This is a genomic window from Devosia sediminis (genome assembly GCF_016411825.1).
GTDB lineage: Bacteria > Pseudomonadota > Alphaproteobacteria > Rhizobiales > Devosiaceae > Devosia > Devosia sediminis.
Map to the genome: position 1 here is coordinate 499,132 of NZ_JAEKMH010000003.1, position 47,471 is coordinate 546,602.

General features: G+C 64.1%; 41 protein-coding genes (1 of these 41 running past the window's edge). 26 read left to right on the top strand and 15 right to left on the bottom strand.

Going from position 1 to position 47,471, the window contains the following annotated elements:
- From JEQ47_RS15525 to JEQ47_RS15545, 5 genes are all read left to right on the top strand, one after another.
- Window positions 1-557: the 3' portion of a carbohydrate ABC transporter permease gene (locus JEQ47_RS15525; protein WP_236020916.1), read on the top strand. The gene continues 286 nt to the left of window position 1, outside the view; the window shows 557 of its 843 coding nt (coding positions 287-843); the start codon falls outside the window, past its left edge; the stop codon is at window positions 555-557.
- Between the two features lie 135 nt (window positions 558-692).
- Window positions 693-1,895, top strand: coding sequence for an extracellular solute-binding protein (locus JEQ47_RS15530; protein ID WP_198877380.1), 1,203 nt, complete (start codon window positions 693-695; stop codon window positions 1,893-1,895).
- Window positions 1,896-2,074: 179 nt separating this feature from the next.
- Entirely contained in the window at window positions 2,075-3,151 is a 1,077-nt protein-coding gene (locus JEQ47_RS15535; RefSeq protein ID WP_198877312.1) for an ABC transporter ATP-binding protein, read from the top strand.
- 30 nt (window positions 3,152-3,181) lie between these two features.
- Window positions 3,182-4,048: a MurR/RpiR family transcriptional regulator gene (locus JEQ47_RS15540; protein ID WP_198877313.1), complete on the top strand. Its 867-nt coding sequence runs from the start codon at window positions 3,182-3,184 to the stop codon at window positions 4,046-4,048.
- Between the two features lie 188 nt (window positions 4,049-4,236).
- Window positions 4,237-6,246 (top strand): beta-N-acetylhexosaminidase, encoded by a 2,010-nt coding sequence (locus JEQ47_RS15545; protein WP_198877314.1) that lies wholly within the window; start codon window positions 4,237-4,239, stop codon window positions 6,244-6,246.
- Between the two features lie 360 nt (window positions 6,247-6,606).
- Here JEQ47_RS15545 and JEQ47_RS15550 read toward each other — a convergent pair whose 3' ends face one another.
- On the bottom strand, window positions 6,607-8,064 hold the full coding sequence (locus tag JEQ47_RS15550; RefSeq protein WP_198877315.1) for a M81 family metallopeptidase: 1,458 nt from the start codon (window positions 8,062-8,064) through the stop codon (window positions 6,607-6,609).
- 176 nt (window positions 8,065-8,240) lie between these two features.
- Between JEQ47_RS15550 and JEQ47_RS15555 the strand changes: the two genes are divergently transcribed.
- The 5 genes from JEQ47_RS15555 (at window position 8,241) to JEQ47_RS15575 (ending at window position 13,292) form a co-directional block, all read left to right on the top strand.
- Window positions 8,241-8,624, top strand: coding sequence for a RidA family protein (locus JEQ47_RS15555; RefSeq protein WP_198877316.1), 384 nt, complete (start codon window positions 8,241-8,243; stop codon window positions 8,622-8,624).
- A gap of 147 nt (window positions 8,625-8,771) precedes the next feature.
- Window positions 8,772-9,548: an SDR family oxidoreductase gene (locus tag JEQ47_RS15560; RefSeq protein WP_198877317.1), complete on the top strand. Its 777-nt coding sequence runs from the start codon at window positions 8,772-8,774 to the stop codon at window positions 9,546-9,548.
- Window positions 9,545-10,609: a D-TA family PLP-dependent enzyme gene (locus JEQ47_RS15565; RefSeq protein WP_198877318.1), complete on the top strand. Its 1,065-nt coding sequence runs from the start codon at window positions 9,545-9,547 to the stop codon at window positions 10,607-10,609. The genes JEQ47_RS15560 and JEQ47_RS15565 overlap by 4 nt, the downstream gene beginning before the upstream one ends.
- Before the next feature lie 64 nt (window positions 10,610-10,673).
- Window positions 10,674-11,507: a sugar phosphate isomerase/epimerase family protein gene (locus JEQ47_RS15570; protein WP_198877319.1), complete on the top strand. Its 834-nt coding sequence runs from the start codon at window positions 10,674-10,676 to the stop codon at window positions 11,505-11,507.
- Window positions 11,508-11,564: 57 nt separating this feature from the next.
- Complete coding sequence (locus JEQ47_RS15575) at window positions 11,565-13,292, top strand: diguanylate cyclase domain-containing protein (RefSeq protein ID WP_198877320.1); 1,728 nt, start codon at window positions 11,565-11,567, stop codon at window positions 13,290-13,292.
- On the opposite strand, the gene JEQ47_RS15580 is transcribed toward JEQ47_RS15575, so the two are convergent.
- From JEQ47_RS15580 to JEQ47_RS15605, 6 genes are all read right to left on the bottom strand, one after another.
- Window positions 13,289-14,047 carry an iron ABC transporter ATP-binding protein gene (locus JEQ47_RS15580; RefSeq protein ID WP_198877321.1) on the bottom strand — a complete coding sequence of 253 codons (759 nt, stop codon included), beginning with the start codon at window positions 14,045-14,047 and terminating at the stop codon, window positions 13,289-13,291. The two genes, JEQ47_RS15575 and JEQ47_RS15580, sit on opposite strands and share 4 nt — an antisense overlap.
- Window positions 14,044-15,030, bottom strand: coding sequence for an iron chelate uptake ABC transporter family permease subunit (locus JEQ47_RS15585; protein WP_198877322.1), 987 nt, complete (start codon window positions 15,028-15,030; stop codon window positions 14,044-14,046). Before JEQ47_RS15585 ends, JEQ47_RS15580 begins: the two co-directional genes overlap by 4 nt.
- On the bottom strand, window positions 15,027-15,989 hold the full coding sequence (locus JEQ47_RS15590) for an ABC transporter permease (RefSeq protein WP_198877323.1): 963 nt from the start codon (window positions 15,987-15,989) through the stop codon (window positions 15,027-15,029). Before JEQ47_RS15590 ends, JEQ47_RS15585 begins: the two co-directional genes overlap by 4 nt.
- 212 nt (window positions 15,990-16,201) lie before the next feature.
- Window positions 16,202-17,125, bottom strand: a complete 924-nt coding sequence (locus tag JEQ47_RS15595) for a siderophore ABC transporter substrate-binding protein (RefSeq protein ID WP_198877324.1) — start codon at window positions 17,123-17,125, stop codon at window positions 16,202-16,204.
- Between the two features lie 139 nt (window positions 17,126-17,264).
- On the bottom strand, window positions 17,265-18,176 hold the full coding sequence (locus JEQ47_RS15600) for a LysR family transcriptional regulator (protein ID WP_198877325.1): 912 nt from the start codon (window positions 18,174-18,176) through the stop codon (window positions 17,265-17,267).
- 83 nt (window positions 18,177-18,259) lie between these two features.
- Entirely contained in the window at window positions 18,260-19,006 is a 747-nt protein-coding gene (locus tag JEQ47_RS15605; RefSeq protein ID WP_198877326.1) for a sulfite exporter TauE/SafE family protein, read from the bottom strand.
- Window positions 19,007-19,472: 466 nt separating this feature from the next.
- Here JEQ47_RS15605 and JEQ47_RS15610 point away from each other — a divergent pair, with 466 nt between their 5' ends.
- The 3 genes from JEQ47_RS15610 to JEQ47_RS15620 all read left to right on the top strand — a co-directional run bounded on the left by JEQ47_RS15610 (window position 19,473) and on the right by JEQ47_RS15620 (window position 24,628).
- Window positions 19,473-21,239 carry an ABC transporter ATP-binding protein gene (locus JEQ47_RS15610; protein WP_198877381.1) on the top strand — a complete coding sequence of 589 codons (1,767 nt, stop codon included), beginning with the start codon at window positions 19,473-19,475 and terminating at the stop codon, window positions 21,237-21,239.
- Window positions 21,236-23,134: an ABC transporter ATP-binding protein gene (locus JEQ47_RS15615; protein ID WP_198877327.1), complete on the top strand. Its 1,899-nt coding sequence runs from the start codon at window positions 21,236-21,238 to the stop codon at window positions 23,132-23,134. Before JEQ47_RS15610 ends, JEQ47_RS15615 begins: the two co-directional genes overlap by 4 nt.
- 186 nt (window positions 23,135-23,320) lie before the next feature.
- On the top strand, window positions 23,321-24,628 hold the full coding sequence (locus JEQ47_RS15620) for a hypothetical protein (RefSeq protein WP_198877328.1): 1,308 nt from the start codon (window positions 23,321-23,323) through the stop codon (window positions 24,626-24,628).
- On the opposite strand, the gene JEQ47_RS15625 is transcribed toward JEQ47_RS15620, so the two are convergent.
- The 5 genes from JEQ47_RS15625 to JEQ47_RS15645 all read right to left on the bottom strand — a co-directional run bounded on the left by JEQ47_RS15625 (window position 24,573) and on the right by JEQ47_RS15645 (window position 29,586).
- On the bottom strand, window positions 24,573-25,598 hold the full coding sequence (locus tag JEQ47_RS15625; protein ID WP_198877329.1) for an acetyltransferase domain-containing protein: 1,026 nt from the start codon (window positions 25,596-25,598) through the stop codon (window positions 24,573-24,575). The genes JEQ47_RS15620 and JEQ47_RS15625 overlap by 56 nt on opposite strands.
- Window positions 25,599-25,734: 136 nt before the next feature.
- Window positions 25,735-27,591 (bottom strand): DNA helicase RecQ, encoded by a 1,857-nt coding sequence (gene recQ, locus JEQ47_RS15630; RefSeq protein WP_198877330.1) that lies wholly within the window; start codon window positions 27,589-27,591, stop codon window positions 25,735-25,737.
- Between the two features lie 47 nt (window positions 27,592-27,638).
- Window positions 27,639-28,505 (bottom strand): SDR family oxidoreductase, encoded by an 867-nt coding sequence (locus tag JEQ47_RS15635; RefSeq protein ID WP_198877331.1) that lies wholly within the window; start codon window positions 28,503-28,505, stop codon window positions 27,639-27,641.
- Between the two features lie 10 nt (window positions 28,506-28,515).
- Window positions 28,516-28,833 carry a plasmid stabilization protein gene (locus tag JEQ47_RS15640; protein WP_198877332.1) on the bottom strand — a complete coding sequence of 106 codons (318 nt, stop codon included), beginning with the start codon at window positions 28,831-28,833 and terminating at the stop codon, window positions 28,516-28,518.
- A gap of 186 nt (window positions 28,834-29,019) precedes the next feature.
- Window positions 29,020-29,586: a DNA-3-methyladenine glycosylase gene (locus tag JEQ47_RS15645; protein ID WP_198877333.1), complete on the bottom strand. Its 567-nt coding sequence runs from the start codon at window positions 29,584-29,586 to the stop codon at window positions 29,020-29,022.
- A 95-nt stretch (window positions 29,587-29,681) separates the two neighbouring features.
- Here JEQ47_RS15645 and blaOXA point away from each other — a divergent pair, with 95 nt between their 5' ends.
- The 4 genes from blaOXA (at window position 29,682) to JEQ47_RS15665 (ending at window position 32,413) form a co-directional block, all read left to right on the top strand.
- The gene (gene blaOXA, locus JEQ47_RS15650; RefSeq protein ID WP_198877334.1) at window positions 29,682-30,497 is read left to right on the top strand and encodes a class D beta-lactamase; all 816 of its coding nucleotides are present in this window, start codon (window positions 29,682-29,684) and stop codon (window positions 30,495-30,497) included.
- Window positions 30,498-30,597: 100 nt separating this feature from the next.
- Entirely contained in the window at window positions 30,598-31,521 is a 924-nt protein-coding gene (locus tag JEQ47_RS15655; RefSeq protein WP_198877335.1) for a VOC family protein, read from the top strand.
- A gap of 120 nt (window positions 31,522-31,641) precedes the next feature.
- Window positions 31,642-32,184 (top strand): DUF924 family protein, encoded by a 543-nt coding sequence (locus JEQ47_RS15660; RefSeq protein WP_198877336.1) that lies wholly within the window; start codon window positions 31,642-31,644, stop codon window positions 32,182-32,184.
- A gap of 52 nt (window positions 32,185-32,236) precedes the next feature.
- A complete protein-coding gene (locus tag JEQ47_RS15665) occupies window positions 32,237-32,413 on the top strand; it encodes a hypothetical protein (protein ID WP_198877337.1) in 177 nt (58 codons plus the stop codon).
- Window positions 32,414-32,445: 32 nt separating this feature from the next.
- On the opposite strand, the gene JEQ47_RS15670 is transcribed toward JEQ47_RS15665, so the two are convergent.
- Window positions 32,446-34,239 carry an ABC transporter ATP-binding protein gene (locus JEQ47_RS15670; protein WP_198877338.1) on the bottom strand — a complete coding sequence of 598 codons (1,794 nt, stop codon included), beginning with the start codon at window positions 34,237-34,239 and terminating at the stop codon, window positions 32,446-32,448.
- Between the two features lie 1,125 nt (window positions 34,240-35,364).
- On the opposite strand from JEQ47_RS15670, the gene JEQ47_RS15675 reads away from it, so the two are divergent.
- Entirely contained in the window at window positions 35,365-36,612 is a 1,248-nt protein-coding gene (locus JEQ47_RS15675; RefSeq protein ID WP_198877339.1) for an aminopeptidase, read from the top strand.
- Between the two features lie 52 nt (window positions 36,613-36,664).
- Here the strand turns inward: JEQ47_RS15675 and ppk2 are convergent, their stop codons facing one another.
- Window positions 36,665-37,519 (bottom strand): polyphosphate kinase 2, encoded by an 855-nt coding sequence (gene ppk2 / locus JEQ47_RS15680; protein ID WP_198877340.1) that lies wholly within the window; start codon window positions 37,517-37,519, stop codon window positions 36,665-36,667.
- Between the two features lie 87 nt (window positions 37,520-37,606).
- Here ppk2 and JEQ47_RS15685 point away from each other — a divergent pair, with 87 nt between their 5' ends.
- Window positions 37,607-38,899, top strand: coding sequence for a sensor histidine kinase (locus JEQ47_RS15685; RefSeq protein ID WP_198877341.1), 1,293 nt, complete (start codon window positions 37,607-37,609; stop codon window positions 38,897-38,899).
- 111 nt (window positions 38,900-39,010) lie between these two features.
- Window positions 39,011-39,289: a hypothetical protein gene (locus JEQ47_RS15690; RefSeq protein ID WP_198877342.1), complete on the top strand. Its 279-nt coding sequence runs from the start codon at window positions 39,011-39,013 to the stop codon at window positions 39,287-39,289.
- Window positions 39,290-39,337: 48 nt separating this feature from the next.
- On the opposite strand, the gene JEQ47_RS15695 is transcribed toward JEQ47_RS15690, so the two are convergent.
- A complete protein-coding gene (locus tag JEQ47_RS15695; protein ID WP_198877343.1) occupies window positions 39,338-39,877 on the bottom strand; it encodes a GcrA family cell cycle regulator in 540 nt (179 codons plus the stop codon).
- Window positions 39,878-40,249: 372 nt separating this feature from the next.
- Between JEQ47_RS15695 and JEQ47_RS15700 the strand changes: the two genes are divergently transcribed.
- The 6 genes from JEQ47_RS15700 to JEQ47_RS15725 all read left to right on the top strand — a co-directional run bounded on the left by JEQ47_RS15700 (window position 40,250) and on the right by JEQ47_RS15725 (window position 47,131).
- Window positions 40,250-41,449 carry an aspartate aminotransferase family protein gene (locus JEQ47_RS15700; protein WP_198877344.1) on the top strand — a complete coding sequence of 400 codons (1,200 nt, stop codon included), beginning with the start codon at window positions 40,250-40,252 and terminating at the stop codon, window positions 41,447-41,449.
- A 122-nt stretch (window positions 41,450-41,571) separates the two neighbouring features.
- Entirely contained in the window at window positions 41,572-42,501 is a 930-nt protein-coding gene (argF, locus tag JEQ47_RS15705) for an ornithine carbamoyltransferase (protein WP_198877345.1), read from the top strand.
- Window positions 42,502-42,647: 146 nt separating this feature from the next.
- Window positions 42,648-43,646, top strand: a complete 999-nt coding sequence (locus tag JEQ47_RS15710) for an Hsp33 family molecular chaperone (protein ID WP_198877382.1) — start codon at window positions 42,648-42,650, stop codon at window positions 43,644-43,646.
- A gap of 132 nt (window positions 43,647-43,778) precedes the next feature.
- Window positions 43,779-44,483: an autoinducer binding domain-containing protein gene (locus tag JEQ47_RS15715; protein ID WP_198877346.1), complete on the top strand. Its 705-nt coding sequence runs from the start codon at window positions 43,779-43,781 to the stop codon at window positions 44,481-44,483.
- A gap of 101 nt (window positions 44,484-44,584) precedes the next feature.
- Window positions 44,585-45,238 carry an acyl-homoserine-lactone synthase gene (locus JEQ47_RS15720; protein WP_198877347.1) on the top strand — a complete coding sequence of 218 codons (654 nt, stop codon included), beginning with the start codon at window positions 44,585-44,587 and terminating at the stop codon, window positions 45,236-45,238.
- Window positions 45,239-45,247: 9 nt separating this feature from the next.
- On the top strand, window positions 45,248-47,131 hold the full coding sequence (locus tag JEQ47_RS15725; protein ID WP_198877348.1) for a glycosyltransferase: 1,884 nt from the start codon (window positions 45,248-45,250) through the stop codon (window positions 47,129-47,131).
- The last annotated feature ends 340 nt before the right edge of the window (window positions 47,132-47,471 follow it).

A 47,471-nucleotide genomic window follows, 5' to 3' on the forward strand; every position in this document is an offset into this window, starting at 1 on the left:
ATGCCTTTGCCCGCTTCAACTTCGCCGGCGCCGGCTTCCTCCTGGGCGCGTTCCTTGCGGTCAACATGTTCTCGGGCGCCGTGCTGCTGATCCCGCTGTTCCGCCTGATGCGCACGCTCGGGCTGCTCAATACCTATTGGGCCATGATCGTGCCGGGCGCCGCCTTCCTCATTCCCTCCTCGGTCTGGCTGTTGCGCACCTATCTCATGCGCATTCCCCGCGAGCTCGACGAGGCCGCCTGGGTCGACGGTGCATCGCGCCTTTACACGCTGCGCCGGGTCATCCTGCCGCTGGCCATGCCGGGCATCGTCGTGGTCGCCATCATGACCTTCATCGGCGCCTATGCGCAGCAGTTCATCTTCGCGCTGACCTTCAATTCCAAGACCGAGTTCATGCCGCTGCCGGTGGGCCTCTTCGCCTTCTTCGGCAAGCAGGAGGTGATCTGGAACGAGCTGATGGCGGCCAGCTTCGTGGGCATCCTGCCGGTGATGATCGTCATCATCTTCCTGCAGCGCTACCTCGTCGCGGGCCTCACTGCGGGGGCGGTCAAGCAATAGGGGGCGCTCCCCCTCCAATGGGGCGCACAAGGAGTTTGGAGCCGGTCCGCCGTTTCGCTGAAACGTGATCCGCTCCGGAAAGGGCCGAGGGGCCCACATGCAAGGGAGACTACAATGAACAAGACTTTCGGTTTGATGGCCGTATCGATGCTGGCGCTTGCCAGCGCGACCAGCGGCGCGTTTGCCCAGGACGTGAAGGAAATCTCCTTCATCAACTGCGGTGACGAACTGACCGCCGGCTATGCCGAATACTTCGCCGAGTGGGAAGCCGCCAATCCCGGCTTCAAGGTCGTGCCGGAAATCGTCGGCTGGGGCCAGTGCCAGGACAAGGTGACCACGCTCGCCGCCGCCGGCACCCCGGTCGCGCTCGCCTATGTCGGCTCGCGTACCCTCAAGCAGTTCGCCCAGAACGACCTGATCGTTCCGGTGCCGATGACCGACGAGGAAAAGGCCGCCTACTACAACTACGTGCCCGATACCGTCACCTTCGACGGCACCCAGTGGGGCGTCCCGGTCGCCTTCTCGACCAAGGCCCTGTTCTGGAACAAGGACCTGTTCGAAGAAGCCGGCCTTGATCCGGAAACCCCGCCCAAGACCTGGGAAGAAAAGATCGCTTTCGCCAAGCAGATCACCGAGAACACCGATGCCGCCGGCTACGGCGCCGTCGCCAAGACCTTCGACAACACCATGCACCAGTTCCTGCACTGGGTGTACACCAACAATGGTTCGGTGATCGACGCCGATGGCAACATCACGCTGAACTCGCCGCAGGTCCTGGCTGCACTGACCGCCCTCAGGGACATCATCCCCTACTCGGAAGAAGGCCCGACCGCCTACGAGCAGAACGAAGTCCGCGCCATCTGGCTCGACGGTGGCGTCGCCATGATCGAAGCCTCGCCGGGCGCTGCCATCCGTGCCGAAGAAGCCGGCATGAACTGGGGTGTCGCCAACCTGCCGCTGGGTCCCGATGCCCAGGGTCCTGGCACGCTGCTGATCACCGACGCCCTCGCCATCTTCAAGGGCACCGGCGTTGAAGACCAGGCCATCAGCCTGGCCAAGTTCATCACCGAAGGCGAACGCCAGTGGGCCGCTGAAATGGCTCAGGGCCTGACCCCGCTGCGTCCGCTCGAGCCGCAGACCGCTGAACTGCTGGCCGAAAAGCCGTACTGGCAGCCGTTCCTCGACGGCATCGAGTTCGGTGGTCCCGAGCCGCTGTTCAACGACTATATCGGTCTGCAGAACGTCATGATCGAAATGGTGCAGTCGGTCGTCACCGGCGCTGCCGAGCCCCAGGCTGCCATCGAAAAGGCCGCCGCCGAGCTCGAACAGTACAAGTAGGGTCCTCCCAGACCTGCTGCCGTCGCCCCCCGGGGCGGCGGCGCCCTACCCCTGATCCCTCCCCACAAGGGGGAGGGAGACGATGGAACCGGGACCTCTCACCTGCGCATCCCTCCCTTGCTGGCGAGGGACCGATTGTGGGTGATGGGGGACCCGATAGCACCGATGGAACGCGAACCATGTCGCAGTTGAGCCTCAAGCGCCTCGAAAAGTCCTTCAACGAAGCGCGTATCATCAAGGGCATCGACCTCGATGTCAGCGAAGGCGAGTTCGTGGTCTTTGTCGGCCCGTCGGGCTGCGGCAAGTCCACCCTGCTGCGCATGATTGCCGGCCTCGAGGACGTGAGCCAGGGCGAGATCGAGATCGGCGGCCGCGTCGTCAACGACCTGCCCCCGGTCCAGCGTGGCATTGCCATGGTGTTCCAGTCCTACGCGCTCTATCCGCATATGAGCGTCTACGAAAACATCGCCTTCCCGCTGCGCGTCGAAAAGCTGCCGCAGCCTGAGGTCGACAAGCGCGTGCAGGCCGCCGCCAAGGTGCTCCAGCTCGAAAGCCGTTTGCAGCACCGCCCCGGCCAGCTTTCCGGCGGCCAGCGCCAGCGCGTCGCCATCGGCCGCGCCATCGTGCGCCAGCCCAAGATTTTCCTCTTCGACGAGCCGCTCAGCAACCTCGACGCCGCCCTGCGCTCGGAAATGCGCATCGAACTCATGGAGCTGCACAAGCGCCTCGGTTCGACCATGATCTACGTCACCCACGACCAGATCGAAGCCATGACCATGGCCGACAAGATCGTGGTGCTCAATGCCGGCGAGATCAGCCAGGTGGGCTCGCCGCTCGACCTCTACCACAAGCCCGACAATCTCTTCGTGGCCGGCTTCATCGGCTCGCCGAAGATGAACTTCATCAACGGCAAGGCGCGCGCCGCCAATGGCACCACCGTCACCGTGGACCTCGGCGCCCTCGGCACCATCGAGCTGCCGCGCACCAGCACCGACATTGCCGGCCAGGATGTCACCGTAGGTATTCGCCCCGAGCACCTCTCGCTCAATGGCGGCCAGTTCACCATCGACACCACGCCCAATATCGTCGAGCATCTGGGCATCCACACCATCATCTATTCGACCCTGCCGGGTGGCGAGCCCTTTACCGGCCTGTTCGAAGGCAATCCCGACCTCGAGGATGGCAAGCCCGTGCGTGTCGGCTTCGACGCCGCCCAGGCACACCTGTTCGACACGCGGGGCCTGGCAATCTACTGAGCCAGCCATACGGGGGCAGGGGGAGACGCGATGCTCGATATTGTGGGTCTGCTGCAAACCGAGAAGGACGCCTTCACGCGGTCCGAACGCGCCCTGACGGAAATCGTGCTGGCCGATGTCGACAGCGTGCTCAAGATGAGCATTGTCGACCTCGCTGCCCAGGCCGATGTCTCGCCGCCGACGGTCACCCGCTTCTGCCGGCGCCTCGGCTGCGACAGCTACGCCGATTTCAAGGTGCGGCTGGCCCAGTCGCGCTTTGTCGGCCAGCGCTACTTCGCCCCGGCTTCCGGCCCCTCCAGCGTGCGCGAGATCGCCCAGGGCGTCGTCAACGGCATCCAGTCCATCATCTACGAGACCTTCGACAGTCTCGACTTCGCTGCCGTCGAGCGCGCGGCGGAAAGCATAGCCAAATCAAATTTCGTGCTCTCGTTTGGCTCCGGCGGCGCGTCCTCGATGATGGCCGGCGAGATCGAGACGCGGCTCTTTCGCCTGGGGCTGAAGGTCGCCTCCACGGACGATCATCAATTGCAACTGATGCGCGTTGCCGCGGCACCCACCGGCACCGCCATCATCGCCTTCTCGCTATCGGGAAATAATACCCAGCTTGCCAAGACCCTGACCGTTGCCGGGGAATATGGTTTGACGCGCATCGTCGCCACACGCTCGGGCTCGATGGTTTCGGCCCAAGCCGACATCCTACTGCCGGTGAACTGGCACGAGAATGCCGATATTCTGCGGCCCACGCCCGGCCGCTACGCGTTTCTCGCCACTGTCGACGTCTTGTCCCAGACCGTTGCCACCCGCCTCGGGCCGTCCGCTGTCGCCAGCATGCGCCGCATCAAGCACCAGCTCGTCGTCAATCGCGATGGCGACGACGCTCAGCCGCTGGGGGATTGATGTTCGCAGTCTCTCCACACGCGCGGTGTCACTCCTCCCCCTTGACGGGGGAGGCTGGGTGGGGGTGCGCCACGCACACCTTGCCCGTGATACCCCCCACCCCCGCCCTCCCCGCGAGGGGGAGGGAGTAGTTCGGCGCTCGCTTCGCCATTTTCCTTGTCCGAATTGGTTTTGTTAGGACCTCCCTCATGTCTTTTTCCCTCGTCACCACCTGGTCGCCGGCGACCGCAACCGAACCGCTCGGCTATGGCATCGAGTTGACCAATATTGGCGATCAGCCGATCCGCAATTTCCAGCTCGGCTTTTCCGGCCCCGCCCGCATCGATCCGCATGCGACGCTGGAAAACGGCAAGCTGCTGGTGCGCCTCTCCAACCACACCATGATCGCCCCGCCCGATGGCTATGTGCTGCAGCCGGGCGAGACCTGGACCGCCACGGCGCGCGGCCTCTCCTATGGGCTGCGGCACTGGAGCGACGGCGCCAATTCGGCCTATGTCGTGCTAGAAGACGGCAAGGTCATCGCCGTGCCCACCGCCCCGACGCAGGGCAAGGGCCACAACTCGCCCCTGCTCAAGGGCGCCGCAAAATTCCCGGTTCCGGCCAAGGCGCCGGCGCCCTATTCGATCATTCCCTGGCCCAACCATGTGGCCGCGAGCGGCAACCGCATCGCTCCGCCGGGCTTTGATTTGAAGCCCGTTGGCGATCTCGCCACCCGCGCCGCCAAGGCCTTTGCCGATCTCACCGCCGAGCTTTTCCCGGTAGAAGCCATCGTCCGCCCCGCCTCCGAAGCCGGCATGCCGGTCCATATCGTCGAAAAATCAGGCCTTGGCGACGAGGCCTATGAAATCGCCTTTGCCGATAACAGCGCCACCGTGTCCGCCACCACGCGCTCGGGTCTCTTCTATGGCCTCGTGACCCTCGGGCACATCCTGCGCGGTGCCCGCCAGTATCCGGCGACCTTCCTGTTCCCCACCGCAGGCACGATCAGCGACGCTCCGGGCTTCTCTTTCCGCGGCGAGCATCTGGATGTCGCCCGCCAGTTCTACACCGCTGCCGAAGTCAGCCGCCTGATCCGGCTCATGGCCTGGAACAAGATGAACAAGTTCCATTGGCACTTGACCGAGGATGAGGCCTGGCGCCTCGAAATATCGGCCTATCCGCAGCTTACCGAGATCGCCGCCTGGCGCGGCCACGGCAAGGCGCTGCCGCCGCTGCTCGGCTCCGGTCCTCAGCCGACGGGTGGCTATTATTCCAAAGAGGCGGTCCGCCAGATCGTCTCCCTGGCCGATGACCTTGGCATCGCTGTCATCCCCGAGATCGACATGCCGGGCCATTTCTACGCCGCCCTCCAGGCGCTGCCCGAACTGCGCGACCCCAATGAAAAGGGCGAGTATCAGTCGGTCCAGGGTTTCCCGAACAACAGTCTCAACCCCGCGCATGAGCCGGTCTATCGCTTCGTCGAAACCATCGTCGACGAAGTGCTGGAGCTCTTCCCGGCCGGCATCTTCCACCTCGGCGCCGACGAAGTGCCGCTGGCCGCCTGGTCGGGCTCGCCTTTGGCGCTCGACATGATCGAGAAGATGGCCGGCCCCGCCATGCGCAAGAAGCACGAGGCCCAGTTCAACCAGCTCGGAAATCACCACGGCGCCGACGAAATCGAGGGCTCGCCCACGGCCGTTATCCAGGCCGAGTTCATCCGCCGGGTGCACAAATATATCGCCTCCAAGGGCGCCATTACCGGCGGCTGGGAAGAGGCAGCCCATGGCGATGCCGTGGACAAGGACAAGTCCTATGTCATCGGCTGGCGCAATGTGGAGATCAACGCGGCCCTCGCCGAACGCGGTTTTGATATCGTCGTCTCGCCCGGCCAGCGCTACTATCTCGACATGGCCAATGGCGTGAGCTGGGCCGAGCCAGGCGCCGGCTGGGCCGGCTGGTCGGGCCCGCAGGAGACATACGAATTCGAAGCCCGCGCCGGTTTCTCCGAGGAGGGGCTGAAACATTTGAAGGGCATCCAGGGCTGCATCTGGTCGGAATCGATGACCGACCGCGCCATCTTTGACCGCCTCGTCTTCCCGCGCATCTCCGCCATAGCAGAAAGCGCCTGGACCCTGCCCGAGCGCAAGAGCTACGACCGCTTCAAGTCCATGGTCGGCCTGATGCCGATCATGTACGGAAACTTCGAGCAGGCCGTGTAACGGCAAAATCTCTCCAGGGGAGAGATTTTAGGCGAGAAGGCCATGAGAGCTACGCTCAAATGGCGGGGCTGAGTAAGGGCCCTCATCTCTCCACAAACCCGATGTCACCCCGGCGAAGGCCGGGGCCCATCCTGAGATCTCGGGATGGATCCCGGCCTTCGCCGGGATGACAATGGTGGGCGTGGACGGGTCAGAGTGCTCGGCTCCTGCCCCCTCCCTCCCCTTGAGGGGGAGGGTAGCGTCGCTAGGACCGTGAGGTCCGTAGCAGAGCTAGGGTGGGGTGAGTGGCTTGGCCACACCCACGAAGCCGCCCTCGGAATTGTGGTTGAGGTGAATGGTGCGTCTCAGTCCGGGCAAAGCTCACGCCCACGGATTTTCCACCATCGGCCAGATGTCCCGGCGCGCCTTGCGGTACGCCGTCTCCGCCGGCCGGTTCGGGTAAGGCTTTCCCGCCGAGCAATAGATGATCTCCGACGCAATCCTGGAGAACGAGTCGTAGAAGTGGTTGGTCGACTTGATCAGCAGGATTTTCTTCGACGTAGGATTGATCCCGAGCGCCGAGAACAGGCTCGGATCAAAGCTCTGCGCCCGGGTGGAATTGAGGATCACGTCGATCCCGTCGAAGTGCACCCAGGCCGCGTCACCAAAGGGCGCAAAGCTGTCGCCGAACTTCATCTCGGCATTGCGCACGAGGCCCTTCACCGTCACCAGCGCATCGATCGGGTGACCGGTATGGGGCGCTGACTTGGCCCCGAAGCGCAGCGGAATGACCGCGCCTTCGCCGGCTGCGAAACAGATCTGCACCGCGATCGGGTCCCAGATCGTGCCCACGGCGGCGCCGGTGGCGCCGCGCGCCATCAGCTCTTCGAGGATGACCGTGGCGTCGCCAGCCGTGCCGCCGCCCGGATTGTCCCAGACATCGGCGATGACCACCGGGCCATGCGGGGCGGCGAGCGCGGCATCGACGGCGGTCTTCTCGTCGACCTGCGCCACCATGAAGGTGCCGCGCATCGAATAGAGTTCGCGGCCGAGTTCTTCGGTCAGCGCGTCGCCCATCGGCTTGTGGTCGTCGGTGACGGCGACGATGCGGGTTCCCATCTCGGGAACATCACCGGCCATGAAGCCGTGCACGACCGAAAGTGACAGAAGTCCCTCTCTTGTGGCTTCTAATGCTGACAGTCTGTCAACAAATCCCCGCATCGGCTGCTTGCTCGTGGGGAAGACATCGATCATCCGGCAATCGAAGACGCTCATGACCGGTCTAACCTCGCCCTTGAGTGCCCGCACCGCAATGGCCCACAGGTCGCGCGCCCGATCGACGAAATCGGTATGCGGGAACTCCTTGAAATAAACGAAGAAATCGGCCGCCTCGGCGCGCTTGGCGGTGAGGTGGCTATGCGGATCGAGCTCGGCGCAGACCAGCACATCCGGTCCGACAATGGCGCGGACGCGGGTGAGCAGATCACCCTCGGGATCGTCATAGCCCTGCGCCACCATGGCGCCATGGAGCCCGAGAACAACCCCGTCCACCGGCATAGCAGATTGTAATTGCTCAATGATTTCGTCGCGCAACTCTTCATAGGTGTCGCGCGCCACCAGCCCGGCGGGATCTGCCCAACTTGCCGTGCCCTCGATCAGCGTCCACCCTTCCCGGGCACAAACCTCCCGGCCCACCGTGATCGGCGCGGTGCAAAGCGTGGGCGTCACCGGATGCTGGCCCGGCTTGGCATGGAGCGACGCCTCGAAGGCACGCTTGTCTATGGCAATAGGCGAGAACGTATTGGTCTCGGTGGCCAGGGCGGCGGTGAAAATGCGCAAGGGACGGATTTCCGATGAAACAGATGTGACGGGATCAGGTGGCAAGCTACACGAAAGCCGACCCCAGTTCACGTAAGAAATTTACATTTCGGAGCGTGATTGGTCGGCAAACACGCAAAAATCGGGTATAGATGCCGTTCAGAGAGAAATTGAATTTCAGAGAGTGGAGATCAGAAATGCCGATCAAGCGTTATGGAGCGGAAAAGTCGGGCGCCGGCGGGCAGAACCTGCCTTTCGCTCGCGCCGTCGAGGCGGGTGGCTGGCTGTTCGTTTCGGGGCAGGTGCCGATGAAGGACGGCGAGATCGTCGGGTCAGGCATCATCGAGCAGACGCACCTCACCATCCAGAACGTCATCGCTATTCTCGAAGAGGCCGGCTACGGGCTGGAACATGTAGTGCGCTGCGGCGTCTGGCTCGATGATCCGCGCGATTTCTGGAGCTTCAACGCCGTCTATAAGAGCTATTTCGGCGAGCATCCGCCCGCCCGCGCCTGCGTCCAGAGCCACATGATGGTCGACTGCAAGGTCGAGATCGAATGCGTGGCGTACAAGGGGCCGTAACGCCAGCGCACTTGGCCCCACCCCACCCTCATTCCCTCCCCATCAAGGGGAAGGAGGCGCAGGAACGGAGGCCAGTGTTCATCGTCTCCCTCCCCCTTGTGGGGAGGGATCAAGGGTGGGGGTGTTTGTGATACGGGGTGCAAGACCATGACAGCCAATCCCTTCCGTCTCGACGGCAAGAGCGTCCTCATTTCCGGTGCCGGTGGGGGTATCGGCCGCACGCTGGTGCGGGTGTTCCACGAAGCGGGTGCTGCCATTGTCGGTGCCGATCGCGAAGCCGCGATGCTCGAAGGCCTGCAGCTGGCGCGTACCGTGCTCTTCGACCAGGCCGACGCCAAGGCGACGCGCGCCGCCGTCCTGGCCGACATCGCTGCCCATGGCGCGGTGGACGCGGTCATCGCCAATGCCGGTTTCACCCGCGCCGAGCATCTGGGGCATCTCGATGACGATGTCTGGGCCAGCGAAATGGCCATCAATCTCAACGGCGCCTATGCGCTGGTCGATCCGATCACCGATGCCATGGCGCAACGCGGCTCCGGCAATGTGGTTTTCATTTCCTCGGTCAATGCGATCCAGCATTTTGGCAATCCCGGTTACTCGGCAGCCAAGGCGGGGCTCATCGCCTATGCCAAGGCCATTGCCGTCGAGCGCGGCGGCGAGGGTGTCAGGGCCAATGTCGTGGCGCCGGGCTCGGTCCGCACGCCCGCCTGGGACCATCGTCTCGCTGCCAATCCCAGGCTGCTCGACAATGTCCTGCCGCACTATCCGCTGGGACGCATGGTGAGCCCGCAAGAGGTGGCAAATGCCGCCCTGTTCCTGGCTTCTGATGCGGCTTCCGGCGTGACGGGCGTCACCATTGCCGTCGATGCCGGTCTCACCGCAGGCAATCTCCGTTTCGTCAACGAAGTGCTGAGGGCGAAATGACCCATTACACCGAACTCGACACGCCCGCCGTCCTCATCGACCTCGACCGCACCGAAGCCAATCTGAAACGCGCGCAGGACGCCGCCGAGAAGGTCGGCATTGCCTTGCGGCCCCATATCAAGACCCACAAGCTGCCCTACTTCGCCAGGCGGCAAGTGGACCTGGGGGCGGTCGGCATCACCGTGCAGAAGCTGGGCGAGGCCGAGGTCATGGCTGATGCCGGTCTCACTGATCTGCTGCTGACCTTCAACATCATCGGTGCTGCCAAGCTCAAGCGCCTCAAGGCCCTGCATGACCGCGTGACCATTCGCGTCGTGGCCGACAGTGCCGATTGTGTCGCGGGTCTGGCCGCAACTTTTACCGACGCGACGAGACCGCTCGGCGTCTTTGTGGAATGCGATACCGGCATGGGCCGCTGTGGCGTGCAGTCTCCGGCCGCGGCCGTCGAGCTGGCGCGCAAAATCATCGCCGCGCCCGGCCTCGCCTTTGCCGGTCTCATGACCTATCCGGCCGCCGGCAAATACGCCGAGGCGGCGCGGTGGCTCGGCGAAGCGCGCGACGCCTTTGCGGCGGCTGGCGTTGATCTGCCCGCCATCACCACCGGCGGCACGCCCGACATCTGGCACATGGACGATGCCGCCCGCGTCGCTACCGAATACCGCCCCGGCACCTATATCTACATGGATCGCTCGCAGGTCGCGGCCGGCGCCGCGACATTCGACGACTGTGCGCTGACGGTGCTGGCCACCGTGGTTTCGCGCCCGACGGAAGGCCGCGCCATCGTCGATGCCGGGTCGAAGGCGCTGACCAGCGATCTCTTGGGTCTCGTCGGCCATGGCCATGTGGTCGAGTTCCCGGATGCAAAAGTCGTCGGTCTCAGCGAGGAACACGGCACGCTCGACGTCTCGGCCTGCGCGAGGAAGCCTCGCATCGGCGATGTCATCCGCATCATCCCCAATCACTGCTGTCCGGTGACCAATCTCTTTGATCGGGTCAATCTCATTCGGGATGGCGAACTGGTCGAAACAGTCGACGTCGCGGCGCGGGGCCGGGTGGACTGATCGTCGCGCCGCCTTGCGCTGGCCGCTATGTCGTGGAAGTCTCTCATGAAAAGAGGAGTCCCAAATGGCCGATCCCAACCAGCGCATTGCCGTATCCACCTGGTCGCTGCACCGTCTCCTGGGGACGATCTATCCCCATGACCTGACGACCGATGCGGTCAGCGATGGCGACGACCGGTTCGGCGAGGGCGAGGAATCGCTGCTCGGTCTGCCCTCGGTGCTCAACAATCACGGCTATAACCGGCTCGAAATCGTGTCCTTCCACCTGCGCAGCCGCGACCCGGTCTATCTCGGGGAACTGCGCGATCAGCTCAATGTCACCGGTGTGACCTTGCAGACCCTTCTGATCGATGCCGGCGACATGACCGACCCGGTCCATGGCGAGCGGGACACCCGCTGGATCGGCGGCTGGATCGACGTGGCCAATGCCCTGGGCGCGGAAAATGCCCGCATCATTGCCGGCAAGCAGTTGCCGACGGCAGAAACCATGGCCCGCTCGGTGGCCGGCTTCAAGGAATTGCTGGCGCTCAATGCCGGCTCGCCGTTGAAACTCGTGACCGAGAACTGGTTCGACCTTCTCTCGACCCCCGCGGCGGTGCACGAACTGCTCGACCGGCTGGACGGGCAGGTGGGGCTCCTGGCTGATTTCGGCAACTGGACCGGGCCCGACAAATATGCGGGCCTCCAGTCCATCTTCCCGCGCGCCTCGCTGTGCCACGCCAAGGCCAGTTTCGCCGATGGACAGATGGATGAGGCTGACTACGGCCTCTGCCTCGCCGCGGCGCAGGATGCCGGCTATGCCGGGCCCTATACGCTGATCTTCGATGCCGAGCATCCGGGCGAGTGGGCCGGGCTCGGCGAAGAGCGGGATTTCATCCTCTCGCGCCTGCCTGATTGATTGCAAATGTGATCGGCGCGAAGCCTCTTATTAAGGCTCCCGGACCAATATGGCGCCATGGCGACGCCCCGACCACATGATCCTGCCCTTTTGGGCACCGATGCCTGGCATTCGGCCCGGACCTTTGCACGCCTGCTCGACGCGGCGCCGCTGGGCATGCTCGTGACCACGGTCGACGGCCGCGTGGTCTATGCCAATCCGGCCTTCGCGGATTTGCTGGGACACCGGCCCGAACCCGGCGCTCAACTCGAATTCGCCGACCTCGTGGCCGAGAGCGCCCGTACCATGACGCGGCTGCATTTTGACCGCCTGTTGCGCGGCGAAGTTCAGGTGACACGCGGCGAGCATCAGTTGCGCCATGTCGATGGGCAGCCTGTCTGGGTCATGGTCGGCGCCACCGTGTTGCCGGCCGACGACGACACGCCGCCGCTGGTGCTGGTGCAGATGAACAGCATCGAATTGCAGAAGCGGGCCGAAGAAGCGCTGGCCGCCTCGGAAAGCCGCTGGAATTTCGCGCTGGAAAGCGCGCGGCAAGGCGTCTGGGATCACGACATCCGCAACGACACCATGTTCTATTCGCGCATGTGGCGGGTCATGCGCGGCATTCCGCCCGAAGAAGACGTCGATGGCGACCAGCAGGTCTGGCTCGATCGCGTGCATCCGGATGACCGGGCACATGTGGTCGCCAATGTCGACAAGCAGGACCAGGGCGATACCGATTTCGATGCGCTCGAATATCGCGAACGGAAACGCGACGGCAGCTATGTCTGGATCCTGAGCCGCGGCAAGCCGGTCGAATGGGACGAAGCCGGCAATCCGGTGAGAACCATCGGCACCGATACCGACATCACCCGCCTCAAGGTGATGGAACAGGAACTGGCGGCCGAAAAGGAACGCCTGCGCGTGACGCTGGAGGCCATGGCTGACGGCATGATCTCGACCGATCTCGACGGCAGGGTCGTGTTCATGAACCCGGCCGCCGAGAAGCTGACCGGATTGCGGGCGACCGCGGCCGTGGGCCTGCCGGTCAGCCGCGTCTTCCGCTTGCGTTCCGAGCGCGACGACGTCGACTTGCCCTGTCCCGTTGCCGATTGCCTCGCCACGGCCACCCAGATCCGCGCCGATGACGACAGCGTGCTCTGTGCCCATGACGGACCGCGCCGCGACATCCGCTGCACCGCTTCGCCCGTGCTGGGCGAGGGGGGCGTGCTCACCGGGGCGGTGCTGGTCTTCCAGGACGTGACCCAGAGCCGGGCCTTGCAGCGCCAGCTTGCCCATTCGGCAGCGCATGACGATCTGACGGGTCTGCCCAATCGCGCCGCCTTCGAGCGGGCGCTAACCAACACCATTCTCGGCGCTCAGCATAGCCAGCGCGAGCATTGCCTGGTCTATCTCGATCTCGACCGTTTCAAGCCGGTCAACGATACGGCCGGGCATGCCGCGGGCGACGCCCTGCTGCGTCAGGTGGCCCAGACCATCAAGGGCGTGTGCCGCAGCCACGACATGGCGGCGCGCATCGGCGGCGACGAATTCGCCGTCATCCTCGAAGACTGCCCGCTGCCTCATGGGCGCATCGTCGCCGAAAAGATCGTCCGCTCCATCGGGGCGCTGGTGTTTTCCTGGGCGGGTCGCGACTATGTCATCGGCGCCAGCGCCGGGGTGACGGCGATTACCCGCGCACCCGCCTCGCCGCTCGGATTCATGGGTGAGGCCGATGCCGCATGCTACGCCGCCAAGGCCAAGGGCCGTGGTGGCGTCGTCGCCTTCTCGGAAATGATGGGCTAGCCGTAATAGACGCTGATCCGCTGGCCGCCGATCTCGTGCACCTTGATGTCCATTTCGTAGATATCCGAGAGGACTTCGGGGCGGATCATCTCTGCGGCCGGTCCCTGCGCCGAGACCTTGCCGTGCTTCATGGCGACGATATGATCTGAATACCAGGACGCGAAATTGATGTCGTGCAGCACCAGCACGACGGTCTTGCCCAGGTCGTTGGCCGCCTGCTGCATCAGCTTCATCATGCCCATGGCATGCTTCATGTCGAGATTGTTGAGCGGCTCGTCGAGCAGCACATAGTCGGTGTCCTGCGCCAGCACCATGGCGACGAAGGCGCGCTGGCGCTGGCCCCCGGAGAGCTCGTCGAGGAAGCGGTGGGCCAGCGCGTCGAGATCGAGATAGGTGATCGCCTTCTCGATGTGCCCCTTGTCGTCCACGGTCAGCCTGCCCTTGGAGTAGGGATAGCGGCCGAAGGATACGAGATCGCGCACGGTCAAACGCGCGGTCATGTGATTGTCCTGCCTGAGAATCGACATCCGCCGCGCCAGTTCGTCGCTGGGGGCAGTGGTGACGTCGAGGCCGCCCACGGTGACGGTGCCCTTGTCCATTGCCATCAACCGGCTGACCATGGACAGGAGGGTGGATTTTCCGGCGCCATTGGGGCCGATGATCGAGGTGATGCCGCCCGCAGGGAGCTCCAGCGACACGCCGTCGACCACGCAGGCCGCACCGTAATTCTTGGTGACATTGCTGGTGACGATCATCGGGCTGATCTCCTGAGGACAAGGGCGATGAAGACCACGCCGCCCAGAAATTCGATGATGATGGAGAGCGCCGTATCGAAAGCGAAGACGCGTTCGAGCAGCGTTTGCCCACCCACCAGCGCCACCACGCCGAGCAGGATCGCCGCGGGCAGGACGAAGGCGTGTTTCGAATTGCCGACCAGCGAATGGGCCAGCGTCGCGACGAGAAGGCCGAAAAAGGTCACCGGGCCGACCAGTGCCGTCGATACGGAAACAAGCACGGCCACGAGGCTGAGGATGATGACCACGGTGCGCTTGTAGTCGACGCCGAGATTGATCGCCTGGGCGCGCCCCAGCGACAGAACGTCGAAGGTGTGCATGAGCCTTAAACCAATGACGCTCACCGCCACAACGATGACGCAGGATATGCCCAGCAGCGTCGGATCCGTGGTGGCAAAGCTGGCGAACATCGTGTCCTGCAGCACGTTGAAGGCGCCCGGATCGAGCATGCGTTGCATGAAATTGCTGAGCGAACGGAACAAGACGCCGAAGATGATGCCGACAAGGACGAGGAGATGCAGGCTCCGCTCTTCGCCCAGGAACAGCCAGCGGAACAGGAGACCCGAAAAGGCCACCATGACCAGCACTTCGACGACGAACTGGATCTGGCTGTCGATGGCGGTGAGGGCGCCGACGCCAAGGAAGAACACTATGGAAGTCTTGATCAGCACATAGAGCGCGTCAAAGCCCATGATCGAGGGCGTGAGGATGCGGTTATTGGTGACCGTCTGGAACAGCACGGTCGAGACCGCCACCGCATAGGCGACGAGGATCAATCCGAGCAGTTTCTTGCCGCGGAAAGTGAGCACAAAACTCCAGCTTCCCTTGGCGCCCAGCGTCATGAACAGCGCGATGGAGACGAGCGCTAGCAGCGCAAGGCCGATCAGCACGAGGGCCGGGCGGCCGATAGTCCAGCGGGAGGGGGCGACGGCCTGGTCGGTCATGTCGCGCCTCGCGGGGTGCGCAGGAGGAGGTAGAGAAACATGGCGCTGCCGACGACCCCCATGACCACCGAGATCGGGATTTCATAGGGGAAGCGGATCAGGCGACCGGCAATGTCGCAGGCCAGCACCATGCCGGCGCCGCCTATGGCCACCCAGGGTACCGTGCGGCGCATGTTGTCGCCGATCATCAGGCTGACGAGATTGGGGACAATCAGCCCGAGGAACGGGATCGAGCCTACCGAAACCAGCACCACGGCGCTGACCAGCGAAACGATGACGAGGCCGAGCATCATCACGCGCTGGTAGTTGAGCCCCAGATTGGTGGTGAAATCCTTGCCCATGCCGGCCACGGTGAAGCGGTCGGCGGCGATATAGGCCATAACGCAGCAGACAAGGCCGACCCATAGCAGTTCATAGCGGCCGCGCAGCACGCCGGAAAAATCACCCATGTTCCAGGCCAGCAGCGAGGCCATGAGATTGGTGCGATAGGCGATAAAGGCGGTGAGCGCGCCGATAATGCCACCGAGCATGATGCCGACCAGCGGCACCAGCAGCACATCGCGCAGCGGCACGGCGCGGAGAATGCGAAGGAAGAGGGCGGTGCCCCCCAGTGCGAAGACGGCGGAAACGCCCATCTTGGCCATCAGCGGCCAACCGGGCGCGAGCAACGTGACGACGAGAAAGCCCAGCGCGGCCGACTCGGTTGTGCCCGTGGTCGAAGGTTCGACGAAGCGGTTGCGCACCACCATCTGCATGACGAGGCCGGCAATGGCCATAGAGGCGCCGGCAAGGACCAGGGCAATGGTGCGGGGGATGCGGCTGATCAGCAGCACTTCCATGGCGCGCGAATCGACGCCGCCGACGAGGAGGCTCGGGATCGACACATCGCTGACGCCGACAAAGACGCTGACAACGGCAAGGACGAGAGTGCCGAAAAGGGCGAGAAGCAGTGTGCGCAAGGTGGGGGCCTTGTCAGTCGTGAACTATTCGGGTCGCAGGCCGATTGGCCCTGCGCCTCCCTCCCCCTTGAGGGGAGGGAATGAGGGTGGGGGTGTCGAAGCCGACCCGACCAGTCTGGCGAACCGGCGACACCCCCACCCCAGTTCCGCTAAGTCCTTGCGGACCAGCTTCACTACCCTCCCCAAGAGGGAGGGTGGGCAGGAGCGAGAGATTACCCGTTCAGACCAGCCAGGACCTGGTCGAGCAGCAGCATGACGCCCTGGTAGCCGTGCATCGAGATGTAGGAGGCCTGCGGATCGAGATAGACGATCTGGCCCTCGGTGGCGGCAGTGGTCTGGTTGAAGAGCTCGTTATCGAGCAGGGCCTCGGCCGCGCCGGCATTCTCGCCGGTGCCGGCATCGCGATCGACCACGAACACCCAGTCCGGGTTCACTTCGAGCAGGAATTCAAACGACACGGCGTCCCCGCCATGGTCGCCATCGGCAACGTCAGCCAAGGCCGAGGGCATGCCGACATTGTTGTAGACCCAGGAGACGCGCGAGTCCGGACCATAGACACCCAGCTTGCCGGCATTGGTGACGAGCACCAGCGCAGTGCCCTTGCCTTCGGCGGCGGCGGTCACTTCGGCGACCTTGGCGTCGAGCGCGGCGTTGAGTTCAGCGGCCTTGTCCTGGAGGTCGAAGATCTCGCCCAGCTTGGTCATGTTGGCCTTCACGCCAGCCACGATGTCGGCATTGTCGACCGAGAGGTCGATCGTGGGCAGGATGTCCTTGGAGGTCTCGAAGGCAGCGGCCGAACGGGCGGCGACGAAATAGGCATCGGCTTCGGCGGCGGCGATACCCTCGAAATCGGGCTCGAACAGCGAGCCGATCTGGATGGCGTCGGCCGGGATCTGGTCGGCCAGATAGGTCGGGGCATTGGACGATGGCACGCCGGCAACGGCGACGCCCAGGGCGCTGAGATCATCGAACACCGCCCAGTCCTGCGTCAGCACCTTGGCGGGCACGCCCGGCAGGGTCACGTCGCCCTGCGGCGTGGCGACAACCTTTTCCTGGGCGAACACAGCGGGAGCAAGGGCGAGGGAGCCGGCGAACAGTGCCGCCACGAGGGCGGTGGTGCGCAAAAGCGAAGTCATCAGGACAATCCGATCAAGGGTTGGCGGTCGCGTCATACATGATAACGCTTGTCCGGTTTCCTAGACTCGGTGTCGCGAGGCTGTCAAAGGAAAATATGACGCAGTCAGTCTTATTAATTATGCGGAGCGCAGACTTAATCTATGCGGAGGGCAGGTAGGTCTCGCTGGCCAGCGCCACGAAGCTCTTCATCGCTGCCGAAAGCGGGCTCGACTTGCGCCGCGCCACCAGCAATTGCCGCATCGCCCAGGGCTCGGCCAGCGGCGCGCAGACCAGATCCGTACCGGCCAGGAGGTGCAGGCTCGTCGAGCGCAGGAAGCCGATGCCGAAGCCGGCCTCGACCATCCGCACCAGGGCAGGAAAACTCTCGACGCGCAGCGCCTCGGTGAGCTTCTGTCCGTGCTTTTCGGCGGCTTCGGTCAACAGGCGGTCGAGCGAACCGGCATGGTGGATGCCGACAATGGCATAGGGCAGCACGGTGGCGAAGGCGACCGACTTGCGCGGCTCGATCTGGCCGGCCAGGTCGTGTTCGGGCGGCACCAGCACCCAGACCCGCTCGTCTTCGAAGGGTCGGATATCGAAGCGGGAAAAGTCGTAATTGTCCGAGACGATGGCGATATCGGCCTGGCCTTCATCGAGCGCCAGCAGCGCCTTGGCGGCGCCCATCTCGGAGATGGCGATTTCGATGCCTGGATATTTGGCGGCAAATTTGGCGAGCAGTTCCGGCAGGCGCCCGGTCAGCGCCGAGCCGGTGCAGGCGAGCCTGAGGCTCCCGCGCTGGCCGGAGCCGAAATCGTCCATGATGGCATCGAGATCGGCTATGGAGCGCAGCACCGTGCGGCACCCCTCGGCATAGGCTTCGCCGGCCTTGGTGAGCTTGACGCCATGGGCCGAGCGGTCGAACAGCACCACGCCCAGGCGCCCTTCGAGATCGGAAACCCGCCGGCTCACAGCCGAGGAGGCTATGCCTTCGCGCTCCGCAGCGCGGCCGATCGAGCCTGTCTCGGCCAAAAGCAATATGAGGCGCGCGGTTACGCTGTCGAAAGGTGCCATGTCGTCTCCCATGGGCACCATAGAGCATCGTCCGGAAAAGTGGGAACCGGTTTTCCGGCCAAGGCGATGCTTCAACAGGAGATTCAGAAGCCAAGAAGCAAGGACAAGCCACGGACGAAATAGAATAATCCAATGGCAGTGACGACCCACCGCGTCCAGTGGCGGAAGCCGTCATCGGTCATGCGCTGGAGAATGTGGTAGCCCAGATTGGTGCCCGCCACCGCAAAGGGTGCTGCGATCAGTACCATCAGCCAGTCGCCCTGGCCCATGGCGGTGGCGAGCCCGCCATAGAACACGACCTTGGAGGCATGCGAGATCACCTGCGTCGCCGCCTTGGTGGCGATGATCCGGCGCCGGTCCATGGCTGTGCGGATGAAGAAGACATCGACCGTGGGGCCGGATACGCCGACGGCGAGGTTGAGCCCGCCCCCGACAAAGCCGCAGATAAAGGCATGCAGCGGCTTCTGTGCGTCGAGCGCCAGCCAGTCCTTGGGGATCCAGACCAGGATCGGCATCAGGCCGATGGCAAGGCACACCGTGGCGAGGTCGGGCGTGTAGCGCAGGATCAAGAGCAGGATGGCCGCGGCGGCGAGGCCGGTGCAGATGATGCCCAGCACGCGCCAGTCAATATGCTCGCGGCTGAACCAGGCGCGCGAGCCATTGGCGACGATCTGGATGGCGCCCTGCACGGCAATGGCCGTCGCCACCGGCATCATGGCAAGCAGGATCGCCAGCAGCACCAGCCCGCCGGCCATGCCGAACACACCCGACAGCGTCGAGGTGAGGAGGACGGCGAAGGCGATGAGGGCAAAGGTCAGGGGCGCAAACATGGGCCAGTGATGAACCCGCCCGCGCCCATCCGCCAGATCAGTTGCGGCATGGGGGCATGCTGGAGTCATTGTTTGCCACAACCACTGTGCCGTCCTCGGGCTTGACCCGAGGACCGCTCTCAACCTGCGCACATTGATAGTGGCCCTCGGATCAAGTCCGAGGGCGGCGCGGTGGGTATGGAGAGTCGGTGCGCCGTGCCCTGCCTGTCACCCCGCAGTCACACAATCGTCGCAACGTTGCATTTTTTGCGCAATTTGCATCTTGAATGGAACGGGCGATGCGCCTTTTATAGGCAGGCGAGTAATTTGATTTGCCCGATTGCCGGTCGACGGACCTCCCGCCTCCCCCATTCGGGTCCCACCTAACTGACGTCTGGATACTTCCTTGATTACCCTCAAGGCTGGCCGCGAACGTGCACGCGGCGATGCTCGGGACCATGTTGCAGCCGCCCATGCCGGCAAGGGCATGGGTCCGCTGATGCGCATCACCCGGTTTTCATTTCGACACCCGTTTCAGGCTAGCCTTGCCATCGGGGCCACCATCGTGGCCTCGGTTCTGCAACTGCTGATCCCGCGGCTGCTCGGCCAGGCCATTGATCAGGCGCAGAACATCCTGACGGTTGCCGGGGAGGGGCCGCAGCAGGCGCTGCTCTGGACGGCAGCGACGCTACTGGTCGTTTCCGTGGCGCGCGGCATGTTCACGCTGGTCCAGAACTATTTCTCGGAAAGCGTCGGCCACCATGTCGGCTACGAATTGCGGCTGGCTTTCTACGACAAGGTCCAGCGCCTCTCCTATTCCTACCACGACCGCGTGCATTCGGGCGACCTGATCACCTTGGGCCTGCTCGACCTCGATGGCGTGCGCATGTTCTTTGCCACCGGCTTCGTGCGCACCGTGCTGCTTAGCGTGCTGATCGGGGTCGGCGCCTGGATGCTGATCTCGACCGACTGGCTGCTGGGCCTCCTGGCGCTGAGCTTCGTGCCCTTCGTCGCCTGGCGCTCCTCGGTGGCGCAGTTGACCCTGCGGGCCACCTGGATGGTGCTGCAGGAAAAGCTCTCCGTGCTGACCCGGGTGATGGAAGAAAATCTCGGCGGCATTCGCGTGGTGCGGGCCTTTTCCGGGCAGAACCACGAACTGGGCAAATTCGACGCTGCCTCCAAGGCAGCGCTGGAGCTGGCGCATCAGCGTGTGCTGGTCCGCGTCAAGAATACCTCGATGATGACCTTCTCCTTCTTTGCCGCGATGGGTCTCGTTCTCTGGGTCGGTGGCAACAAGGTCATCGCGGGCGAGATGAGCGTCGGCACGCTGGCGAGCTTCTTGACCTTCATGACCATCCTGCAGATGCCGGTGCGGCAGCTTGGCCTGATGGTCAATTCCTTCGCCCGCGCCCAGACCTGCGGCGATCGCTTCTACGCCTTCCTCGACGCGCCCGAAGAAATTGCCGACCGGCCCGGTGCCACTCCGCTCAAGATCAGCGAGGGCCTGCTGCGCTTCGAGGATGTGCACTTCACCTATCCTGGTTCCTCCGTGCCCGCCCTCAACGGCATCAGCTTCGAGGCCCGGCCGGGCCAGACCATCGGCATTGTCGGCGCGCCGGGCAGCGGCAAGTCGACCCTGGCCCATCTCATTCCGCGCTTCTACGATGTCACGTCCGGCCGCATCACCCTTGATGGCCAGGATGTGCGCGACGTCACCCTGCAGAGCCTTCGCCGCTCGGTCGCCGTGGTGCAGCAGGACACGTTCCTCTTCACCACGACCATCGAGAACAACATCGCCTATGGCGATCCGTGGTCCAAGGAGACCAAGATCGAAAAGGCCGCCGAAAGCGCGCAACTGCACAACTACATTATGGGCCTGCCCGCCGATTACGACACGGTCGTCGGTGAACGCGGCGTGTCGCTGTCGGGCGGGCAGCGCCAGCGTCTCTCCATCGCCCGCTCGCTGGTGTTGAAACCCGCCGTCATGGTCTTCGATGACTCCACCGCCGCCATCGATGCCGGCACCGAGCACCGCATCCGCTCGGCCATCCGGCGCTATGCCAGCGACCGGGTGACCATGATCATCGCCCATCGCCTGTCCTCGCTCATGCATGCCGACCTGATCCTTTTCCTCGAGGATGGCCGCATCGTCGAGCGCGGCAGCCATGCCGAACTGCTCGAGCTGGGCGGCCGCTACAGCGCGCTCTATGACCTGCAGACAAGGCCCACCGACGATCTGGAGGCGGCAGAATGAGCGTAGTTGACGAAGACGAACGCGAAGTCGCCGCCTTCCCGGGCCAGCGGCCTCCCCGCGCCTCGGTGGGCAGCCATCGCATCGAGGAAGAGGTTTTCGGCAAGGCCTATGACCCCAAGACGGTCAGGCGCATCTGGGCCTTTGTTCGCCCCTATCGGATGAAGATCTATCTCTCGGTTTTGGCCGTGCTGGTCTTTACCGGCACCCAACTGGCCATTCCGCTAATCATCGGCAACGCCATCGACACCGGCCTCGTGGCTGGCGGCGACCCCTCTGCCCTGGGCTGGGCCGTCGCGGGTTTTGCGCTCGCCGTGCTGCTCAATTTCGGCGCCTCCTATGTGCAGGAAACCGAAGTGGGGCAGGTGGCCGAAAACGTGCTGTTCGACATGCGCCGCGCCATGTTCGCCCAGCTCCAGCGCGTGTCGCTGAGCTTCATGGACAAGACCGAGGTCGGCCGCCTGATGAGTCGTCTCCAGGGCGACGTCAATTCCATGCAGGAATTCCTCGAGACCTCGGTGGTCTCGGTCGGAGACATCGTGCTCCTCGGCGGCATCATCGTGGTGCTCCTGAGCCTCGATCCGTGGCTCGGGCTCCTGACGCTGATCACCATGCCGACACTGTTCATCATCCGCATCTTCTGGCTGCCGCCGGCCAAGCGGGCCTTCTGGGCCGCGCATGAGACCAATTCGCTGACCAATGGCGCCATGGCCGAAGGCATCAACGGCGTGCGCACGGTGCAGAACCTCGACCGGCAGAAGGTCAATTTCGACCTCTATGACGACAAGGCCTACCACAACCTGCGCACCCAGCTCACCGGCTCGAAATATGCGCAGGTGATGGTGCCCATCGTCGACAGCCTCACCGGCATTTCCATGGCCACAGTGGTGGTCGTGGGCGGCGCCATGGTGCTCAACGGCACGCTGCAGGTTGGCGTCATCGTCGCCTTCCTGTTCTATATCCAGCGCTTCTTCGATCCCATCCGCTCGCTGACCATGCAGTATTCGATCATGCAGCGCGCCATGACTTCGGGCCGCCGCATCACTGAAGTGCTCGATCTGCCCACCGTCATCGAGGACAAGGCCGATGCGGTGAAGCTGACGGGCGCCATGGACGGTTCGGTGGAATTCCGCGACGTGGTCTTCGGCTACGATCCGGGCCGCCCGGTGCTGAAAAACGTGTCGTTCAAGGTCAATCCCGGTGAAACGGTTGCGCTTGTGGGGCCCACCGGCTCGGGCAAGACCTCGGCCATGGCGCTGGTGCACCGCTTCTACGAAGTGCAGGGCGGCGCCGTGGTCGTCGGCGGGCATGACGTCCGGGACGTGACCCAGGAGAGCCTGGGTGAACAGGTTGCCATGGTGCTCCAGGAGCAGTTCCTCTTCACCGGCACGATCTTCGAGAACATCCGCTACAACAAGGCCTCGGCCACGCGGGAGGATGTGGTCAATGCCGCCAAGGCGGTAGGCGCGCACGAGTTCATCTCCCGCTTCGCCAATGGCTATGACACCGTGCTCGAACAGCGTGGCTCCAACCTGTCGCTGGGGCAGCGGCAGCTTCTGAGCTTTGCCCGTGCGCTGGTGGCCGATGCGAAGATCCTCGTCCTCGACGAGGCGACAGCTAATATCGACAGCTATACCGAGCGGCAGATCCAGAAGGCGCTCGAAATCCTGCTCGAAGGCCGCACCGGCATGGTCATCGCCCATCGCCTCGCCACCATCCGCGGCGCCGACCGCATTATCGTCTTGCAGAATGGCGAGAAGATCGAAGAGGGCAACCACGATCAGCTCATGGAACTGGGTGGCCTCTATTCGCGCCTCTACAACATGAACTATGCCAGCTTCGACGACATCCCCGACGAACTGGTGGCCCAGGCCAATGCCAAGGCCGCGAGTACGTGAGACCCCACCCAGCCTCCGCCTGTAGGGGGGAGGAGCAGGTTCGCGCTCTGCACCGGCGCAGCGGTCAGTCTCGATCGGTCCCTCCCTCTCCTTCAGGGGGAGGTTAGGTGGGGGGCAGCGCCCTCACTTTCACTCATCCCCCATTCATCGCGGCATGCTAGGACAGCGCAAACGGGAGTTTCATCCATGCGCATTGCCCTTGCCTTGCTGGTCTCGCTGTCTGCTACGCCGGCCTTTGCCGCGGCCCTGACCTTTGGCGGCGTTCTCGATGGACGGCAGATCGTCGTCGAGATCACCCAGCCCAGCGATGGTGGCGTGGCCGGACGCTTCGCCTATCTCGATACCGGTGGGGACATTCCCTTGGTTCCGGTTTCCAACCAGGGCGACACCTGGATTCTCCACGAAGAGGCCGTCTGCGGCGAGGCCGATTGCGTGCTCGACGACAGCGGCGATGTGCTCGAAGCGCCCGTCGCCGCCACCTGGCAACTGACCTATGACGCCAACAACCTCGTGGCGACCGGCACACGCCAGGGCGCGGGCAAGAAGGCGGATGTGGATGATCTGGTGCTGGACGTCATCGCCTGGCGCCCCCTCGGTGACGATGAGAATGCCACGGCTTTGTCGCTTCACGAGCAGTCCTTCTATCTTTCCTTCTCCGATGGCGGCCCGCTGGATTGGACCACGGCGCCCTACGAAATGGCACTGCTCGATGTGCCCCTGGAGGAGGGCCCCGTGCGCACGCTGGGCGGCGCCGAATATCGCGACGTTGTCGATCCGCGCACGAAATTTGCCTTCCCGCGCGTCGTCTCCCTGCCCGGCGGCGAAAGCGTCGAGCCGATCAACCGCATCCTCGCCGACCGCCACGGGCGCATGAACCTTTCGGCCTTCGATTGCCTCGCCTATCAGTATGCCAGCTATGGTTTGCAGAGCCAGAACAGCATCCGCGGCGGGCACCTCGGCGACTATGACAGCGAGCTGGTGGAACTGACCTATGTTTCGCCGCGCCTCGTGAGCTGGACGCAGTCCGGCAGCCTCTGGTGCACCGGCGCCCATCCCTACAATCACTCGGACAGCTTCACCTTCGACACCGCGACCGGGGAAGCGCTGGACATGCGCGACATCTTCTCCGCCTGGGTGCCGCGCGAATGGGGCGCCGCCCCCTCGGACATCGTTGACGCCGCCGTGGCCGAGGCGGCCCCCGCGGAATATGTCTGGGGGCCGAGCCAGGAACTCATCGCCTATGTGCGCGAGCGCCTGCCGACCGACGTCCTCTTCGATGACCTGGAGATGGACGAGACCTGTTATGGCGAACAAGCGCTGTCCGAGCATCTCGGTCTGCGCTTCGCACCCGGTCCCTCGGTGGTCTTCACCGCGTCAGGCTATCCGCATGTGATTTCGGTCTGCACGGCCGATCTCATCACCGTGCCGCTGTCCGATCTCAGGGACTTTCTGGCGCCGGCGGCGGCGACGTATTTTCCGGAGCTGGCGGAGTAGGCGTCTCGAGCTCGGGATAGATCAGCGCCGAGCATTGCCGGTTATTGGCATCGAGCTTGGCCTGGTCCTCGGCCGAAACAAGACCGGAGAAGACCGGCTCCCAGAGATTGTCGCGTTCGACGCCTTCGAGCCCGCACTGGCAATAGATGGCGCAGAGCGCCGCCGTCGTGCCGCTCGCTTCGCAGCTCGCCTGGCACGAATTGAGGAAGTCCATGTCGCGGCTGGCTTCCTGCGTACCCATGGCCATGGACAGGGGCACGATGATCGCTAGAAGCAGCGGCTGGTGCACGAGATAGATGACGAGGCTCCAGCGGCCCATCCACCCCAGGAGGCGGGCGACAGCGTTGTTGGGTTGGATCGATGCGAGCCGTGCTTCCACCGCAGTGCCCCGAACCAACCGCATGGCGATCACGCCCAGCAGCACGACGCCGAACCACGGAAACACCGGAACGAGGTCATTGGTCGGCGGCGGCACCACCCAGAAGCCGATCCAGGAAAACACCTTCTCGTTGAACAGCGGATCGGCAAAAACGAAATGGAGGCCAATGACGGCAATGGCCACGACCCCGGTCAGCCAGACCGGCGTGAAGAGGAGGGGCAGGGCGAGGAGGCTGCAGAGCGCAATGGCGTGGAGCACGCCGAAATAGACGAAGCTGTCAGGGAAGGCGAACCAGGTGCCCAGCGTGATCAGCGCCGCGCCGCCCACAACGAACAGCCACCGCCGCCAGAAGCTTTTCCAGCGCATGCCATCGCCATGGCCGAGCACGAGGCCGACACCGACCAGCACCATGAAGGCAAAGAGAATGGAGCGGGCGAAAAACACCCAGGCCGGATCGAAGCCGACATCGGCCTGGATGAAGCGGTAGAACCAGAGGTCCCACGAGATATGGTAGATCACCATGGCGACGATGGCGACGCCACGCGCGATGTCGATCACGGGCAGGCGGGGGCGTTTCACACCGTGTGCCATGCCAAGGCCCCCTCGCCCGGCCTGCGGCCGACCTCTCCCCCATAGGGGGAGGTGTCGCTGCGCGACGCCGCGGTCCCTTCTCCACCTTTCCCTGCGGGGAAAGGTCGCCGCGAAGCGGCGGGTGAGGGTGCCTTGCTCATGCAGACTCCACCAGATGCCGCCGCACCACCGCCAAAAACTCCTCGCCATACCTGTCGAGCTTGCCCTGGCCGACGCCGGGCAGGTTGAGCATGTCATGCGCATGGGTCGGCTGGGCCAGGGCCATGGCCTTGAGCGTCGCGTCGTGGAAAATCACATAGGGCGGCACACCCTGCGCCTTGGCCAGCTTGAGCCGCTCCGCGCGCAAGGCATCGAACAGCGGCCGCGCATGCTCGGGCACGTCGACTGACCGCGCCAGCGAGCGCCGGACCTCGACGGCCTTTTTCGGCCGGTCCTTGCGCAGGGTGACGCTGCGTTCGCGCTTGAAGACGCAATGTGCGCCCTCGCTCAGCGTCAGCGCACCATGATTGGCGTGGTCGACCACGATCAGCCCCATGGCTGTGATCTGGCGGATCACCGACTGCCAGGCCTTGGCGTCGAGCTCCTGGCCCTGACCAAAAACCTTCTGGTGCTGGTGGCCGAAGCGAGTGACCTTTTCGGTTTCCTTGCCTACCAGCACGTCGATGACATGGGCGGCGCCGAAGCGCATGCCGGTGCGGTAGATGGCGGCCATGGCCTTGATGGCGGCCTCGGTGCCGTCCCAGCTTTCGACCGGCGAGCGACAGGTGTCGCAATTGCCGCAACTGCCGGCATGGGCCTCGCCGAAATGGTTGAGAATGGCCTGGCGGCGGCACGAGGCGGTCTCGCAGACGCCGAGCAGCGCATTGAGCTTGCCGTGTTCGAGCCGCTTGATCTCGTCGGGCGCATTGCCCTCGTCGATCATACGGCGGCGCTGCACCACATCGGCCAGGCCATAGCTCATCCAGGCGTCGGCGGGCTGGCCGTCGCGTCCGGCGCGGCCGGTTTCCTGGTAATAGGCCTCGATCGAGGCCGGCAGGTCCATATGCGCCACATAGCGCACGTCGGGCTTGTCGATGCCCATGCCGAAGGCCACGGTGGCCACCAGGCAAAGGCCTTCTTCCTTGAGGAAGGCGTCCTGGTTGGCACTCCTCAAATCGGCGCTCATGCCGGCATGATAGGGCAGGGCGCGAATACCCTTGCCCGAAAGATAGTCGGCTATGTCCTCGACCTTGGCGCGGGAAAGGCAATAAACGATGCCGCTTTCGCCCTTGTGGCCGGCCAGGAATTCGAGCAACTGCTCGCGCGGCTTGTCGCGCTCGACAATGGAATAGGAAATATTGGGCCGGTCGAAGCTGGTGGTGAAAACCTGGGCCTGTTCGAGGCCCAGCCGCTCGATGATATCTTCGCGCGTGGTCGGATCGGCTGTCGCCGTCAGCGCGATACGCGGCACCCCGGGAAAAAGTTCGACGAGGTGGATGAGCTCGCGATATTCGGGGCGGAAGTCATGGCCCCACTGGCTCACGCAATGGGCTTCGTCGATGGCGAAGAGCGCGATCTGCGTATCGGCCAGCATATTGGCAAAGCCGGGCGTCGCCACCCGCTCGGGCGCGACATAAAGGAGGTCAAGCTCGCCGCGCCGCAGCTTACGCCGAACCTCGGCGCTTTCTTCCTGACTCAGCGATGAATTGAGTGCCGCGGCAGCCACCCCCGCCTGTTTCAGCGCCTCCACCTGGTCGCGCATCAGCGCGATCAGCGGCGAGACGACGATGCCGACGCCTGTCCGGCAGATGGCCGGGATCTGATAGCACATGGACTTGCCGGCGCCGGTTGGAAACAGCACCACGGCGTCGCCGCCCTCGGCCACATGGTCGATAACATCGGCCTGCTGGCCACGGAATTCCCGATGTCCGAAAATGTCGCGCAGAACCGCGAGCGGGCTGGGCCGCTCGTGGCGATGGGGCGAGAACAGGTCGAGCGACTCAATGGCTTCCACGACCCTGTTGAATCACGGGGTCGCGGGGGAGGCAACATCGCGGGCGATCAACCTCCGATGATCTCCCCGCCATTCGGGTGCAGCACCTGCCCGGTGATGTAGGAGCTCTCGTCGCAGGCAAGGAACAGGTGGCAGGTCGCCACTTCATTGGGCTGGCCGGCGCGCTTGAGCGGCTGGGTCGAACCGAACTCGGCCACCTTCTTGGCCGGAAAGGTCGCCGGGATCAGCGGCGTCCAGATCGGGCCGGGCGCCACGCCATTGACGCGAATGCCCTTTTCGGCGAGCTGGCCCGACAGCGAGCGGGTAAAGGCGGCGATGGCGCCCTTGGTCGCCGAATAGTCCACCAGCTCGGGCGAGCCGCGATAGGCGGTCACCGAAGTGGTGTTGACGATCGCGGCGCCCTTTTCGAGATAGGGCAGGGCGGCCTGGGTCAAATAGAAATAGCCGAAGAGATTGGTCTCGAAGGTCTCGCGCAATTGCTCGGGCGAGATGTCGGTCAATTCTTTCTGCGGATGCTGCTCGGCGGCATTGTTGACCACCACGTCGAGCTTGCCGAAATTCTCGATCACCTGGCCGACGGCATTGTCGCAAAAGGTCTTATCGGCCACGTCGCCACGCAGCAGCAGGGCTTCCTTGCCCTCGCGCTTGACGGCATCGGCGGTGATCGCCGCGTCCTCGGTTTCCTCGAGATAGACCAGCGCCACCTGCGCGCCCTCGCGGGCAAACAGCACCGCGCAGGCCCGGCCGATGCCGCTGTCGCCGCCCGTGATGATCGCGACCTTGTCCTTGAGCCGTCCATTGCCGGGGAATTTCGGCATATATTCGGGCTTGGGATGCATCTCGGTCTCGCGACCGGGCTGATGGTCCTGCGTCTGGGGCGGGTTAATCGGCTTGGCGGCACCGGAATCGGACATGGACTTTTCCTTAAGTGTGGGCGTGGTTCTCGGCATTGCGCTTGCGGGTCGCGGCGGCTTTCTTGGCCGATGCGGAGCGTTCGGCGGCGGAGCGGCTGGCCGATGCCTCGCCACCCTTCTTGCCGCCCTTGTGGGAGGCAGGGTGGCCGGTATCCTTCCCGCGGCCGGAGCCCGACTTCTTGCCGCCGCCATCGTCCTTGTTGACGGTGGCCCAGGCGCGCGCCTCGGCTTCCTTGTGGCTGACGCCCTTTTTCTCGTAGCCTTCCTCGATATGCTCGGCCTTGCGCTTCTGCTTGTCGGTATAGGCGCCCTTGTCTCCTTGGGGCATGATCCCCTCCTGCATCCTTGAAAAGGTTGGCGCGGTGCGGGCGAGACAAAGGCCTGGGTCAGGTTGAATGACTGATGCGGGAAACCGGAAAAACCGCACCAAAAGCCCTACTATCGCCGCGTCCGGTTGACGCGCACCGGCCTGGTCCCCCAACGATGCGAAGCCGGAGCGGTTCCCCGATTGGATTCACAATTCCCGCGTGGCCTTGGGCAAGGGCTTGCTGAGAAAGGGCGATCCGGCCTTGACGAAACGCCACGGCGTCTCGACGCCCTTGGTGATGCCAATGCGCGTGCCGGTGGCAATGTCGTGGCCCATCTCGGCCGCACCGATCTCGAAGGGCGGAGCGTCGAGCGCCAGCCCATTCTGCGTGAGATCGATAGCCAGCGCCTGCGCCAGCTTGCCCGGTCCCGAGCAGAGATTCTTGTCCGGCATGGCCCCGCGCCGCTCGCGCATGGTCTCGAGCCCGAAAACCGGTTCGAGCGCCCGGATCAGCACGGCGCTGCCCGGCCGGCAGACGAAATTGAGGCAATAATGGATGCCGTAGATCTTGTAGACATAGGCATGGCCCGGCGGCCCGAACATCACCCGGTTGCGCGGTGTTGGCCCCGCAAAGCTGTGCGAGGCCGGGTCGGCTTCGTCATAGGCTTCCACCTCGACAATGGCGCCGCCCACGCCCTCATGCAGCAAAGTTGCCCCGATCAGGTCGCGGGAGACCTCGGGGGCAGGGCGGTCGAAGAAGGATTTGCTAAGCATGAGGATGGAAACGACCTTGATCCGCTGAGGCTGCCGCGATTGGGCCGGATTTGTGTAAAAATGAATCGGCAAACGCCGCTGCCATTGGAGCACAGATGTACAAGATCAAACCACTCGCCGCGCTGGTCTTCGTCGTGCTTTCGCTGGCCACCGTACCCGCATCGGCGCGCACCATCTGCACCCTGGTCGTCGAGCCGGTCAGCCGCGAAATCCTCCTGTCCGAAGGCGACTGCGAAACGCGGGTCACGCCCGCCTCGACCTTCAAGCTGCCCCTGGCGGTGATGGCTTTTGATGCCGGCATCATCACTTCGCCCACCGAGCCGAAATATCCGTTTAGGGAAGGCTATCCCGACTGGGTCGCGGCCTGGCGGCAGGACACCGACCCGACCATGTGGATGCACTATTCCAATGTCTGGTATTCGCAGCGCCTGACCGAACAGCTCGGGATGGAGGCGCTCACCGACTATGCAAGGCGCTTCAACTACGGCAACGCCGACTTTTCCGGCGATCCCGGCCGCGACAACGGCCTAGAGCGCTCCTGGATCTCGTCCTCGCTGCAGATTTCGCCCATGGAACAGATCGCCTTCATGGCCGCGCTGATCCTCGGCCATCTCCCGGTCTCCGAAGCGGCGACCGAGGGCGCGCTCGGCCTCCTCGAAAGTCCCGGCATGGCCGATGGCTGGCAGGTCTGGGGCAAGACCGGCTCGGCTTATCCGCGCCGCGCCGACTACAGCTTCGACTATGCCAGCGGCTGGGGCTGGTATGTGGGCTGGGCCGAAAAGGACGACCGCCGCGTTGTCTTCGTGCGGCTCAACCAGGACGACCAGCGCCATGAGGTGACCGCCGGCCTCCGCGCCCGCGATGGCCTGATGGCCGAATGGAGCGCGGTCGCCGCGAGATCGGGGCTCTAACTGGTGCCGATCAGCGAACGATGCCTTCGCCTCGGGCTTCTTTGTGCAACCACCGGGGCGGGCTATCTCTTGGGCAATTGATCCATTCATGGAGGTCGAGATGATCGACACATCCGTCCAGACCAATGTCCGTTCCAAGCCCATCCTGCCCCTCGCCACCAAGCTGGGGCCCGTCCATCTCGCCGTCACCGATCGCCAGAAAGCCCTCGCCATCTGGCAGGACGTCGTTGGCCTCGATCTCATCGAAGAGCGCGGCAATGCCCTGCATATGGGCGCGGGCGGCACCGTTCTGCTCGTGCTCGAAACCGGCGCCACGCGTCCGGTCGTGCCGCGCACCATTGGGCTCTATCATGTCGCCATCCACGTGCCAAAGCGCGTCGACCTGGCGCAGATGGCGGTGCGCGCGCTCCAAGGCAATGTCCGCATCTCGCCCACCGACCATCTCGTATCCGAGGCCATCTACCTCTGGGACCTCGACGGCAATGGCATCGAAATCACCTTCGAGACGCCATGGCGCGGTTCGCTGGGCGATCCGGACAAGGGCCAGACCTATGCCGTCACCGCCGAAGGCAAGCCGCATTCGGGCCGCGAGCCGATCGATCTCGATGGCCTCCTGGGCGAACTCGGACCCTCGCCGGTGCTGGCGGCGCGCATGCCCTCGGGCACCCGCATCGGCCACGTGCATGTGCATGTGCGAGACCTGCACCAGGCGATGGACTTTTATCGCGACGTGCTGGGCTTTGCCGGCTTCCTGCTGATCGAATCCTTCGGCATGGGCGATGTCGGGCTCGACTACATGCCTCATACCCTGGCCTTCAACGTCTGGTCCGGCCCCAATGCGGCGCTGCCGCCGGCCGGTTCGGCGGGGCTGCGCTGGTTCACCATTGCGCTGCCCGATGCTGAAAGCCTCGCGGCGCTGAAGACGCGGTTGGAAAAGGCCGGCGCCCCGCTCGACGTCGTCGGCAACGATCTCGCGACCCGCGATCCCTCGGGCAACCGCATCCGGCTCGAACTACAGGCTTAGCGACAACCCACGATCGTCACCCTCGGGCTTGACCGGAGGGCTCTGCACTTGTTCAAAGTCCGTCAGTGCAACACCCTCGGGTCAGGCCCGAGGGTGACGGTCGCGAAAGTGGAGAATGCTATGCAAGGCCCCGACGCCATCATCCGGTTCTGGTTCGTCGAACACGGCTATGACGACTGGTTCGGCGGCGAGGCCGAGTTCGACAATCGCTGCCAGCAGTTCATGGATCTCCATGCGCAGGTTGCGCGTGGGGAAGCCTGGGCGTGGCGGGAGACGCCCGATGGGCGCCTCGCCGAACTCGTCGTGCTCGACCAGTTTTCGCGCCAGCTCCATCGCAACAGCCCCGTGGCCTTCGCCCAGGACAAGATGGCCCTCGCCCTCGCGCAGGAAGCCATTGCCGGGGGCCACGACATGGCGGTCGAACGCGAGCGGGTCATGTTCTTCTACATGCCGTTCATGCATGCCGAGTCGCTGGTGATCCAGGACGAGGGCGTGAGGCTCTTCGATGCCATGGGCAATGAGGACGCTGCCAACTACATGCGCGCCCATCGCGACACGATTGCCCGTTTTGGCCGCTTTCCGTTCCGCAACAAGGCGCTGGGGCGTCAGAGCACGCCCGAGGAAGAGGCCTATATGCGCGAGCAGGAAGGCCGGGCCTTCTAACCACGCAACCCACAGCCCGCCGAGCCGTTCCTGCTGTCAAAGGAGAACGGCGATGGAATATGGCGGACAGGCAATGTGGCTGGTTTTGCTGACGCTGGGCGTAGTTGTCCTGGCAGCGGCGATGATCTACGGCACCATGCGTAACCGGCAGCGGAGCTTGAGCGAAAAGGTCACCACCGAGGTCGAGACAAAGCGCGAATATCAGCGCGAGAACCGCGACGCGAGCTGAACAAAGGGGCGCCGCAGCGCCCCTTTTTCGCATCAGGCCACAAGGCCCTTGGTCAGTTCCAGCGCCTGCCGCTCGAACAGGCGCCGGTAGATGCCGCCATTCAGTCGGATCAGTGCCTGGTGGTCGCCTTCCTCGACGATCCGGCCCTTGTCGAAGACCAGCAGCCGGTCGAGCGCCCGCACGGTGGAGAGACGGTGGGCGATTACCAGCGTGGTCCGCCCCTGCATCAGCCGCTCCATCGCCTGCTGGATCATCACCTCGCTCTCGCTGTCGAGGCTTGATGTCGCCTCGTCGAGAATGAGGATCGGCGCATCGGCCAGGAAAGCTCGGGCAATGGCGACACGCTGGCGTTCGCCACCCGAAAGCTTCACCCCCCGCTCACCCACCAGCGTCTCATACTGCTTGGGCAGGCTCATGATGAAGTCATGCGCATTGGCCTGCCTGGCCGCTTCGATGATCTCGGCACGGCTGGCCTCGGGCCGGGCATAGGCAATGTTCTCGGCCAAGGTCCGGTGGAACAGGATCGGCTCCTGCTGCACGATGGCGATCTGGTTGCGCAGGCTCGCCTGCTGGTGCTCGGCGATGTTCTGCCCATCAATGGTGATGGCGCCGCCCTTCACGTCATAGAGCCGCTGGATCAGCTTCACGAATGTCGTCTTGCCCGAGCCCGAATGACCGACGAGGCCAATGCGTTCGCCCGGCCGGATGTCCACCGAGAAATCCTTGTAGAGCGGCGTCGGGTGCGAGCCATACTGGAAGGTGACATTATCGAAGCGGATGTGACCCTCGCCGATGACGATCGGCTTGGCGCCCTTGGCGTCGGCAATGCCCAGGGGCTGGGCATGCAGGTTCACCAGCTCTTCCATGTCGTTGACCGACTTCTGCAGGTTGCGGATGTGCTGGCCCACGTCGCGCAGGTGTCCTTGCAACAGGAAGAACATGGTGAGCACGAAGGTGATGTCGCCCGCGCTGGCGGCGCCGCTCTGCCACAGTATCAGCGCCGTACCCAGGATCGCGGTCTGCATGGCCACCATCATGACGCCCTGGATGCCGCCATTAAAGGTGCCGCGCCGCCAGGTCCGCCGCGTGCGCTTGCGCCACTTGGCGACGACCCGGTCGAGCAGGCCATCTTCACGGCTCTCGGCGCCGAAGGCCTTGACCACGCTGTTGCAGCTCACCGCATCCGCCAGCGCCCCGCCGACCTTGGTGTCCCAGGCGTTGGAGAGGGTCGCGGCCGGAGCGACAAACCCCACCGACAGCCACACGGTGACGCAGATATAGATGAGCGATCCCAGGCCCACGACAAGGCCCATGATCGGCCAGGACGAGCCGAGAATGATGGTCGCGCCCACCAGCATCACCACCGAAGGCAGGAGCGCCAGCAACAGCGTGTCATTGAGCAGGTCGAGCGCCCACATGCCGCGCGTGATCTTGCGCACGGTGGAGCCGGCAAAGCTGTTGGCATGCCAGTCGGTTGAAAAACGCTGAACCCGGTGAAAACCCTGCGCCGCCACATTGCTCATCATCTTGAGCGTCAGCGGAATGATGTTGAGGAACACCAGCTGCCGCAGCGCCACCGATGCCAGATAGAGGCCCGACATGAACCAGAAGGCCGAAACGGCAATGTCCCAGCTCCCCTGGCCCGAGGCCACGGCATCGACCAGGCGTCCCGCAAAGACCGGGCTCAGCGCTTCGGCCACGGTCGCCGACAGGACCAGCAGCGCAATGGCGGCGATGCGGACCGGCTGGTGTCGCCAGTGGCGGAAGGTAAAGCCGAGCACGTTGCGGAAAGCATCGGCCCGGAAGTCGAGTTTCTTGCGACTCATCTTGATATCCGGCGCCGTTCTCCGGCAGCCGGTTCCTTGAAACGGAATATGAAAGGCGCAGCGCCGCGGAGCGGCTGGGTGGTCGGACTGCGCAGGAAGCGGAAAGGCCGCGGGCGGCAGGTCGCTGGAGCTATTCCAGGGCGGGCCGCGGCAGGCGAGGACCTAAGGTCGGACGTCGCCGGCGAGGGAGGTATAGTGCGATAGTTTCATGCAACGCCTCCCGTGTTTGAAAATGAAGCGACGAACGGTTTGTAGCCAAATCGTTCGCAGTTGCCAATGGCGCAAATGACAAAGAGCGCGATGCTCACCCTTCCCCGTCTACGGGGGGAGAAAGCAGCCGATAGGCAGTGGAGGGGTGCAACACGTCTGGACAGTCTACGTGGGATGAGGCGCGCGCCCCATGGCACTCCAACTTGCCCACCCACCGAGGACGGCACCGTGCTCGGACAGACGTCGAGACTTATCCCCGCCTCATTGAAGGCTGCGATACTCCCACCCATCAGCCGGGTGGAGATGGGGTTGCAACGATCAACCGCGCGGCGACAGTCGGGAGGGCTCTGAATCGTTACGGAGCCTGGGTCCGGGGATGGGTTGGGGCAGCAATGTTCCCCCTAGCGAAACCCTTCGCCCTGTCCCGCAGGGCCAATCGCTCCAGTGGAGCGATTGGAAGGAAGAAGGCCAATGCGAGCTGCGCTCGATTGGCTCATCGGCCGGAAATCCTGACGCCCCGGGACGTCTTGCGTCTCATATTTTACTACTCACGAGGCGAAAGTCGTCTCGGGGCACCATCAATCACCCAGATCCGGAGGCATCCCTGCCGGCCGGCGCATGGTCACGTCTCGCTGTTATTCAGGCAGGCGCGCACCCGGGCCGACCAGGCCGCGGGTCTGCACCTGTGCATAGCCCAGGCCCAGGGCGAAAACCGAAAAGATGGCGCCGACAGCGGCAACGAGCACGAACATGGCAAAGCCTCCTTGGATGTCGATACATCCATTTGGCATGGTGCCGGTGGCGGGGAATTGATCGGGGTCAAGAAACCGGTCGTTTGCGCCGGGGTGGCGCCTTCCGCAATCGGGCGATAGGCTTGTGGCCAACCGATTCAAGAGCAAGAAGGCTTTTTGCCCAATGAGCAATTCCCCCATCGATCCGGTCAAGCTCGACAAGCTCGGCGAAGTCGCCATCAAGGTCGGGCTGCAGCTGGCCGAAGGCCAGGACCTGATCATCACTGCGCCGATGACATCGGCGCCGCTGGTGCGCCGCATCACCGAGCATGCCTACAAGGCCGGCGCGGGTGTGGTCACCACGATCTATTCCGACGAGGAAGCCACCCTGTCCCGCTTCCGTCACGCCAGGGATGCGAGCTTTGATCGCGCCGCCGGCTGGCTCTACCAGGGAATGGCCGAAGCCTATCGCAACAACGCCGCGCGCCTCGCCATTTCGGGCGACAACCCGATGATGCTGGCCAACGAGGACCCCGACAAGGTGTCGCGCGCCAACCGCGCCAATTCGGCGGCCTACCGTCCGGCGCTCGAGCTGATCACCGGCTTCGACATCAACTGGAACATCGTGTCCTATCCGACGCCGAACTGGGCCAAGCTGGTCTTCCCCAACGATCCCGAAGACGTGGCGATCGCCAAGCTTGCCGACGCCATCTTCAAGGCAAGCCGTGTCGATCGCGACGACCCCATTGCCGAGTGGAAGCAGCACAATGCCAATCTCAAGGCGCGCTGGACCTGGCTCAATGGCAAGAAGTTCGCCTCCCTGAAATACAAGGGCCCCGGCACCGATCTTTCAGTCGGTCTTGCCGACGGCCATCGCTGGAAAGGCGGCGCCTCGGAAGCCAAGAACGGGGTCACCTGCAACCCCAATATCCCGACCGAGGAAGTCTTCACCACGCCGCATCGCCTGCGCGTCGAGGGCACGGTTTCGGCGACCAAGCCGCTGTCGCACAACGGCACGCTGATCGAAAACATCCAGGCGCGCTTCGAGGACGGCCGCATGGTCGAGCTCAAGGCCAGCAAGGGCCAGGAAGTGTTCAACAAGGTGCTCGACACCGACGAGGGCGCGCGGCGCCTGGGCGAAGTGGCGCTGGTGCCCCATTCCTCGCCCATCTCGGCCTCGGGAATCCTGTTCTACAACACGCTCTACGACGAAAACGCCTCGTGCCACATCGCCATGGGCCAGTGCTATGCCGACTGCTTCGAGGACGGCAAGACCCTGACCCAGGATCAGATCTTCGCCCAGGGCGGCAACAAGAGCCTCATCCATATCGACTGGATGATCGGCTCCGACCAGGTCGATATCGACGGCGTCCATGCCGACGGATCGAGCGAGCCGGTCAAGCGCAAGGGCGAATGGGCGTTCAGCGTTTAGGGGGCGCTGGCCCCTTTCCTCTCACGGATGCGGGAGAGGAAAGGGAAGGGGCCTACTCCTCCTGAATCTCCAGGAAGTCGTCGGCGGTCAGCACGATCTTGCGGTCGATCTCGCCGATCTCGCGCTCGTCCTTGCCTTCATAGTCGAGGGCGTGGAGCACGACGCGAATGGCGTTGAGCCGGAGGCGGTTCTTGTCATTGGCGCGGATGACGGTCCAGGGCGCATGCTTGCTGTCTGTCGCCTTGAACATCCGGTTGCGGGCCTCCGAATATTCGTCCCACTTCTCGAGCGCCTTGAGATCGACCGGTGACAGTTTCCAGGTCTTGAGCGGGTCGTGCCGCCGGTCGTGGAAGCGCTTGAGCTGCATTTCCCGGCCGATGGACAGCCAGAACTTGAAGAGCTGGATGCCGTCACGCGTCAACTGCCTCTCGAACTGCGGCGCCTCCTCAAGAAACCGCTCGCTCTGCTCGGGCGTGCAGAAACCCATGACCGGCTCGACCACAGCCCGGTTGTACCAGGAGCGGTCGAACAGCATCATCTCGCCGGCGGCCGGGAGCCAGTCGACATAGCGCTGGAAATACCACTGCGTGCTTTCCCGGTCGCTGGGCTTGGGCAGGGCCACGATCGTGGTGTAGCGCGGATTGAGATTTTCCCGGAAGCGCTCGATCGTGCCGCCCTTGCCGGCGGCGTCGCGCCCTTCGAACAGGATGATGGTGCGGGTACCCGCCTTGGCCATATGCGCCTGATGCACCACCAACTGCTTTTGCAGCGCATACATCTGCGTGTCATACTCGTCGTCGTCGAGCTTGTCCTCGTAGGGATAATTGCCCGAGCCGAAAGCGGCCTTCTTGATGGCCTTGGGGAGCTCGGGATCGTTGATGTCGAAGTCGTCGATGGGATCGGTCACGCTGTCTCTCCACTGTCATACAGACCGTGCTATGAACGCCGCTCCCGCGCAAGAGGCGGGCTTAACCCTTTGATTCGACCCCCCGAAATGGATGACCTCCGCAGCACGAGACTGACCAGCCGAACGGACAATGCTCTGGCGCGCCTTGCCGGCCAGGTGCCGCTGCTCCTTGGTTTAACGGGCCTCATCCTCGCTTTCGTTCTGCTCGGTGGCCTGCGCCCGGATCTGGCGCTGCTCGGTTTTCTGGTGATGGTCGGCCTGGTCGCGCTGCTGCCGCGACCCGTGGTCCACCTCACCCATACGGTCGAAGTGCCCGCCATCGGTCCGGCTCGTCAGGACGTCGAGCGCGAACTGCTGCACTCCATGGTCGAGGCGCTGGGTGAACCCGGCCTGGTGCTCGACAGCCGCGGCGCGGTGCTGCATCGCAATGGTGCCGCGGCCCGCCAATATCCCAACCTGCAGGTCGGGCGGGTCATGACGCTGGTCATGCGCAATCCCGATCTGGTGGCGGCCATCGAAGGGTCGCAACGCAGCGGCGAGCCGCGCAGCTTCGAGCTGCACGAGACCGTGCCCTCGGAAACCTGGGATCGGGTCATGGTGGCGCCCATCCGCCGCCCCGACCGGGACTGGTTCGCCGATGAAAACCGTCAATTGCTGGTCACCTTCCAGAGCCTCACCGATCTCAAGCGGGTCGATGCCCTGCGCACCGATTTCGTCGCCAATGCCAGCCACGAACTGCGCACCCCGCTGGCTTCGCTGATCGGTTTCATCGACACGCTGCTTGGCCCGGCGGCGCGCGACGCGGAAGCGCGCGAAAAATTCCTCGGCATCATGCGCGGCCAGGCCGACCGGATGAGCCGGCTGATCGATGACCTGCTGAGCCTTTCGCGCATAGAGATGCACCAGCATGTGCGCCCGACCGGCTCCGTCGACCTGAGCGGCCTCCTGCGCGAAGTGCGCGAAGGCCTGCAGATCCAGGCCAAGGCCGCCAATCTCGATGTCGTGCTCAGCCTGCCCCACACGCCGGTCGCCGTGACCGGCGATCGGGGACAGCTCTATGAAGTGTTCGAAAATCTCATCGACAACGCCATCAAATATGGCGCCGACGGCAAGACCGTCGAAGTCACCCTCACGGCGGTTGACCGCCCCGGCCTGCATCACATGGTCAGCATTATCGACCACGGTCCGGGCGTGGAGCCAGAGCACGTCCCGCGCATGACCGAGCGCTTCTACCGCATCGATGCCGAGGCCAGCCGTCGCAAGAAGGGGACGGGTCTCGGGCTCGCCATCGTCAAGCATATCGTGCAGCGCCATCGCGGCCAGATGACGATCCGCTCCAAACCGGGCGAGGGGCTGCGGGTCGACGTGCTGCTGCCCTGACTGGACGCCGACTTTTCAGCTCGCGCGTAACCCGGCTTTAAGCCATTCGACGGGGTTGAGTGGACGGCACGCCGCCGCAGCGGCACTGTTGACGGGCACAGGAGCGCCCGCATGAGAACCATCTGGCCCGCCGCAACTCTCGCCATTGCCGTGACCGGCTACTTTGCCTGGAGCAGCTATTCCGCCCCCACGGCGCATCAGACCACGCTGGACGATTGCCATCGCCTTGCCGGCCAGGTGAAGGCGCTGCACGAGAGCGGTGGGGTGATCTCCGACGACCTGCTGGGAGAAGCGCGCACCTGTTCGGTGTCGTTCGGGCAGGACTGGGCCGCGACCGGTGGCGAGCATGCCGCTGCCCTGCGGGCGGAAGGGGCGCTGCGCGTCCCATAAAAAAAAGGGCGCCCGCAGGCGCCCCATTTTTTGTTGCAACCGGCCCGCTCAGCGGCGGCGCTTGTCCATCTGGTGGTAGGCGCGGCGCGAATGGAATTCGCAATAAGGACCGGATTCGAGGCTGTGCTGGCCGCAGAAGTAGAAGTCCTTGTTCAGCGGATCGCCGATGGGCCACTTGCAGGTATGCTCGTTGAGCTGCAGCAGGTTGAGGCGCTTGTCTTCCGGAATAAAGAGTTCAGCGGCTGCCGGGGCCACGTAGAGCTCGGCTTCCATTTCCGGCGCGGCGGCCAGCGCCGTGGCGCCCATCACCTGCGGCCGGGCCATGGAAACGCGCGGCTTGGCGCTCATCGGCGTGGCGCCGGAAGTCTGGCCGGTCACGCGGCGCGGCGCTGCCGGGCGCGCGGCGGGGCGAGCCCGCGGGGCGGTATTGGTCGGCTTGGCACGGGCAGAGAGCTTGAGGCGGTGCACCTTGCCGATCACGGCATTGCGGGTCACCCCTTCGCCCAGCTCCGCCGCAATCTGGCTGGCGCTGAGCCCTTCCATCCAAAGCTTCTTCAAAAGTTCGACGCGCTCGTCAGTCCAGCCCATCGATTGCGCTCCTGAAACCATCGACAAAACAGAATCCTTCATTGCGCTGCCAAAACGGCATGGCAGCCTTTTGACTCTACAGCTCGTATGTTGAGCGGGTCCGCCGCACGAGATATCGTGTCCCCAACGCCTCGGAGATTACGACATCGCAGGAATCGGGATCAAGAGTCGGGGCGGATTTTCCCCGTTTATTCATTGGTTAAGATTGCCCTAACGATCCTCGAGTCAAATCAGGCACTTGGGCCGTGAGTCATTGACTTGCCGCAGGTTTTTCGCCTAATTCTCAGGTCCAAACGCGCGGCCGAGAGGGCGCGTTTTTGATTTCTGTGGCAGCTTTGCCACGCTCTTCGTTCAACCCCAGAGGAAACTGCCATGTCTGCGCTCTACGGCACCTATGCCCGGTCCGATCTCGCCTTTGAGCGGGGCGAGGGCATGCGCCTGTACGACCAGCACGGCCGAGAATATCTCGATTTCCATTCGGGCGTTGCCGTCAACGCCCTGGGCCATGGCGACCCGCATCTCGTCGGTGCGCTCAAGGCTGCCGCCGAGAAGGTCTGGCACACCGCCAACACTTTCACCATTCCCGAGCAGGAACGGCTCGGTCAGCGCCTTGTCGAAGCCACCTTTGCCGACAGCGTCTTCTTCACCAATTCAGGTGCCGAAGCGCTGGAATGCGCCATCAAGACTGCGCGGCACTATTTCTGGGCCAAGGGCCAGGAAGACCGCTACGAAGTGATCGCCTTTACCGGCTCCTTCCATGGCCGCACCCTGGGCACCATCGCCGCCGGCGGCAATCCCGATTATCTCCAGGGCTTTGGTCCGGCGGCGCCGGGCTTCAAGCATGCCAAGCCGGGCGACCTCGATGCCGTCAGAGAGCTGATCGGCCCGCAGACCTGCGCAATTCTCATAGAGCCAGTGCAGGGCGAGGGCGGCGTCACCGCCATGACCAGCGAGTTTATGCAGGGGCTGCGCCAGCTCTGCGACGACAATGACATGCTGCTCATTCTCGACGAAGTGCAGTGCGGCTTTGGCCGGACCGGACGCTTCTTTGCCTTTGAATGGTCCGGCATCACCCCCGATATCGTTGCGGTTGCCAAGGCCATCGGCGGCGGCTTCCCGCTCGGCGCCTGCCTCGCGAAGGGCGACGTGGCGGCATCCATGGTGCCCGGCACCCATGGCTCGACCTATGGCGGCAATCCGCTCGCGACCACGGTGGGCAATGCGGTGCTCGATCGGATCCTGGCGCCCGGCTTCCTCGATCAGGTCAATGTCATGGGGCAGCGGCTCGCCTGGCACATGCAGCAACTGGCGCAGAAATATCCCGACCACGTGCTCGAACTGCGCGGCAAGGGCCTGCTCGCCGGCATCAAGATCGCCACCCCGGTGCGCGACATGGTCGCGCGCCTCCGGGACGACCATCAGCTCCTTGCCATGAGCGCTGGCGACAATGTTCTGCGTTTCCTGCCGCCGCTGATCGTCACGGAAGCCGACATCGAAAACGCCATGGCCAAAGTCAGCGCTGCTTTCGAGGCGATCGACGCCGAGGCGGTCACGCCGGCTGCGGGGTCGTGATGTATCTCACTTTCTACCATTTCGGACGCCGCCGAGGCCTTTGACATCGTTTGTTAGCCGTTGCCCCTCATGGTCACGGCACCGATCTCAATTCGACTAGCGTCAATAAAGGAGCCCGGCCCATGACGACCGGCACCCCCAATCATTTTCTGTCCATCGACGATTTTTCCTATGCCGAACTGCGCGGCATGCTCAACCAGGCCACAGCCCTCAAGGGGCGCCTGAAGGACGGCGACCGCCCGCTGCTCCTCAAGGACAAGACGCTGGCCATGATCTTCGACAAGCAGTCGACCCGCACCCGCGTTAGCTTCGACGTCGGCATGCGCCAGCTTGGCGGCGAAACCATCATGCTCTCGGGCAACGACATGCAGTTGAGCCGCGAGGAAACCCTGGCCGATACCGCTAAGGTCATGAGCCGCTATGTCGATGCCATCATGATCCGCATCCTCAGCCATGCCGATCTGCTCGAGCTGGCCGAGGCCGCCACCGTGCCCGTTATCAACGGCCTCACGCGGCGCGCCCATCCGTGCCAGATCATGGCCGACCTAATGACCTTCGAGGAGCATCGCGGCGATATCCGCGGCGCCAAGATCGCCTGGGTGGGCGACAGCAACAATGTGCTGCATTCCTGGGTCAATGCTGCCGAACTCTTCCAGTGCGAGCTGACCATCGCCACGCCCGACGAATACAGCCCGGAAAAGGACCTGATGCAGGACATCACCCGGGCCGGAAAGTATGCACGGCTCATCGAGGATCCGCGCGAGGCCGTGGAAGGGGCCGATCTCGTCATCACCGATACCTGGGTGTCGATGGGCGACGTCGATGCTGCCGAGCGGCGCCGGGTCTTGAAACCCTACCAGGTCAACACCAATCTAATGGCCTTGGCGAACAAGGACGCCCTGTTCATGCACTGCCTGCCCGCCCATCGCGGCGACGAGGTGACCGACGACGTGATCGACGGTCCCCAGTCGGTGGTGTTTGACGAGGCCGAGAACCGCCTCCATGCCCAGAAGGCCATTCTCTGCTGGGCCTTCGGAGTCGAAACGAACTAGACGGGGCGCCTCGTCATCGTTGCATTCCACAAACCGTCACCCCCGCGCAAGCGGGGGCCTCTGTTTTTGCGAGGTCGTCACGGGTGGTGCATCGCGATCCCGAGGCGTAGCTTAAGGAAAGACCAGATATGTCCACGGACCAGACCATGACCGAAACCCTGCTCTCGAGCCTTGGCCTCGATCGTCCCGAGACCGGTGATGATGCCGTGGTGCCCTTTACGCTCGACAAGCTCGATACCCGCGGCCGCGTGGTGCGCCTCGGCGAAGCTCTCGACACTATCCTGAGCCGCCACGACTATCCGCTCCCGGTGGCGCGCCTCTTGGGCGAAGCCGTTGTGCTGGCCTCGCTGATCGGCTCCTCCCTCAAGTTCGAGGGCCGCTTCATCATGCAGACCCAGACCAATGGCCCGGTGAACCTGATCGTCGTCGATTTCGACGCACCCGACGGTATCCGCGGCTATGCCCGCTACGACCACGACGCGCTCGTCAAGGCGGCCGAAACCGGTGAGACCAGCCCAGCCCAGCTTCTGGGCAAGGGGCACCTCGCCATGACCATCGACCAGGGTCCGCATACCGAGCGCTACCAGGGTATCGTCGCCCTCGACGGCAATTCGCTCGAGGAAGTGGCGCACACTTATTTCATGCAGTCCGAACAGATCCCCACCCAGGTTCGCCTCGCGGTGGCGCAGATCACCACTCGCGGCGACCATCGTCCGCGCTGGCGCGCCGGCGGCATGCTGGTCCAGCACCTGCCGGCCAATGGCATGTCCGTCATGGCTGACTTGCCGGGCGATGGCAATTTCGACAACCCGGATTCCGCCGACCCCGATTTCGTCGAGGCCGATGGCTGGGCCGAAGCCAAGGCGCTTCTGGGCACGGTGGGCGATCTCGAACTGACCGATCCGGACCTCTCACCGGAGCGGCTGATGTTCCGCCTCTATCACGAGACCGGCGTGCGGGTGTTTCCGCCGCAGGACCTGGTGGAGCGTTGCACCTGTTCCGCCGATCGCATCGAGGACATGCTGGCCAACAGCTTTTCCGAGCAGGAGCGGCAGGACATGGCCGTCGACGGCGAAATCGAAGTGGTCTGCGAATTCTGCTCGACCGCCTACCGGTTCAACCCGCACCAGTTCCATTCCTCATAATAAATAGCATGCGGCACCGGCTTCCCATGAGGCGAAGCCGGTGCCGCATCACTTGCCTTCGCGCGCGAATAGGGTCAGAATCCGCCTGTGTTCAATTGGCCTGTGGGGGATGCCAAGGTGAATGCCGATCTGATGTCGACGATTGAGGGCATCCAGAACCAGACCAGTTCCGACGCCATTCTCGATATCATGTACCGGGCTATCGGCGGCTATGGCTTCGAGCGCTTCATCGTCTCCGGCCTGCCCGATCCGGGTATCGATGTCCGGCCCTTCGTCCTGCTCTCGGGCTGGGACGACGAATGGTACGAGCGCTATACCGGCAAGGGCTATGTGCATCTCGATCCGGTCGCCCGGCACTGCTTTTCCACCACCTTGCCCTTCGACTGGTCGGACGCGCCTTACGACGCGGAGAACGACGCCCCGGCCCGGCGGGTGATGCAGGAGGCGCGCGACTTCGGCATGGACGAGGGTTTCTGCGTGCCTGTGCATATGGAAGGCGGCATGCAGGGTGTGGTTTCCCTGGTGGGCAAGACCGACCATCTCGATGAAAAGGACCGGCTTGAGCTGCACATGTTGGCCCTCTATGCCCATGGCCGCCTACGCTATCTCAATTCTCCCCAGGAACGCCTCGACGGGCGCCGGGGCATCACCCGGCGCGAAGCCGAGATCCTCAAATGGGCAGCGACCGGCAAGACGGCTGCCGAAATTGCAGATATTACTGGCCTCACCACGCGCACCATCAACCAGCATTGCGAAAACGCGCAAAAGCGGATGGGCACCAACAATCGCCTGCATACGGTGGTTGAGGCGATCCGGCACAAGCTCATTACGCTCTGACGCGGATTTCCGCCGCGCCTTGTGATTTCTCCCAATTTCGCGCGCCGCGTCACCCGTGCCTAATGCTTCTATTGAGGGCGTTGGCTCGGGGGGGCAGCGCGATGAAATTGCAGATCATCCGCGGTTTAGCGGACCGGCAGAGCCACGATCTACTTGAAGAGAATTTTCGGCTGCGACACCGGGTTTTCGTCGACATGGAGGGCTGGGAGGCCCTGCGCCGGCCCGATGGCCGCGATGTCGACGACTTCGACAATGCCGACGCCACCCATCTTCTGATGACCGATACAGCCGGAAAGCTGGTGGGCGGCTCGCGCATCACCCCGCTCGACCGGCCGAACTTGCTGCAGACTGTCTTTAACGGGCTCGTGCATGGAGAACTCCCCGCGCATCCTTCGCTAGGGGCCGACTGGACACGCTTCTACGTGCGTCCGGATCGACGCGAAGGACGGCGGCGCGCACCCGAGTCTGCAGCCCTTTTCTGCGCGGTGATGGAATACGCCCTCAGCCAAGGGTTGAGCTACATCACCTTTGTTTCCTCGATCTACATGCTCGAGCATGGCACGGCCGTGGGGTGGCGGATCACGCCGCTCGGCCCGCCGGTGATCAGCGAAGGCAAGCCGACCGTGGCCGCCTGGATCGAAGTGTCGGAGGCGGCCCTTGGCGCCGTGCGCCGGGCGACCGGCTGGGTCACGCCCATGCTCCCCGACGGACCTTGGCCGGCCGAACATCTTCCGGATCGCGGCCTGCCCGTGTGAGGCTCCCCCATGTCGGCGGCGACCGGTTTGATGCAGGCTCTGCTCGGCCCCGGAACGCCCCCGGACGTGGCGCGAGCCGCTCTCGACGAAGCGCTCCTCTCCGAAGTCGATCCGCTGCATTGGTGCGCGACCCACCTTCGTGTTCCCGATGCAGAGGTGATGCGGCGCGCGGCCGACTGGGCCGGGTTGGCCTTCCTGGACGCCGTTCCCCGCCTTGGTGACAGCGGCGCCGAGCCCGAGCGGATCGACCGCCTGGCCGACATCCGGATGCGGCGGATCGCGCTGCAGGACCGGGAAATCGTCATTGCCGCGCCGGATTTCTTTGGCGTCATTCGGATGGAAGAGTTCCGGCGCAAGTATCCGACACAAGGCCCTGCGATCTGTCTCATTCCCGCACCGGCCATGCGGGAACATCTTGTCGCCGAGGCGAGTGCCGCTCTGGTGGAGAGCGCGCGCCAGACCATGGCGCGTCACTGGCCTCGCGCTGCAGCCCAGCTCGAACTGACAACGCCGATGCGGCATGCCTTTGCCTGTCTGCTGCTCGCTCTCGCCGCGATCCTGGTCGTGGGTCCGATGACCGGCTTCCTCCTGTTGATGCCTCTCTGGCTGCTGCTTGTGCTGATCCCGAGCTTCCTCCGGTTGGCGGCTCTCTGCCTGCCGGTCGCTCCGGACCCACAGCTTGGCCCCTTGGCCGACCTGCCGGTCTACACTGTCCTGGTGCCGCTCCGCGACGAGGCGCACATGGTCGACCAGCTCTGCGCCTGCCTTGGCGGCCTGGATTACCCCGCCGAAAAGCTCGAGATCATCTTTGTGGTCGAGTCGAGTTCGCCCGAGACCGTGGCGTCCGTCCGCCGGCATCTGGACGATCCACGTTTTTCCCTTCTCGTCGTGCCCGATGCGCTGCCGCGCACCAAACCCAAGGCGCTGAGCTTTGCCTTGCCGCTCTGTCGGGGCGAATTTCTCGTGGTCTATGACGCGGAGGATCGCCCCGCGCCGGGCCAGTTGCGGCAAGTGGCGGCCTGCTTCGATCGCGATCCGGAGGTGGCCTGTGTCCAGGCGCGGCTCGTGATCGACAATGGCGGTCGATCCCTGTTGCCTTCCCTTTTTGCCGGGGAATATGCCGCGCTGTTCAGCGTCCTGCTGCCCGCTTTGGCCAGGTGGGGCCTGGTCATGCCGCTTGGCGGCACGTCCAATCATTTTCGCACCACGACATTGCGGGCGCTGGGCGGCTGGGATTCGTTCAATGTCACCGAGGACGCCGACCTCGGTGTGAGGCTGGCGAGACGGCACCTGCGTTGCGCCACGTGTCTGTCGGCCACGCTGGAGGCAGCGCCGACGCGCTGGTCTGTCTGGTTGGGGCAGCGCACGCGCTGGATGAAAGGCTGGATGCAGACCTATGTCGTGCACAACCGCCACATGCCCGAACTGGTCTCGGATCTGGGTTGGCGCGGCATGCTGATGCTGCAGGTCGTGCTGTTGGGCATGCTGCTGGCGCCCCTGCTGCATGCCGGCTTCCTGATCGTCCTGATTGTCCACCTGCTGACGGGGCAACTCGCCTGGCCGATGGTCGAGCCCTGGCCGTTGGCCTGCATCGTCGTGCTGGTCGTGGGCGATACCTGCGCGATTGCCACCAATCTGGTGGGCCTGTCGAGAACCGGCCAGCGTCATCTCTGGGCCTGGCAGGCCCTCCTGCCGGTCTATTGGGTGCTGATCTGGCTGGCCACCCAGCGGGCCATGCGCGAATTCACCCTGCGCCCGTTCCACTGGTTCAAGAGTCCGCATAGCACAAGCGACGAGACCACGCCGGGGCCGGAGGCGGGCCCGCCGAGGGCCACAGAACCGGCACACCACGTCTATGCCGAAAATCCCGGAAGGGTGGAAACACCAGCATAGCCGGGCACTTCGCTCGGGTTTTGCACATGCCCGACGTGGGGCGCGCAAGAAATGTCATCTTTCTTTCATGAGGGGTGTTGACGCGGAAATGGGCCTCCCATATAACCCCGCTTGTCGACGACGCGACGCGCTCCGGTGCTTCCCACTGATCGACGATCTCTGAAAGGGCAGATATGCTGCCGGGTAACCGGAAGCGAAATCTTGTTCCCTGAAGGAATATAGAGAGTGCCAACTCTCACCGACGCTGTAGTCCTCGCGGACACTGGGTCAGCTCTTTGACATTGTGAAGAATTGAAGAAAGAGAGACGTGGACGGCGAGGTTCTTGCGAGCTGGATCTGG

Excerpts from the sequence above, each read along its gene's own strand:
- JEQ47_RS15575 (WP_198877320.1), top strand. The coding sequence starts at position 11,565 with ATGGCGACGCCCCGACCACATGATCCTGCCCTTTTGGGCACCGATGCC.
- JEQ47_RS15605 (WP_198877326.1), bottom strand. The coding sequence starts at position 19,006 with ATGTTTGCGCCCCTGACCTTTGCCCTCATCGCCTTCGCCGTCCTCCTC.
- JEQ47_RS15615 (WP_198877327.1), top strand. The coding sequence starts at position 21,236 with ATGAGCGTAGTTGACGAAGACGAACGCGAAGTCGCCGCCTTCCCGGGC.
- JEQ47_RS15585 (WP_198877322.1), bottom strand. The coding sequence starts at position 15,030 with ATGACCGACCAGGCCGTCGCCCCCTCCCGCTGGACTATCGGCCGCCCG.
- JEQ47_RS15715 (WP_198877346.1), top strand. The coding sequence starts at position 43,779 with ATGTCGACGATTGAGGGCATCCAGAACCAGACCAGTTCCGACGCCATT.
- JEQ47_RS15725 (WP_198877348.1), top strand. The coding sequence starts at position 45,248 with ATGTCGGCGGCGACCGGTTTGATGCAGGCTCTGCTCGGCCCCGGAACG.
- JEQ47_RS15710 (WP_198877382.1), top strand. The coding sequence starts at position 42,648 with ATGACCGAAACCCTGCTCTCGAGCCTTGGCCTCGATCGTCCCGAGACC.
- JEQ47_RS15580 (WP_198877321.1), bottom strand. The coding sequence starts at position 14,047 with ATGATCGTCACCAGCAATGTCACCAAGAATTACGGTGCGGCCTGCGTG.
- JEQ47_RS15670 (WP_198877338.1), bottom strand. The coding sequence starts at position 34,239 with ATGAGTCGCAAGAAACTCGACTTCCGGGCCGATGCTTTCCGCAACGTG.
- JEQ47_RS15720 (WP_198877347.1), top strand. The coding sequence starts at position 44,585 with ATGAAATTGCAGATCATCCGCGGTTTAGCGGACCGGCAGAGCCACGAT.
- JEQ47_RS15625 (WP_198877329.1), bottom strand. The coding sequence starts at position 25,598 with ATGGCACACGGTGTGAAACGCCCCCGCCTGCCCGTGATCGACATCGCG.
- JEQ47_RS15675 (WP_198877339.1), top strand. The coding sequence starts at position 35,365 with ATGAGCAATTCCCCCATCGATCCGGTCAAGCTCGACAAGCTCGGCGAA.
- JEQ47_RS15685 (WP_198877341.1), top strand. The coding sequence starts at position 37,607 with ATGGATGACCTCCGCAGCACGAGACTGACCAGCCGAACGGACAATGCT.
- JEQ47_RS15695 (WP_198877343.1), bottom strand. The coding sequence starts at position 39,877 with ATGGGCTGGACTGACGAGCGCGTCGAACTTTTGAAGAAGCTTTGGATG.
- JEQ47_RS15560 (WP_198877317.1), top strand. The coding sequence starts at position 8,772 with ATGACAGCCAATCCCTTCCGTCTCGACGGCAAGAGCGTCCTCATTTCC.
- JEQ47_RS15655 (WP_198877335.1), top strand. The coding sequence starts at position 30,598 with ATGATCGACACATCCGTCCAGACCAATGTCCGTTCCAAGCCCATCCTG.
- JEQ47_RS15595 (WP_198877324.1), bottom strand. The coding sequence starts at position 17,125 with ATGACTTCGCTTTTGCGCACCACCGCCCTCGTGGCGGCACTGTTCGCC.
- JEQ47_RS15700 (WP_198877344.1), top strand. The coding sequence starts at position 40,250 with ATGTCTGCGCTCTACGGCACCTATGCCCGGTCCGATCTCGCCTTTGAG.
- JEQ47_RS15620 (WP_198877328.1), top strand. The coding sequence starts at position 23,321 with ATGCGCATTGCCCTTGCCTTGCTGGTCTCGCTGTCTGCTACGCCGGCC.
- JEQ47_RS15535 (WP_198877312.1), top strand. The coding sequence starts at position 2,075 with ATGTCGCAGTTGAGCCTCAAGCGCCTCGAAAAGTCCTTCAACGAAGCG.
- JEQ47_RS15555 (WP_198877316.1), top strand. The coding sequence starts at position 8,241 with ATGCCGATCAAGCGTTATGGAGCGGAAAAGTCGGGCGCCGGCGGGCAG.
- JEQ47_RS15690 (WP_198877342.1), top strand. The coding sequence starts at position 39,011 with ATGAGAACCATCTGGCCCGCCGCAACTCTCGCCATTGCCGTGACCGGC.
- JEQ47_RS15635 (WP_198877331.1), bottom strand. The coding sequence starts at position 28,505 with ATGTCCGATTCCGGTGCCGCCAAGCCGATTAACCCGCCCCAGACGCAG.
- JEQ47_RS15665 (WP_198877337.1), top strand. The coding sequence starts at position 32,237 with ATGGAATATGGCGGACAGGCAATGTGGCTGGTTTTGCTGACGCTGGGC.
- blaOXA (WP_198877334.1), top strand. The coding sequence starts at position 29,682 with ATGTACAAGATCAAACCACTCGCCGCGCTGGTCTTCGTCGTGCTTTCG.
- JEQ47_RS15530 (WP_198877380.1), top strand. The coding sequence starts at position 693 with ATGGCCGTATCGATGCTGGCGCTTGCCAGCGCGACCAGCGGCGCGTTT.
- JEQ47_RS15570 (WP_198877319.1), top strand. The coding sequence starts at position 10,674 with ATGGCCGATCCCAACCAGCGCATTGCCGTATCCACCTGGTCGCTGCAC.
- JEQ47_RS15610 (WP_198877381.1), top strand. The coding sequence starts at position 19,473 with ATGGGTCCGCTGATGCGCATCACCCGGTTTTCATTTCGACACCCGTTT.
- JEQ47_RS15600 (WP_198877325.1), bottom strand. The coding sequence starts at position 18,176 with ATGGCACCTTTCGACAGCGTAACCGCGCGCCTCATATTGCTTTTGGCC.
- JEQ47_RS15540 (WP_198877313.1), top strand. The coding sequence starts at position 3,182 with ATGCTCGATATTGTGGGTCTGCTGCAAACCGAGAAGGACGCCTTCACG.
- JEQ47_RS15640 (WP_198877332.1), bottom strand. The coding sequence starts at position 28,833 with ATGCCCCAAGGAGACAAGGGCGCCTATACCGACAAGCAGAAGCGCAAG.
- argF (WP_198877345.1), top strand. The coding sequence starts at position 41,572 with ATGACGACCGGCACCCCCAATCATTTTCTGTCCATCGACGATTTTTCC.
- JEQ47_RS15645 (WP_198877333.1), bottom strand. The coding sequence starts at position 29,586 with ATGCTTAGCAAATCCTTCTTCGACCGCCCTGCCCCCGAGGTCTCCCGC.
- JEQ47_RS15660 (WP_198877336.1), top strand. The coding sequence starts at position 31,642 with ATGCAAGGCCCCGACGCCATCATCCGGTTCTGGTTCGTCGAACACGGC.
- JEQ47_RS15565 (WP_198877318.1), top strand. The coding sequence starts at position 9,545 with ATGACCCATTACACCGAACTCGACACGCCCGCCGTCCTCATCGACCTC.
- JEQ47_RS15545 (WP_198877314.1), top strand. The coding sequence starts at position 4,237 with ATGTCTTTTTCCCTCGTCACCACCTGGTCGCCGGCGACCGCAACCGAA.